Source organism: Paenibacillus sepulcri, from assembly GCF_042647105.1.
In the GTDB taxonomy this organism is placed as follows: domain Bacteria; phylum Bacillota; class Bacilli; order Paenibacillales; family Paenibacillaceae; genus Paenibacillus_Z; species Paenibacillus_Z sepulcri.
The window spans coordinates 865,070-922,740 of record NZ_JBHRUP010000001.1; the positions used below are offsets into that span (position 1 = coordinate 865,070).

Sequence of the window (57,671 nt, forward strand, 5' to 3'; positions counted from 1 at the left end):
CGTCATAAAATTGAAGTTGCGCGTCAGCTCGGACAGGTCGTCCCGGTACTTGTAAGGCTTGAGGCTGACATGGAAATTGCCTTTGCGGACATCCTTCATCGCCCTGCCCAGCAGTTGGATCGGCCTGGTAATGTACTGCTGCGCCAGGATGGAACAAAGCAGGATGACCAGCATCACGAACAGGAAGGCTCCGACTGTAATATGCAGCGTATTTTTACGGTTTTGCGCCATCTCCGTGCTCGGATAAACAATTGTAAGTCCCATATTCGCATGATCGAGATAGGACGTGCTGACAAGGAGATTCGGCGTTTTGGAGAAGCTGATATCATAAGAGTCGTTCACGTACGGGTTGGCGGGCCGCTTGAAGGTAGCCACGACATCCGCATACTTATCGTTCGTCCGATAGAACGCCTCCCCGTTGGCATTTTGCAGGACAATGACATTGGGCGGGCGGTTGTTGGACTCCACGATTTTCGTCAGCTGCTTCTGCTGGATGTAGAAAACGAGCGTGCCGTATTTCTCCTTATAGAAAGGATTGTAGATCGTGATCGCGTATACAAAAAAATTCTGCTTCATGGTTTCGTCATAATAGGAAAGCATCATCGATTGCTGGAACGGCAAATCGAGCATCTCCTTATAGCCCGGAATGCTCTTGAAATCAATCTGGTCATAGCTTCCGGCAATGGACCAGGAATCCTTCAACGTATTGTCTTTGCCATAGATCATCGTCCTGATGATATCCTTGTTGTTGTTCTGAATGAGCGAATAATAGTTCTGCAGCGTGTCCTTCAGATTAATGAAATCGGGGTCGCCATAGTTGACGCCATGCTCCATCAGACCGATGATCCGGGCGAACTTGTACACCTGAAGAGCCGATGTCGCGATATTATGAAAGTATTGATCCAGATATTTGGACAAATAGACAGCATTCTGATCGGAGCTGCGCAGCATCGTCCGTTCCAGAGAACGGGTACTCGTCTCATAGAAGAGATAAGAAAGAATAAGCATCGGGATCAGTGAAATAAGAACGCTGCTCAAGACGATTTTGGTGCGGATGCTTCTGTTGATGAACAGCCATTTAAACATGAGCCTTCTCCCTGTCCGGCCTCGTACTGCCGCACAGCCTTCCTGCAGCAGCCAATTGTTCCGGACCTTTGCCCTGCCGGGCAGGTATGCTCATTGTCCCGTCTTTCATAAATGCCCCTCCCTTGAAGCGGTTCCCAACATTCTACAATTCCCTCAACGAGGAAACAATAAAACAATTTGTGTTTAGGATGTTCAAAATCTTGACAGATACACATTTAATTTCTGCTGTGCTGCCCATTTTGAACAGACCTTTCCCATAATAAACGGACGGCGAATAAAAGAGCAAGATAGCAGCAGCGCATATTTTGAATTTATGGTTTAATAAAGCTATACGAAAGGCGGGAATTTCTGCAATGACGAATAAAATGAACATGATAAAATGGTCCGACCATATAAGCAGCATGCTCCTTTATCCTCCGAAGCCGTTCAGCTTCGATGCTGCACTCGGTTATCTCAGCCGCTCCTCCAAGGAATGCATGTTTGCTATCCAAAACGGACAGGTCACCCGGCTTGTTCCGGTGGATGAAGAGCATGTGCTCATCCGGATCTCCGGGGAGGAGAACGCAACCGTACGCATCGAGTTCCTTGGCGATGCTCCCCTTCCGGAGGCTCATGCGCGTGAAGCCGTCGCCGCCTACGTGTGGGAGTGGTTTGATTTGGACAGCGATTTGACCCCCTTCTATGAAATGGCTGAGAGGGACCCTCTTCTGAATCGGGCCGTGACGGAGCATTACGGACTTCGGATTATCGGAATCCACGATTTATTCGAGGCTTTATGCTGGGGAGTTATGGGGCAGCAGATCAATCTTGCTTTTGCCTATACGCTGAAAAAAAAGTTCGTCGAAGCTTTCGGTGAATCCGTAGAATGGGAGGGCCGCTCTTACTGGATTTTCCCCAAGCCATCCACGATTGCGGGTCTCTCCGTCGACAACCTCACACCGCTTCAGCTCACGGGCAGGAAATCCGAATACCTGATCGGTATCGCATCCCTGATTGCCGGCGGACAGTTATCCAGGGAAAAGCTGCTTGAGCTCGGCGGACTGCAAGCGATCGAGAAAGAGCTGGTCGGCATCCGGGGAATTGGCCCCTGGACGGCTAATTATGTGCTGATGCGCTGCCTGCGGATTCCTTCGGCCTTCCCTATTGCCGATGTGGGGCTTCATAATGCCATCAAGCATGTTATGCAGCTCGAGCAAAAGCCTACAATTGCAGAGATCAGGCAGCTCTCTTCGGCTTGGGGAGATTGGCTTTCCTATTCAACCTTCTACTTGTGGCGGATGATAGATTAGTCAAAAAAAAACCGGAAATCCGCTTTGTGGCGGAAGTCCGGTTTTTTTCTGCTGTAAAGTCCGTTTTATGCGCAAGGCTCAGGGCTGTTTGACCTTCACCCATGACTTGCGCCGGTCACTTTCAACAATGGCCTCATTGATCAGCATAATATAATGGCCATCCTCCATGGATGCGAATGTTCGGGGATGCACGGCAGGCTCGCTCTGCCCGGCGCGTTCCACCGCGTCATAGAAATCAATAAACAGATTTTTGACGCCATCTGGCCAGCCCTCTTCGTGGCCTCCGGGATAATGCACCATCGCAGCAGCCTCATCGGACAGCTCTTCCCGGTCGCTGCCAATTTCCCGATTCGAGGAGCCGCGCCGCCCGCTCCACAGCCGGTTCGGCTGCTCCTGATCCCACTGCAGTGACTCCGATGCGGCGGAAATTTCAAAGTAAAGCTTGTTTTTCCGCCCGGCGCTTACCTGCGAAACCGTGAAGACCCCTTGTGCGCCGCCTTCCATATGGATCATGACAATCCCGCAGTCCTCCGTATGAACAGGCACCTCCTTGTATGTCTCCTGTCCATTCTCCCCGGTCAGCACCTTGCGGACCGGATAGACGGTTTTCAGATCGGCAAAAACCTCCGTGATCCTCTCCCCGGTCACATGCTGAACCAGGTCGCACCAATGGGAGCCGATGTCGGCAATCGCTCTCGTTGCGCCGCCGCGCTCCGGGTACATGCGCCAATTGCTGTCCGTCTCCTCCAACAGCCAATCCTGCAAATATCCGCCTGTCACCAGATGGATCCCGCCGATTCTTCCCTCGGCTATACGACGCCTGGTCTCCGCGACCAGCGGATAATGGCGGTAATTATAGCATACGCCGCTAATAACAGGGGTCGCCTTGGCGAGGGCCACAAGAGCCTCCGATTCCTTGCTGTCCATAGCAAGCGGCTTCTCGGAGAGCAGATGCTTGCCTGCAAGCAGCGTCTGTTTGTTGATTTCATAATGAAGGTCATTGGGCGTGCAGTTGTGCACCGCTTCAACCTCCTGATCGCGGATAAGCTCTTCCGCGGAGCCGTAGGCCCTGGGTATTTCATATCGTGAAGCCACTTCCCCGGCCCTCTCCAGATTGCTTCCCGAGATTGCCACCACCTCAACATGCGGCAGCCGCCGGAGCGCCTCCAGATGAAAGCTTGCGGAAAATCCGGTTCCAACAATGCCTATTTTGATTTTTCCCATCACGGTTCACCCCAATCTCCACTCAGGCTATTCCCTCTATTTCAACGCTGTTCCCATAATCAGAGCCTCCACGAAAAGAAACAAAAACCGCACCCACGCGAGTTGGCAGGAGCGGTTGCTTGTTCCTGTCTTCATCATCCTTGCAGCGGATGATCAGATCGCCGCATTCTGCAGAGAACGTATGCTCTCAAGACAGATCAACTCTTTGCAAATGCCGGCTATCGTACCTGCGGCCAACGCTTCCCGCTTTTGCGTGAATTGTTCATACTGCATGCGTGCTATGTCATCCTCCGGGTAGCGGTCGAGGTAGATTTCAAGCTCAGCCAGCGTATCTTCCACTTCCTGCAGCGCATCCTTCTCATCGACTGTGCTCTCCGGGAGAGTATCCCATAGGTTCATTGCGTTGTTCATATATTTGTTACCTCCTGATAATAGATGGTGAAGTTGTCCCTCCTTCTATTACCACATTATTGCGGCTTCAAACCTTCTTCCGGCTGAATATCCGAATCCGGGTCAACAGTCCCGTCAGAGCTGCCGAAGCTCTCCACTTCCTTCCAGGCATCCGCATTATCGAATCGGCCTGCATGATTCTGACGGTTGGCGCCAGCCCCCTTCGGCGGCGGAGTCATAACCTGCTCTTCCACCGGCCGCTCTTCATTAATCCCGGGACTGGAAGCATCTTGGATACAGGTTTGTGCGGTCGGAAGCGCCTGCAGACGTTCATACTCAATAGTCTCGCCGCATTCACGGCATTGACCGTAAGTCCCTTCCTCCATCCGGACGAGCGCTTCGTTCACTTCTCTCAGCTTATTCTCCATCGATTCGTCGACAGCCATGTCCCGCCCCCGCTCAAAGGCTTCCGTGCCCAGATCGGCCGGGTGATTGTCGTAAGCGGATAATTCCCCGTTGGAATCCGTCATCGTGCCCCTCTCCTCGGCGTCTTCAAGCCTGAAATGGCTCTCCAGCTCTTCCTTTTCCTCCGCAAGCCTATGCTTCAGCTCTTCCAGCTGCTTTTGCTTCAAATATGTCATATCGGGCTTCCCCCTAACAAGGAATTCGGAATTCCGCCAAAGCGGATGCCGTTCTCTTCCTTACCCGTTAAGAGCAGCCGGCTAACAAGCTAGATGATGATCGACGCGGCCAAAGCTTCAATCAGCCGGACGCCATAAGCCCCGTGTCCAGGCCAGCGTACCGCCGGGGACAGCGTCCGGGCCAATCTTGTCCGCCGGGATGCGGATCTCTTTTCCTTCCACTTCAATAACAGCAAATTCCGCCTCATACCGCAGAAAAACCGCTAGGCGTCTAATCACGCATTTCTCATTATCATCCATTATGCCAGGCCTCCTTTGACGAAAAACCCCTCGGTGTCACCGGATCCATAAGTTTTTCTGGCCGCTCCAAAACAGCCCTGGACCGTTTGGTCCACGATCCGGACGGCAAGAACAGGCCATCGGCACATGGGCAGTTGCAGCGAATAGCCATCTTCCCCTTGTCTTGAGGATCGGTGTCTTCCCCTGTCACTAGTTTAACCGCTGTGCCTGGCTTACTCAATCGCAGGCATATAATCGGCGAAGAATAACTAAAAAAGCCCGCGATTTAGAGGCTGTTGTCAACAGCCCTAAATCGCGGACTTTAATTCAGACTAAGTTCATGCCACCCGACACAAGCGAATGATAAATGCCACCTGCACTGTCACAGTGAAGGTGGCGAAGCAGCTTTGAACTCCTTCAATGTGATCACTTCATCTTAGCAGCAAGCTGACGGCGATACTCCAGCACAGGCAGTCCACCCAAACCCCAATTCTCGGTGTCAACCTCTTCGATAACGACGAAGGTAGCTTCTAACGGCTTGTTCAGAACGTTAAGCAGCAGCTCGCTGGCCCCTTTAATGAGCGCAGCCTTTTCCTCCGCCGTAACAGACTGACGATCTGGAGCGGTGCCCTCGCGGGTCACTTGGATCGTAACGATTGGCAAGGATATTCTCCTCCTTTTGTATCTACTGCTGCATTTGCTTAGTGACCGGCATTCTGACCGCCATCGACATGAAGAATCTCACCCGTTACGAAGCTGGCTGTCTCCAGATACAAGACGGCTTCGACGATATCATGCGGCTCGCCCATGCGTCCCATAGGATGAAGCTTGGCCAGGGCATCGTGGGATTCGACGGAATGCATCGGCGTTTTGATGTGCCCCGGAGAAACTGCATTCACGCGGATCCCCCTTGAAGCATACTCGATCGCTAATGATTTCGTTGCCGAGGCCAGCCCCCCCTTCGTCAATGAGGCGAGTACGGAAGAAATGCCGGCTACCGGATGGTCAACCAGACTTGTTGTAATGTTAATGATGTGTCCAGTTCCCTGTTTCAGCATCTCTACCACCGCACGTTGCGTAAGATGGAAGAATCCGGCAACATTAGTGGATAAAATCATTGCAAAGTCTTCTTCCGAATACTCCGTAAATGGCTTAGCCATGAAGATTCCGGCATTGTTAACCAGAGTATCAATGCGTCCAAAATGAGCCAAACCTTCGTTGATTAAGCGCAGCGCGATCTCGGGATCTGCAATATCACCCGCAACAAAACGTACTTGTTTTCCTGTAGGATCGATTTCTTTTGCAGCCTCAACCAGCGCTTGTTCACGACGTCCATTGATAACTACATTCGCTCCCCGATTCACCATCTCAATGGCCATCGCTTTTCCAAGACCGCTGCTGCCGCCAGTTATGACTGCTATTCTTCCCTGAATATCCATGTGTTAGTTTACTCCTGTTTATGAAATTTTAATTATGCCTGATAAATAGCCTGCATGTAGGATCGCAATAATTGATGATTTTATGATTGTGCTAAGCCGTTCTTCAAGGATTTAGCAACGGATACGGTGCGTTTTGCCTGATGTTCGGCAGCAGCACGCACGTCTTCCTTCATCGCTCCATTTTGATCCACTGTCACACTTGTGCCATACGGATTCCCTCCGGCAGCAAAAATCGATGGATCAGTAAATCCGGGCGCTGCCACAATCGCACCCCAGTGGTACATCGACGTGTACAACTGAAGTATCGTTTGTTCCTGTCCGGCATTCGGATTTTGGGCGGAAGTCATGGCGCTCACCACTTTATTCACCAGTTTGCCCTGGGCCCAAAGACCGCCTGCCGTATCGATGAACTGTTTCATTTGAGCTGGAAGATTACCAAATCGGGTCGGCATACTGAAGATTATCGCATCGGCCCATTCCAGATCTGCCAAAGATACGGCAGGGATATGTTTGGTCGCTTCAAGATGAGTTTTCCAGGACGGACTGCCGTCAATAACGGATTGTGGCGCAGTTTCCGGTACTTTTAAAACTTTCACATCCGCCCCGGCTTGAAGACCTCCATCCGCTGCCCATTGGGCCAATTGAAAGTTAGTTCCATTTGAGCTGTAATAGATGACGGCTAAATTCACTTTTGATGATGACATCGATTTGATCTCCTTTTTCATTCGTTTTTGAAATATACTCATTGGTATCGCTCCAAACTTTATTTGTTGTCGGCCAAACCAATATCCGCCGATATGATTCCTGTTTTTCATTTGTTCCCGAAAAATGCGACGTTCTTCATAAATATACTTTTTTGTTTGTTAACCAACGCCCCGTCAAGCTCTGTAATTCGTTTTAATTCAATCCATTCAGGATCGTTGCGAAAACGATCATAATTAAGGTTGCGCATTGCCAAATCAGCATGCTCAACAACATAATAGAGGCGGTTATTTGCTTCATCTGAATCTTCCCAGAATTGTGTGATTTTCATATTGTGTTTCATGAATAATGGAATGACGTGATCTCTGAACCTATTTTGGATAACCTTCATTTTGCCTTGATTAACATCATAAATTCGCAGCTCATACAGCATCTTTTCACCTCCTCCAATTCTTATTTTATCTATCTATTAAAAGGTAGATTATACTTGTAAAAATATCCGCCTTTTTAAGTTAAAGCGGATATTAATCCATCGGCAATTCTGTTAAACCTGCTTACATCCCGAAAACTTCTGGCAAGTAATTGTGCACCTTGAAGCGATGCAAGAAACTGATGGGCTCGAACTTCCGCGGTACCTTCGAAATTCAGATGTCCTCCGGCCCGCCCCTGATCCAACACACGTTCCAACCACTCCAAATTGGCTGCGAAAAACTGAGCGACCCCTTCTCTTACATTGCCTGATAACGTAGCCAGGTCAGTAGAGAGCATTACGCTCAAACAAGTACAATACTCCTGCACAGGAGCATCGTAAAGTAAAATGAATTTGCGCAGTTTTTCCAAATTGTCCTGTGTGTCGGTATCAATTTGAGCGACTGAAGATATAAAATTTTTGTAATACCGTGCTATCAGCGCTTCTCCCAAATCCTCCTTGTTAGGGAAATAGTAATGAATACTGGCAGTACGTATCCCTACTTTTTCTGCAATATGCGCATAGCTGAATCCGTTGAACCCGAATTCCTGAACAATCGACTGGGCAACATCCAAAATAAGCTCTGCTGTATTTTTATTTTTGTTCATGTTTGTCATTCTACCTTTTAGTAGATAGTCTGTCAACCCCGGTTAACCCCGGATTGATTCCCACTGCTGCTCTATGAACGGAAACGGTGTCGCCTAGCCATAGGCAATACTCAATCATATCAAAACACACGGTATAAATGGAATGCGATAAGTCAATACTTGAGACACCTCTGCGAGGAAAGGAGCGCTGCGCGTAGATGGAGACAACGGAAAAAATCACGGGAACCCAACTGGGCTTTTTACTATTTACCTTTGTCATTTCCACAATCATGTTAACCGTTCCCGGTATTATGACCATGTTCGGCAAACAAGATGCCTGGATGTCGGTTTTCCCTGCTTCTCTAACAGGCTTGCTGAGCATATGGGTGATGATTACCCTCTCGAATCGTTATCCTGGTTTGACTATTATACAATACAGTTCAAATATCGTCGGGAAATGGTTAGGGAGGCTTTTCGCAATTAATTACATTTATTATTGGTTTATTTCTATTTCAACTATTACCATGCAGCACGCCGGGTTTATCAATACGCTGCTATTGCCGAAAAGCCCTTCCATCGTAGCGAGTCTGATGTTCTTGTTCTTATGCGGTCTGGCAGCCATTGCGGGAATTGAGGTCATCTCAAGATGTAGTGAGTTTATTACTGTACTCATTCTGTTTTTTTTGATTCCGCTCTTGATTCTGACAATCGGGGAAGCGAATCACAATCAACTAAAGCCGATTTTAGGAGAAGGAATTCTGCCTGTATTACAAGGTGCAGTCAACCCTGGAGGCGGATATATGAATCAACTCTTTATTCTTGGATGGCTCCTGCCTTATTTGAATCAACCGAAAAAGGCCCGCAAGGTTTCGCTGATTGCGCTTTCCGGTATTGTCGTTCTTATTTTTATCATTGTGTTGCTTACAATTATGGTCCTCGGTCCATTGACGGGTAAACTGACCTTTTCTTTTCTAAGCGTCATCCAATATATCGGTATTGCCGGATCCTTCGAACGTCTGGAAGCAATCGCGGTTTCAATGTGGGTAATGGGTTGTTTTGTGAAGGTATCGGTATCGTTGTTTATATTATGCCATTGCATAAGCCAGCTTTTCGGAATGAGAAGTTACCGCGAAATCGTATTTCCCATAACACTGTTGTCCCTCATTGGATCAGTCTGGATTTTCAAAAACGGAGCGGAGCTTCTAAATTATCTTGCTTTTACATTCCCGCTCTTGGCTTTCTTCAACCAAAGTTTCTTACCGCTGCTACTTCTGGTGATAGACACGATAAGAAGAAGAGTGGAGAATTCACGGCTCTGACAGCATTTTCCCGATGGGTTCAAAAATAATTTTGAAAGGGACAGCAAAGCCTGGCAGGTCGACCCGCGCGATTAATAAGGAGCCGATAATAGAGGCAGCCCCCATTAAACCACCGTATACGGCTGCTTCTTTGTTTCTTTGCTTGCTTAGCAAGGATTGTATTCGAACGAAAGACCATCCCGCCAATAAAAGTACATAACCCGCTATTTGCACGATCATTTTTTGATCTCCTTTTCATTCAATTGCAGAGGGGGACCTCCCATGCCGGCTCCGTTTAAACTCAGCTTCGCAGCAATTGAAACGTCTACCTGAGGAAACTTCTTATCCCATTGTTCCTTCAACGATTTCCACTGTCTCGGCTTATTGCGGTAGATTTCTTGGCCGAAACCCACGCTATCTACTTTATAGCGCCCTTGGACTTTGAATAAAACATCCCGAACTTGTTTCTCAACCGCTGCCTCCAATACTTGCTGCACAAGCTGGAGATTCTTCGGCCGACTGATATCCAGGGGGGTGTTATTTTCAACGAGACTTCCTTCCCCCTGCAATTGAATCTTCATTTTAATCTTATCCCCGTTTATATCGAAGGCAATTCTTCGTTCTGCATGACTTAACAACATCCCGACCATTCCGCCGCCTTCCGGTAAATAGGCATTGATCCTGCCGTTCTTCATCTGATTGGTAACCCAAATAAATCCATTGGTTTCATTTTCGTCTAAAAACCCGACTACTTTTAAATCCTTTAAAATGGCTGACCCCGAGAGCTTAAACAGGTCGTTTTTGCTTTTTTTTGTTCCTTCCGAATAATCCTTGGCCTCGATAACGCCCATAACCGGACTGATGCCTTCGCTTGATGCCGCGATGAAAAAGTCACGCAAGGTAACCGCCAGTTCGGTCTCCAGACTTTCCATTTCCTTGACCGCTTCGACAGGCACTTGTTCAAAGGGGTATTTCGCTTCGAGAATTTCCCGGCCTTCTCCTCCCTTTACCATCATGATATAGGTTCTTAACCGTTGGCGCGGATCGTGATTGAAAACATCAAGAATATCGTTGATCCCATGTCTGCCTAAGGATTCGCCTATAAAAATAACGCTGCGATGGGCGGTAAATAACCGGCGGGAGCTTTTTTTCTGAATCTTGTGGAACGCATCGTCGGCATTCTTTCCCGCGGCGGACAATACAAAAAACTTTTCTTGCTGCCCGCCTCCTTCGCTCCCCGCCCCCCCCAGACCGGAAGATGGGATTGCGATCTGCACCGACAATAAATACTCCCCGTCATCCGTCAAGTCAAATGCCGTACCCGAAATGAACGCAAGGTCATTGATCTCCGTTCGGTCCCAACAACCGCTTGTCAGAAATACAGTAAAAAGTAAGCCGATGTATAGGAATGCTTTCATTCTGAAGTTCCTTTCCTCACAGCGTTTCATGTCCTAATTGCTCTCGGATGGCCGCTTCCCTCGAGTTGGACTTGGTTTCTGTCCAGCAGGTTCGCGCACTGGATTGTTGAAATCCGCTGACTGTGGACGGCGGGTTTTAGCCCATACGGGTGCCCGAATGAAGATATCCTTCACATTCATGAAAGTGAGCGGTGCTATTGGTGTAAAATAAGGGACGCCGAACGAACGCAAGGAAGCAACATGCAGCAGGATGCCAAGAAATCCAAGTACAATCCCATAAAGTCCGAACGTACCGGCCAAAAACAGCATCGGAAAGCGCAGTAACCGGATGCCATTGGCAAAACTATATCGTGGAATCGTAAACGCCGCGATACCGGTGATGGATACGATAATGACGACCGGAGCAGATATAATTCCCGCCTGCACAGCCGCCTGGCCGATAACCAATGCCCCTACGATGCTGATCGCTTGACCAAGCTGTTTGGGTAAACGAATTCCTGCTTCCCGCAGTGCCTCGAAAGTGATTTCCATCAGAAAAGCTTCGACCAGAACCGGGAACGGTACAGCCTCCCTTGAAGACGCAATACTCAGCACGAGATTAGTCGGAATCATTTCCTGATGGTAGGTCGTAACCGCAACATAGAGGGGAGGAGCGAATATGGCGATGAATATGAAGAGGAATCGAATCCATCGCACAAAGGTTGCAATGGGCCAGCGAACATAGTAATCCTCACTGGCTTGAAGTCCAGTCCAGAACGTCATGGGGACAATTAATACAAATGGGGTATTATCAACAAGAATAGCTATTTTTCCTTCCAACAGCTCTGCAGCTACCACATCAGGCCGTTCCGTACTATGTACTTGTGGAAAGGGCGAGTAAGGCAAATCCTCAATAAATTCCTCCACATAGCCTGAGTCGAGAATTCCGTCAATTTGAATCCGGGTTACCCTTTTTCGAACTTCCTCGACTAATGATTCGGGAACAATACCCACGATATAAGTGATGACAACCTGGGTTTGAGAAAGCTCCCCAATCGTATTGGATTCCATTTTCAATCGCGATGTTTTAAGCCTGCTGCGCAGTAAACCTATATTCGTTGAAAGGTTCTCAATGAATCCATCCCTGGGACCACGAATAACGGGTTCTGAAGAAGGTTCTTCAAGACTTCGCTGTTTATTGCCATTTACCTTGACCATCATGGCATTGCTGTCCGCTCTCGTAAGAACGATAGCATGACCATTTAACACGTGACGAACAATGTCGGTTACGTCTGATGTAATATCCGTCGTCCCTACGGAGATAATCTCATCATCCAGAGCTGCTGCTTTTTCATTTATCAAATCATCTTTAGTGGTAGATTTAGCAATCATTGGCTTTAATATATGATCGTCAATCATCTTTTCATCAACAAGACTTGGGAAATATAGGACAAGCCAATGATTTTCTCCAGCCAGCCGAACTTTACGGAAAACGATATCGGAGCTGTTTTGAAATATATGTTTAAAAATCAACTCATTTTGCTCTAAATCCGATGTTAGCCTGGAGTTTTCTTCATCTTCAGAATAGTCATCCTCCGGTATATTTGGATACCCGGGTTTAATGCGTACTCTCTTCTTAAACCGTTTCACTGAATAAGCCCCCCAAAGCAAACACTGATACATGTATTTTCCCATTTTTCGTCAGAAATATTCTTGGGCTCACGAAGGTCAAGATTATACTCTATTTTTGTTGAACTTTGGAGGATCCGGCAGACTGCAAACAGGCCAAATGGATAAGTTCCCTGCATGGGAATATTCCATTTGGCCTGTTATATTGGAATCATGAAGTCATTTAACCGACTGGGGCGTTATTCCCTGTTTAAAGCAAGCTGCTGCTATATAGTAAAAGATTATGCCAGGTCGATTTTGGTTATTTTGCCGGGAAGCTCTTTGTTCATAAAATTGCTCATGGCCTCTGCAGCGATCATTTTTTTGATCTCCAGCTTGTCCTCGGCGGACAACTGCTCGAAGGTTTTCGTATCGCGCTTCTCCACCTTGATAACATGGTAGCCGTAATCCGATTTGACCGGCGCCCCGACCGTCCCGATTGGCTGTGTATTGGCTGCATCCTTGAATTCGGCAATCCATGCATTGGACTGCTCATTCTCATATAAACCGCCATTGCCGGAAGATCCGGGATCATCGGAATATTCCTTGGCCAGCTCATTCCAGTCCCCGCCGTCATCCAACAGCCCTTTCACCTTATTGGCACGCTCCAGTGCTTCCGCATCCGTACGTACGGTCTCGCCTGTTTGGGGATCGGACGTGGTTACCAGAATGTGCCGGACGGAAACGATATTATAATCGCTTTTGGTCTGGTCAAACCGGCTCTTGATCTGCACATCCGTTACTTTCTTCTGCATGCTGCCGAGTGCGACGGTAATCATCGTGTAGAACTTCTTCACATCGCTCTCGGCCAGCCCTGCCTTCTCGTTGCTTGCCTTCAATTCCGCATTTTGTGCGATGTAGGCATTGTACTGCTCCATGAACTGGGTTAACCCGTTCTGGTCTTCCGCACTCAGCGGTTTACCCGCAACCGGCCCGTACAGCAGCTTGTAGCCGATATATTCACGGAGGAACTGCTCTTTGGCCGCCGGATCATTCAAGTATGCCGCGGTATCCGGGTTAACTATGCTGAAGAATAAGGCATATTTCGCAAATTCCGTGTTGGTGACCTTGCCGCCGGAGTAGGTAGCGATCACTTTCTCCGCAACAGCGCCGGGTGCGGCTGCGCCGGTTTTAATCTCGATGGTTTTGAGCTTCGTGTTCCAGTTCACACTTGCCCCGACCAGCTTCCCGATATCCTTCAGATAAACATAAGTTTTACCGTCGTAGGTTAAGGTGGGGTTTGCCAGGGTCGCGGCTTTGCCATTGACTGTAATTTTCGTGTTTTTGTTCAGCATGGCCTTGATCGCCTGAATGCCGTCATCGGCAAAAACGGCCGAGGATGCGGTTAATAATGAACCGACAACCGCGCCGATTACGAACGGCCTTATGGACTTCTTCATTATGTATTTCTCCTTTCGGGTATAAAGAGCTCTGCATAATTATAGCATTATAACTATGAAAATATAGGCGGCTGCGGCAAATCTTTTTGCCTGCGGAACCGGTTTATATCAAGAGCGGATTCCAAGGCCCGGCAAGCCCGCCGGCAGCAGACAAAAAACCGCGCCATCCTTCCGGCGCGGTTTAATCTATTAATACATTCGGCTTTCTCAGGCCTGGTAGAAGTTGCGGATCCAGCGATGCGCTCCCAGCTTCGCCACCTGCTCCTTCGGCAATCCATTGCCGTCGCCGAAGCTCATGTTGCTCTCGACATTGCGTATCGAACGCATACCCGGGATGACCGTCGAGACGGCCGGATGACTAAGAACAAAACGCAGCGCGGCTTCGGGAACCGCCTCCACTGCAATGCCCAGATCTGCGGCAATCTGCTGCACTCTGTCAAATACCTGCTGCTTCCGGTCGCCGCGGAAATAGCCGTTGCGGAAGTCTCCCTCTTCGAAGGTCGTTTCCGGCGTGATCCGTCCTGTCAGTCCGCCCTCATCCAGCGCTACACGGACAATAACGCCTACATTATGCTTCTCACAGGCCGGCAGCAGCTGATCCTGCGGACTTTGATCGAAAATATTATAAATAACCTGAACGGTATCCACGATTCCGGATTCCACCAGTTTAATCGCGGTCTCCGGCTGATGGTCGTTAATCGATACACCGAAGAAACGTATTTTGCCCTGCTCCTTCAGCTTGCGGACACCCTCGAGCCAATCACCCTGCTCCAGCCAGTCATCCGACCATACATGAAACTGCTGAACGTCGATGCGCTCCAGACCCAGGTTGCTCAGGCTCTGCTCGGTGCTGGCAATTACATGCTCGGCTGTGAAGGTTTCATTGGCGGGAACACCTGCGCGTGCAGGCCATTGAAAGTTCTTCGGCGGAATCTTGGTGGCGACGTAGATCGTTTCCTTCGACTCCCGGACAACTTGTCCAACCAGCTTCTCGCTGTGCCCGTTGCCGTAACCAAGCGCGGTATCGATGAAATTAAGACCGAGCTCAATCGAGCGGTTCAATGCTTGCAGGGATTCCTCGTCAGATGCCCCTATCCACGACGTCTTGCCAATGCCCCATGCGCCGTATCCAATCTCCGACACCTTCAGTCCGGTCTTGCCAAGGGTTCTATAGTTCATCTATCCTGCGCCTCCATTTCATTTGGACCGGCAGTCCGTGCAAGCTCCGGTCTATCATCATTATAGAGAATACCATAACCTGTGGTAAGAGCTGAAATAGGCTTCACTTACTTACTTTCAGTTTACCAAGAAGACGTAAAAAACAAATCCCCCTTCATTTCCTGCAGCAGAAAATAAAAGGGGATGCGATAAATGAATGTCAGGCGGGTGAGGCAAGGGGATTTATTTGAACAGAGACAAATATTGCCCGTAGCCTTCCTGCTCCAGATCCATCTTGGGAATGAACCGCAGTGCGGCGGAATTGATGCAGTAGCGCAATCCGCTTGGACCGGGACCATCATTGAACACATGACCCAGATGGGAATCCGCTTCCTTGCTCCGTACCTCCGTGCGGATCATCATATGGGTGAAATCCTGTTTCTCCTTCACATGTCCGCTGACGACAGGCTTGGTGAAGCTCGGCCAGCCGCAATTGGAATCGAATTTGTCCAGCGAGCTGAACAGCGGCTCTCCCGAAACAATATCCACGTAGAGGCCTTCGCCGTTAAAATCCCAGAATTCATTGCGGAAAGGAGGCTCGGTTCCGTTATTTTGCGTCACCTCGTATTGAATCGGGGTTAGCTGCTCCCTGCGTTTGGCTTTATCCTTATCTGTATTCCAGCGGCTTTTGATAAACGCGTCGCGGCCGGAGCCCTTGCGGTACATCCGGTACCGCAGCGGATTCTTCTTGTGATAATCCTGATGGTAATCCTCTGCCGGGTAAAAAGGCTTGGCTGGAACAATCTCCGTTACGATCGGTCCGTCGAACCGCCCGCTCTCTTCAAGCTTGAGTCTGGATTTCTCCGCCGTCAAACGCTGCTCCTCCGTGTGATAGAAGATCGCCGTCCGGTAGGAGGAGCCGCGGTCGTGAAATTGCCCGCCGGCATCGGTGGGATCAATTTGCATCCAATACGTATCCAGCAGCTTCTCATAAGAATAAATCTGTGGATCAAACGCGATTTGAACCACCTCGGCATGGCCTGTCGTTTCGGAGCACACCTCTTTATAGGTCGGGTTGACGGTATGTCCGCCCATATAACCGGAAACGACGCTGATAATGCCGGGCGTCTCCTCGAATGGTGTCACCATGCACCAGAAGCAACCGCCGGCGAAAGTTGCCAATTCATACAGATCCGCTGCTTCATCCAGTTGCTGTTCATTTTCCAAACTCATCTTTATCCCCTCGCTTTTTCCTGGCTGAGCCAGAATGATTATATGCGGAACAATCCATAGCCATTGAGCGGAATTATCGGCTGTTCATCCATCTTGAGACCATCTTCCTGAGAGTCGAGAGCTACCTTCACGAGCCACTTGGTAAAGCCGGCTACATTCATCGTTGCCATTTCTTCAAGACTGTAAAACCCGGCCGCATCCACTTCAAACTGGTCGGGAGTCGGCTCGCCTGAGACATATTCCATCGAGAACGCAATATAAACATTATGAATCCGGCTTGGCTGATCGCGGACCGCTACAAGACTTTTCACTACGGCCTCAACGCCCGTTTCCTCAAGAACCTCGCGGCAAATCGTCTCATGAATAAGCTCGTTTTGTTCGATATAACCGCCTGGCGTGGTCCAGTATCCTTTGCCCGGCTCCTGGGCGCGCCGCACGAGCAGCACCTTGTCTTCCTTCACGACAAGCGCACCGACCCCTACGCTGTAATTACCCCAATGAACGAAGCTGCAAGCGGTGCATGCGCTGCGGGGTGTGCCGTCCACATCCCGGAGCTCCATCGCGCTGCCGCAGGTCATGCAATATTTTGCCTCCATAAGTGCTTCACCCTGTCCGTGTTTTATATATAGCGACTGTTACCCTGTGATATCCGTATGCCAGATTAATTATATACCATTATGTTCCCCAGCAAAAACATCAAAAAAAATCCGCACCTGACAGGGCGGATTTTAAAGTTCGGGCATGCTTGCTGCTAGACGGCAAAGGAATGGCTGCCGATCTTCTCGAGGACCTTTCGCGTAAAGATCCATTTGGAAGTGGCGGTGTCGGGATTATAGTAATAAAGCGCATTATGGGTGGGATCCGAGCCTCTGACGGCGTCACGGGCCGCTTTAAAGGCAGTCTCGTCCGGAATCAGCCAATATTGGCCGTCAGCAACAGCCGAGAACGCATGAGGCTCCATGATGACTTCCGAGACCGAATGCGGAAACAAGGGAGAATGCAGCCTGTTCATCACAACGGCGCCGACCGCAACCTGTCCCTTGTAGTCTTCTCCTCTGGCTTCGCCGTAAATTACCCGGGCCAGCATCGCAAGCTCCGGCTTGCTGACCGTAACCTTCCTGAGCGCCGCCCAAGTCGCCGGTCCTGCGATTCCATCGCTACTCAGCCCGTGAGCTTGTTGAAAACGCATGACGGCCTGAGAGGTCTCTTTACCAAAGGACTGCGTTAATGCACCTTTGAAATAATCCAGAAGCTGCAGCCTGAATTGCAAATCCGGCACATCCTGACTCTTGCTGCCAAGCTGAAGCGTCTTGGGAGCCACAGCCTCGGAATGACTGCAGGTTGCAGCCAGCGCTGCGGCCGTAAACAATATGACGAGCAGTGAAATTCGTTTGAACATTCCTGATAATTCCTCCATACTCCATTCAATTTGCCCGGTTCATCTCCTGCGGAAACGTTCGGCTGATGAATTGTAGCATGGATAATGGTAAAAGATGCTTATTGCTAGTTTTTTTTAATCATCTTAAAAATCTCTCATATGGCCGGAAATATCATAACCTGCCACCCAATCCAGCCGGTTGGCCATAAACCCGGATGGCAGCGCCCGAAGGATCATATTGCGAAGGCCAAGCGCGGCCGGATGTTCCAGCTGAACCATCCTTGCCATGCGGCGGGACTGTCTGACTATCCGCGTCGTACGGGGAATTCGGCTCAGCTCGTAGGCGCTCAGTGCCGACATGATATCATCCCCGGATATGGAGATCTTCCTTAAATGATAGGCCAGCATAACTGCATCCTCAATAGCCTGCGCGCCTCCTTGACCAAGGTTCGGCAGCATGGGGTGAGCAGCGTCGCCAAGAAGTGTAACACGCCCGCTGCTCCAGGTCTTAAGCGGCTCACGGTCAAACAGATCATGGGAGAGAATGGCTTCTTCGTCCGTGGCCGCTATAACGGCTTCAATCGGACTATGCCAGCCTTTAAAATACGTTAAAGCCGCCTTTTTTCTCTCTCCCGGCAGAGCCTGCGTGCCTCTCGGTGCATTGACGGCTCCAAACCAGAAGACGCGTCCCTCACCCAAATGGGAAAATCCAAAGCGCCTGCCTGGGCCCCAGGCCTCGAATCCGCCGCCGAGATCAATGGGATACCGGCTGTCCTCGAATTCCGCAATCCCTCTCAGCGCTGTGAAGCCTCCATATTGGAGAGGACTGCCGCCAAAGCCCAGGATCTGCTCCCTGACGACGGAATTCACCCCATCGCAGCCGATCAGCACAGCCGCCTCATGCTCTTCCCCATTCTCAAACACGGCATGGACGCAATGTCCGCGGTTCTCCAGCCCCTTAAGTTTGACGCCCAAATGTATATCCGTCTCCGGCATCGATGCAAGATGATTATAGAGATTATGCTGAAGCGCTGCCCGGTGAATCAGATAGCCAGGTGTTCCATACCGGGCAGCTTGTTCCCCAGCCGGTAGAACGGTCAGTATCCGTCCGTCATGCGTGCGGATCTCTGCTTTGCCGACCGCGGCTCCCTTGAATCGGATCTCTCTACCCACACCGAGCAAGTCCAGCGCTTTCATCGCGTTGGCCGCAAGCACAATACCGGCGCCAAGGTCAGCCAATTCATTCGCTTTGTCAAACAACCTTACATGCCAGCCGCTCTGCCGCAGAGCTATGGCCGCGCTCAATCCGCCAATACCTGCGCCAATCACAATTGCCTCTCTGCTGATCGGCGGTGCAGCTGCAATCACATCGTTGTCCCCCTTTTGACACCTAGCGCCGCCGGTTTTTCCTCACTAACATTGGAACGAAGGTTTAAATTGCGATATCCGTCATGCGATCAAATGTTCCCTATTCCGGTTTACATCGACCAGTACCTGCATTACAATGAAGCTATCATCATACATATCGCTGCAAGCTGCATCATGGATTGAAAGAATCATCCTAAGAAAACCTGAGGTGAGATGAAGTTGAATGTGATCAAGCTGAAGGACCGGCAGGAACTGGACCGCAAAACGCCTTCCATGCCATGGTATATAGAGAAATTTATCAATTATAAATTACCGGATCTTTCCCCGTCCTCCCTGCTTGAATACGTCAGGGACTACGAGACTTTTCTGTCCTGGATGCTGGCGGAAGGGCTTGCCGCAGGTCCGTCCATGCGGGATGTGCAATTGGAGGAGCTGGAGAAGCTGCATATGGACAGCATCGATCAGTTCAAGATGTTTCTGGCTACCCGCCGGGAGCATGCCAACAGCAGGACAACCATATCGCGCAAGCTTTCCTCCCTGCGCTCGCTTTTTCATTATTTGAGCCAGATTGCCGAGGACGAAGAGTTTTATCCGCTCTTGAAACGCAATGTCATGGCCAAAGTCTCGATCAAACGGGCGAACAAGCCCAAGGATACCGCGGCCAAGCTTGAGGGCAAGCTGCTGCAGGAGCGGGAAATTGACGAGTTTATCCGGTATATTCATGAGGATTACGGTTCGGACGCCGCGGCGAACAAACAGGCCATGTATTCCTATATGCTCAATCGGATCCGGGATACCTGTATTGTCAGTCTTATCCTCAATTCCGGGCTGCGCGTATCTGAGATCGTAAATATGAATACCGATGATCTTGATATGAAGAAGAAGCTGCTTTATGTGTTTCGAAAAGGGAAAAACGATGACACCTTCAAGACGCCGGTTTATTTCCGTCAGGAAGCCATGCATGATCTGCAGCTGTATCTCTCCCAGCGCGAATCGCAATACAAGGCGCCGAAGAGGGAGAAGGCGCTGTTTTTGGCCATCGCCAACGGCAGAAGCGAGGGCTCACGCATGACCAAGCGGGCCATTCAGGAAATGGTGATCAAGTATGCCAAGCGGTTCGGCAAGCCGTATCTCTCGGTACACAAGCTGCGGCATTCCTTTGCAACCGATTATTACTTGCGCAACGACCTGTACAAGACCCAGGAGCAGCTTGGCCACGCTTCGCCGGAAACGACACAAATCTATGCCCATCTCACGGACCGTACCATGGCAGAGGCGATCGACCGCCAGAAGCGCGACGATTAATTGCTCAAATAAAGTCGATCTGCTGGTCCAGAATAATTTCCTCAACAGATGTCTCCGGAAACACCTGGGCAGGTATGAGCGAAAATTCCACAGTCTTCAGGTCATCCGGCAGGGCAGGCGCAATATGGAAGGTCATTGTCGTCTGCGCTCCGTTACCGCCCATGCTGCTCCGCCTTACGGCATAATCCTGATCCCCTATGATTTCAAGGGTCAGATTTGCTTTAATGCGAGTATGGCTGCTGCTGTCGGCATTTTCTCTTCTGTTATTTATTTCCAGATAAACGACACTTACAAGCTCATGCTGCATGGCATGCGTCAATATATAGTCTATATGATCTTTTGTCACCTTCTTCATAATGGAAACAACACCCTTCAAATCGCCGGTACTGTCAGGCATAACAGGCCGGGTGCGTTCCTGGATATTCTGAAAAAAATAACTGATCTGCAAGTCTGCCATCTGGAACTGCTCGCCCCAGGCCTGCACCTGCTCCCAAGGCGGAAAAAACCTGCGGTTTCCGGTGAGTGCCTTCCTCTCCTTTATAAGAGACAACAGCTTCTCGTCAATTAATTTGATTTGATCATTATATTCGTTCGGAATCGCTCTTAGTTCGGACCACACCATTCAACATTCACCCTTTCGTAACATAATTGGCGGACCCTATCACCATCGCAACCGTATAGATAGTAGAATCATATCATGATACGAAACGTGGAGGTTTTTTAATTCAATGCTAAAAACCGCAATCGGACGATTGAGATGGATCGGCAATGTGGAAGGCGTCTCCTATCTCGTACTGCTGCTCATCGCCATGCCCCTCAAATATTGGGCCGACATCCCCATCGCCGTAACCATCACAGGCGCGCTGCATGGACTGCTCTTTACGCTGTTTCTCCTGGCTCTGCTTCATGCCTGGATCGTCAGAAAATGGTCCTTCCTGTTTGTCTTTATCGCTTTTCTTTCCGCCTTTATCCCGCTCGGAACCTTCTTTCTGGACGCCAGACTGCGCAAGGAAGCCTAGCTGTCTTCAGCCCATTCGCTTGCTAGTGCTCATAGATCATTTTACGGGTCATCCCGCCATCTACCGTCATGTTCAGGCCTGTCACAAAATCATTCTCCGGATCCGTCAAATATAAGCAAGCACGGATGATGTCGCCGGGATGTCCGACGCGTCCTGCGGGATGCTGCTCATGATCAACCGGACGCAGTTCCGCATAATTGCCTGTTTCGATCCATCCCGGACTGATGCAGTTGACGGTAATATGATCGGGCCCAAGCGACACTGCCAGCGAATGAGTGATGGCGACTATGCCTCCCTTCGTAGCGGCATAAGCCTCGCTGTTAGGCTCGGACATGGCCGCGCGTGTAGAGGCAATATTGACAATCCGGCCGCCGCCGCCGGATTTCATCCGCTTTGCAGCCTCGCGGGAGCAGAGGAAGGTGCCGCGCAAATTGACATGAACGACACTGTCCCATTCGTCGACCGACAGCTCGTAAGGGGATTTCGTGATGCCGAATCCGGCGTTGTTAATAAGAATATCGACCGTTCCGTACAATTCCCCGATACTCTCAAACAACTGCACAATCTGGCCGGGCTGGCTCAAATCCGCTTCAATGAATTGGGCCAAGGCGCCCGTTTGCGTGAGTCTCCGGGCCAGAATAGGCCCCTTCTCGTTCTCGATATCCGTCATAATTACCTGCGCTCCCGCTTCGGCATAGGCTTTGGACAGTTCACTGCCAATGCCTCCTGATGCTCCTGTCACCACAACTACTTTCCCTTCATATTTCATGCGGATTTCAACTCCCTATTTTGTAGAAATTTATGGACTTCAGCTGCTGCTTGACAAGACGGAGCTAGCGGATACGCTGAATGCATTCCACGCGGTTGCCGAAGGGGTCCCGAAATTCAAACCGGTCATAGCCCGGTATGGGTATTCCATCCAGAATCGCAATCCCCCGCTGGGCAAGCGTTGTTTCGATAAGCTTCAAATCTGTGACTTCATAGGCCAAATGGGCCTTGGTACGGGTCCGGTCCACGCCGTCCTCCGTCCCGATATGCAGGGCAAGCGGCCCTACTTCAACCCAGAAACCGCCTCTCCCGGCAAGAGAATCCGGCTTGGGAATCTCCTTTAACTGCAGCACCCCGCAATAAAAAGCTCTTGCCTGATCCTCCTGACCAGGTGGAATCGTAATCTGGGCATGATGGAAGCCGGTAATCATAACGTTTCACCCTTTCCCCATTGCTAAACCTGTTCGAAATTGAAGTCATGCCAGCGAAGCTGATCGTATCGCGCGTACACGGTCTATTACCTCTCCATGCCCGACTTGAGCACTCTCGCCCGTTCGCTCCTTCAACTCCACCAAGCCCTGGGCTATTCCTTTACCGACCACAATCCGGATAGGAAGTCCGATCAGATCGGCATCCTTCAGCTTTACGCCCATCCGCTCTTCCCGGTCGTCGTAGAGCACTTCGATTCCTTCCTGCTTCAACTGTTCATACAGAAGCTCAGCTGCTGCGAGCTGGGCTTCATCCTGGAGGGAAACGACAATCAGATGCACATGATAAGGCGCAGTCTCGATTGGCCAGATCATCCCGTTCTGATCATGATGCTGTTCCACAATTGCCGCCAGCAGCCGGGTGACGCCAATTCCGTAGCAGCCCATAATGATCGGCCGTTCCACGCCGCCCGCATCGAGAAAACGGGCATCGAAAGCTTCACTATATTTCGTTCCGAGTTTAAATACATGTCCGAGCTCGATGCCCCGCTCCATAACCAGCTCCTCTGAGCAGCGCGGGCAGCGGTCCCCCTCCTGCGCATTGCGGAAATCGCCGACCTGCTCAAGCGGAAAATCCCGCCCGGGAAGCAGATGCCGCAGATGATAATCCGCTTCGTTCGCTCCCGCTACCGCATCGTCCATCGCCGCCACATCCCGATCGACCAGAACGGGAATAGAAGCTGCGAGTCCAACCGGACCCGCAAAGCCCGGAACGGTTCCGGTCGCGGCCTGAACGGCTGCGGGACCAGCCAGCTCCAGATTTTCCGCGTTCAGCCACAGCTTGACCTTCGTTTCGTTCACTTCATCGCAGCCCCTCACGAGCACGGCGGCAAGGCGCCCATCTGCGGCATAAATCAGTGTTTTGATCATCTCCTGCGGCTGCTGGCCGGTATAAACGGTAAGCTGATCAATGGTCTTGATGCCCGGAGTGTGGAATTTCTCCGCAGCGGGAGTAACTGAGCCCCTTATGCCGGCAGAGCCGGAGCTTTGGAACTGGGCCTTCTCCAGATTGGCGGAGTAGCCGCAGGAGCGGCATGACATAATGACATCCTCTCCCGATTCGGCCAGAGCCATGAATTCATGCGTGCCTCCTTCACCGCCAATGGAGCCGGCATCCGCTTCCACCGCCCGGAAATTCAGACCGCAGCGTTCGAAAATGCGGTGATACGCCTCATACATGGCATCGTAAATCCGGCCCAGCCCCTCCCAATCGGTATCGAAGGAATAAGCATCCTTCATGACAAACTCGCGGCACCGCAGCAGACCAAAGCGCGGACGGCGCTCGTCCCGGAACTTGGTCTGGATCTGATAAAGCAGCAGGGGCAGCCGTTTATAGGAGTTCACTTCCTGCTGAACGAGCGTCGTGATGATTTCTTCATGAGTCGGTCCCAGTACAAATTCTCTTCCGCTGCGGTCATGCAGCCGGACCAATTCGGGGCCATATCTATCGTATCTTCCGGATTGACGCCATAAGTCGGCCGGTTGAAGCGCCGGGAGCAGGATTTCCTGCGCCTGAACCTTGTCCATCTCCTCGCGGACGATAGTCTCTACCCTGCGCAGCGCCTTCCTGCCGAGCGGCAGAAGCGAATAAACTCCTGCGGCGAGCTGCCGGATAAATCCGCCCTTCACCATCAGCTGGTGGCTGACCGCCTCGGCATCGGCAGGAACTTCCCGCAGAGTCGGGATAAACGAATGACTTTGTCTCATTGCTTTAGCACCTCCGCTACTATTGAAGTTCTCAGAATCCATCGGATACAATAAAACGCGCCCGTCCCCGGAAAGGGACGAGCGCGCTGTCTCGTGGTACCACCCTAATTTGACTATGCCAAGATTCGGCACAGCTCTCATTAGCGGATAACGGGAATATCCCGGCTGCAGATACTATGATTTCCCTGCAGCAACTACAAGGCGGGGAGCAACAGGCGGATGCCGGGAATTTTTCAGCCAATGAATTCCCTCTCTGGACGCAGGCCGCAAGCTCTTCACGAAGCTTCACTACCACCCATTAAGGACGGCAAGTATGCAATCTATCGCTCATATCCTTGATAATCGTTGTTAACTATGCCTGGGAGCCAAACCCTGACCATTTCCCAAGACCTGCAAATAAAATAACCCATCCCCATGGCAAAGTCAATCCCGGTACCTTACGCCAAGCCGATTCCTCAGATTTAGACATGTAATTCGTAAGCGATAATATAATTTTTAATTGATAACGTATGATATTCCATGTATATTTGAACATATAGTAATTAAAGATGTCATTTTGCATTCAAAAAGTCATATAACGGCCAACACTTCTTTTAACCATCCCTATACTTCTTTTGAAAGGAGCTTCCATTATGCAAATCTCGCCAAACGCAGGGAGTCCCGCGATTCAGATCGATGAAACAGACCGTAAGATTATTAAAGCCCTCAACATGAACGGGAGAATTTCATACACCGATCTGGCCAAGGATATCGGACTTTCCCGGGTTGCGGTGCAATCCAGAATCAATGCCCTCATGGAGAACGGCGTGATCGAACGTTTTACCGCCGTCATTAATCCGGAGAAAATCGGCATCCTCGTCTCCGCCTTTTTCAACGTGGAAGTGGAGCCCAAGTATCTGCACGAGGCCGCGACGGCGCTTGCCGATGAACCTGTCGTAACCAGCCTTTACCATATGACGGGTCCCAGCAAGCTTCACATGCACGGCCTCTTTACGAATAACCAGGAGATGGAGCAGTTCATGAAGGACGTGCTCTATAAGCTTCCCGGAATCATGAGCGTGGATTGCCAAGTACTGATCAACCGATACAAAAGCCGGATGGGAATGAGGCTATAAACGATGACAGACTCTATTCAGAAAACCAGCAAACAGGATTATCGGGATTTGTCATGGGCCATGCTCAAAACCGGCATTATCGGATACGGCGGCGGTCCATCCGTTATTCCGCTCATCCAGTATGAAGCTGTAACTAAGTACAAATGGCTGGACCAAAGTGAATTCGGCGAGATATTGGCGCTTGCCAATGCGCTTCCGGGTCCTATTGCCACCAAAATGGCCGCTTATCTGGGATACCGGCTGCGTAAAAGTCCCGGCGCCTTAATCGCTCTGCTGTCGCATATTATGCCTACAGCTCTTGCCATGGTGGCGCTCATCTCCATTGTCCGGTGGCTCAGCGGCTCGGCTGTAATCGCCGGTATGATCGGTGCGGTCACCCCGGTGATCGCGGTTATGCTTGGAGTCATGGCCTATGAGTTCGCGAACAGGGCGGTCAAGGGGCTTGGCATGACAGCAGGCCTGTTCTTCTTCCTGCTGGCTTTCCTGATGATGAACGTGATCCATATTCATCCGGCTATTGTCATTGCCCTCTTCATCGCATACGGGATTGTCCATATCCGGACAGTAGCCTATCTGAAGAGCAAGCGGAAAGAGAGAATGCCGGATAAGGGAAACTAACAGTGGCTTTAAACGTCCGGTGAAAATACAGGCTGCGCATGCGGAAACGTCTTCCGATCGCTGTTGTACCCCTGAATTTTTTTTATTTTGGATACCTGTATCTGATAAATTCGGGGTACAAAGGCGAACGCTTACGCTTCTCCAGACTATTTCCGCCTGCTCCGCCAGTTAATCACCGGACTTTTAAACCCCTCGCAGATTAATTAAAGTAACGAAAAAAGGATGTAGCGCATGGACTGGATAGAATGGATTCATCTTTTTCTGGGCTTTCTGATTTCCAATGTATTAGGCTATGGAGGCGGTCCGGCTTCCATACCGCTGATGTATCAGGAGATTGTCACGCATTACGGATGGCTGACAGACCCGCAATTTTCCAATATGCTGGCGCTCGGCAATGCCCTTCCCGGTCCTATTGCGACCAAGATAGCCGCATATGTCGGCTATGAAGTGGCAGGCTGGGCCGGCCTTGTCATTGCCTTGGCGGCCACCATCCTGCCCTCGGCGATAGCACTCATTCTGCTGCTGCAGCTGCTGCAGCGTTTCCGCAAATCCAATGCGGTGAAAGGGATTACAATACTAGTGCAGCCGGTTATCGCCATCATGATGGTAACCCTGACCTGGCAAATCGCCTCCTCGTCGATTTCACTTATCGGCATCTGGCAGGCGTTAATCATCGCTGCGGTTGCCTTCTGGCTGATGCAGCGCAGGAAGATCCACCCTGCACTTGTCATTCTCTGTGCGTTTGCCTATGGCGGCATCGCGATCGGCGTGTTTCATTTATAGGTGCAGACGGTTTCCGTAGAATGCAAACAAAAGAACCAGTCAACTTGGACTGGTTTTTTTTGAGTTCTTATTTTCTGGTCTGTTCGCTCATGTTCAGGAAGTGATAGTAAAATGCGGTATTCAAATAATTACCGTTCAGAACGGCAAGTTTATGCGTTGTCCGCATCCGCGCTGACCGTTGCGACCGCCGCTTCCAGCCCGGCGTCAAGCTCCGCTTTATAGCTTGAAGACTGGGCTTCCGTCCAGTTCAGACGTTTGCCCATCCAGGCATGAACGGCTTCCTTCCAGCGGTACACCCGCGAGATATCGAAGAACAGCGCACCTGTCCGGCGGATCCAGAAATCCATCGGTGTGAAGGTCATTTCCTCATTGAGCGCATACTCCAAAGACGCAAACAGCTCCAGAGGAAGTCCGGATTGCACCTGCTCCTGCTTCCGGTCCTTCATAATCTGATGCAGCGAGCCGACATTGGAGCCGTAGAAACGGGCCAGCCGCTCCGCCGCTTCCGTTGACAGACCAAGCTTGACGCCCCGGGATGTCTGATCGGCAATAAATGCGCCAAAGCCTTTCGAGCCTCCGACATCGCCTCCGGAGAGAGCCGCGTGCCTGGTCAGGCAGGCGGGGAAAGCTGAACCCTGCTGGCGGGTCAGCTCCTCCGCCGCTTTATTCACGACTGCTTCGGCCATTTTGCGGTAACCGGTCAGCTTGCCCCCGGCAATGGACAGCAGGCCCGATGGGGAGCGGAAAATCTCGTCCTTGCGGGAAATTTCCGAAGGGTCTTTGCCCTCTTGATGGATGAGGGGACGAAGACCGGCCCAGCTGGATTCCACATCCATAGCGGTTAAGCGGACTGATGGAAACAAGGCATTCACCGCGCGCAGCAGATAGTCCCTGTCCTCCTTCGTCATCCGCGGCTTCTCGTAATTGCCGGTGTAGGTCGTATCGGTGGTCCCCACATAGGTCTTGCCAGCACGGGGAATAGCGAACACCATCCTCTTGTCGGGTGTATCGAAATATACCGCCTGATGCAGGGGCAGCCGGGATTGGTCGAAGACCAGATGGACGCCTTTAGTCAGATGAAGCGTCTTGCCCTGGCGCGAGCCATCCTTCTCGCGGAGTGTATCCACCCACGGACCGGCTGCATTGACAATTTGTGAGGCATGAATAACCACCCGTTTCCCCGTCAATTGATCGCTTGCCTCAACGCCCGCCATCTGCCCTGCTTCATATAGAAAATCATCAACCTTCATATAATTAATGGCCCTGGCGCCCTCGGCTACAGCCCGCTTCATGACTTCAAGCGTAAGTCGCGCATCGTCCGTGCGGTATTCGACATAATAACCGCTTCCCTTCAGTCCTTCACGCTTCAAGAGCGGCAGGCGTTTCAACGTCTCCGCCTGGCTCAGCATACGGCGGCGCTCCCCGCGTTTCACACCAGCGAGCCAATCGTACAGACGCAGACCAAGCGACGTCGAGAACCAGCCGAAGGTTCCTCCCGTGTAGATCGGCAGCACCATCCATTCCGGTGTCGTCACATGGGGAGCATTCTCATACACGATCGCCCGCTCTTTCCCGACCTCGGCCACAACGCCGATCTCGAGCTGCTTCAGATACCGGAGCCCGCCATGGACCAGCTTGGTCGAGCGGCTCGAAGTGCCAGCCGCAAAATCCTGCATCTCCACCAGTGCAGCCCGCATGCCGCGTTTCTGCGCATCAAGCAGAATCCCCGCCCCAGTGATCCCTCCTCCGATGACAAGCAGATCCCAGCGTGTTTCCTCCAGTTGACTGATGATCTCCTCACGGTTAAAGCCTGAAAAGTTAGCCGTCATAAAGTTGTCTCTCCCATTTCCCGTCAATTAGGAAGAAAAGGCTTCTCCGTCCTTTGGGCCGCGAAGTTCGTTTCTTCCCTCAAACCTTGTAGAAATTTATAGGCATGAAGCTTATGCACTCTGACAAAAAGGCTAGAAAAAAGAGAAGCCGCGACAAAACCTTCCCGCAAATTTGCGAAAGGTTATCACGGCTTCTCCATATCTCCGACCCATTATTAACTTGCTTTCATCCTACCACACATTTCAATTATTTGAAAGCCTGAGCTGCCCGGACAGCCCTGCTCCAGCCCTCGTATTTCGCTTCGCGGAGCGATTCCTCCATGCTGCTCTCGAATCGGATATCCAGATGCCAGAGGCCAGCAAGCTCTGTTCTGGAGCTCCAGAAGCCAACCGCCAGACCGGCCAGAAAGGCCGCTCCCCTTGCCGTCGTCTCGCTGACTGTCGGGCGCTCCACGGCGATTCCCAGCATATCGCTTTGGAACTGCATCAGCAGATTGTTCCGGGAACCGCCGCCATCGACGCGAAAGCTGGCAAATGACAGCCCGGCTTCCCGCTCCATCACCGTGAAGACATCCTTCGCCTGATACGCTATCGCCTCCAGCGTAGCGCGGACAAGCTGCGCTTTGCTGGTTCCTCTTGTCAGCCCGAATACGGCTCCGCGAACCTCATTGTCCCAATACGGGGTGCCCAGTCCGACGAATGCGGGCACCACATACACCCCGTCCGTCGAGTCGGCTTGCTCCGCGACCTGCTCGCTTTCCTGGGCGGAGCCGATCAGCTGCAGCTCGTCGCGAAGCCACTGCACCGCCGATCCCGCCACGAAGGTGCTGCCCTCCAAGGCATACTCCACCTTCCCGTCGATCCCCCAGGCAATCGTCGTCAGCAGCCCATGCTCCGAGCGGACGGCTTCGCTGCCGGTATTCACCAGCATGAAGCAGCCGGTGCCGTATGTATTTTTGGCCATGCCTTTCTCGAAGCAGGCCTGACCGAACAGGGAAGCCTGCTGGTCCCCGGCCGCGGCAGCAATCGGGATCGGGTGTCCGGCATACAGCTCATCTGTCGTGTGTCCATAAAGATGGGAAGTAGGCTTGACTTCCGGCAGCAGCTCCGGCGGTATATTAAGAATCGCCAGCAGCTCCTCATCCCATTTCAGCTCGTGAATGTTGTACAGCATCGTTCTCGCCGCATTCGAATAATCCGTTACATGGGCGGCGCCGCCAGTCAGCTTCCAGATCAGCCAGGTATCGATGGTGCCGAACAGCAGCTCCCCGGCCTCCGCTCTTTGGCGCGCCCCCTCGACATGCTCCAGAATCCATTTGATTTTCGTTGCCGAGAAATAAGCGTCCACCATCAGCCCGGTCTTCTCCCGGATGAGCTCCTCATGACCATCCGCCTTCAACTGCTCGCAAATTCCCGCGCTCTGGCGCGACTGCCAGACAACCGCCGGATAGACCGGAACGCCTGTCGCTTTATCCCAGATGACGGTCGTTTCCCGCTGATTGCAAATCCCGATTCCGGCAATTTGCTCCGGTCCGATATCATTCTCCTCCAGAACGCGCCGAAGCACCGACTGGGCTGACTCCCAGATTTCCTCCGCGTCATGCTCCACCCACCCCAATTGGGGAAAATGCTGCGTAAATTCCTGCTGGGCGATCCCTCTCATCAATCCCTGCTTATCGAATAAAATGGCTCTTGTGCTGGTGGTACCCTGATCCAATGCCAATATGTAAGAATCCGTAGAATGTTCCGCCTGGTTCATCCTTAACCACAATCCTCTCCGGGGCTTTATTTTCGAGGCAAGTTCCGTCTTACATAAAATGCTTCCACAATGCCGCATTGCTTGTGGTGACGGCAGTCGCACCCGCTGTAAGCGCTCTCTCCACATCCTCCGCCGTCCGGATGAAGCCGCCGGCAAGTATGGGAATGCCCGCCTCCTCATGCACTTCCTTGATAATGTCCGGCATAATCCCGGGCAGCACTTCAATATAATCCGGCTGCGTGCGCCGAAGCAGCGCATAATTCTTCTGGAGCGCGCCGGAGTCCAGCAGGAACAGTCGCTGAATCGCCAGCAGCTTGTTCTGCTTGGTTTTGGTGATGACGCCGGCGCGTGTTGACATGATGCCTGCCGGTTGAATCACCTGGCAGAGAAATTCAGCCGCATACTCGTCATTCTTGAGGCCTTCGATCAGATCCGCATGAATGAGCACCTGCTTGCCGCAGGACTTGGCCAGCTGAACAAGCGACTGAAGCTGACTGATATGGCTGTCCAGCAGCACGATGTACTGATAGGAAAAATTCAGCAATTTCTCGAAATCCTTTATATTTCTGGCGGCAGGCAAAATGAGCTGTTGCTGAAATGGCATTCCGAATCCGTCCCCCCAAGCCTCGATCGCATCGCTATCTCGCAAATAAACAAAAAAACACATAAAATCATCCCTCGCGCACGAGGCGCAGGAGTGTCTATGTGAATTTCTCCGATTCTTCCGTCACAATATGAACTTGAATCTAATTGTAGCTTCACCGCTGCCATGCGTCAAGCGCAATAACCCCGCATCAGCATCAATGCGGGGTTATCTGTAAGCCTTTCAAACGCCAGCTTCTTCATTCTCAGCCGTTGACATCAGCAGTCCTGTTCGCGGCCGCATAGCGGTTAGCCGGAATCGGAATGCCCAGATTGCCGCGTAGCGTATCCGATTCGTAGTCCGTACGGTACAATCCGCGCTCCTGCAGAATCGGCACCACCAGTTCAACGAAATCCTTCAGGCCGCTCGGAATGGGAGTATGGATGATAAATCCGTCGGCAGCCTTTTCCTCATGCCACTGCTGGATCAAGTCGGCGATTTTCTCCGGCGTGCCGATGAAGGCACCGCGCGGCGTTGCCGAGCGGAGGGCAACCTGCCGCAGGGTAAGATTTTGTTCCTTGGCCTGTTTTTTGATTTTATCCGTTCCGCTGCGGAAGCTGTTTTTGCCCAAATCGCCTACATCCGGGAATGCCTCATCAAGCGGATACTGTGAAAAATCATGATGCTCGAAGAAACGTCCCAAATAATTGAGCGCATTCTCAATGCTGACAAGTCCGGCAATTTCCTCGTATTTGCGTTCCGCTTCTTCTTCTGTTGCCCCAATGATGGGTCCTATGCCCGGCAGAATCACAATATCGTCCTCGGAACGGCCGTTCGCAATGGCGTTGTCCTTAATTTCCTTATAGAACTGTTTGGCTTCCTCTATGCTCTCATGTCCGGTGAAGACCGCATCGGCCGCCTTGCCCGCCAGCTTCTTCCCGCTCTCGGATGAGCCGGCCTGGAAAATAACCGGCTGTCCCTGTCTGGATCTTGCAATATTCAATGGTCCTTGTACAGAGAAATAAGTGCCTTTATAATTGAGCGTGTGCAGCTTGGAAGGATCGAAGAAAACGCCAGATTCCTTATCGCGGATGAAGGCGTCATCCTCCCACGAATCCCACAGTCCCTGCGTAACCTCTAGATATTCCTCTGCGATTTTGTACCGTTCATCATGGGACGGATGCTCGGTTTTGCCATAATTTTTGGCGGAGCCCTCAAGCGGGGATGTCACCACATTCCACCCGGCCCGGCCGCCGCTGATATGGTCCAGCGAGCCGAACTGCCTGGCAACCGTGAAGGGCTCGCTGTACGAGGAGGACAAAGTTCCTACCAACCCGATATGCGAGGTAGCAGCGGCAAGCGCGGACAGAATCGTGATCGGTTCAAAGCGGTTGAGAAAATGCGGGATGGATTTCTCATTGATGTAGAGACCATCGGCGATAAATACCAGATCGAATTTCCCCGCCTCTGCCGTTTGCGCCTGCTGCTTGTAGAACTCAAAATTCACGCTGGCATCTACCGGAACCTCGGGATGCCGCCATACGGACACATTGCCGCCCACCCCATGAATCAGTGCGCCAAATTTGATTTGCTTGCGATTTGCCATGCCAAATTCCTCCTCTGTAGACTTCCGGTGAAAAAGCAGGCGGCGCAGGCGGAAACGTCTGCTCTGTTGCTGCTTACGCTTCTCTAGGCGATTTCCGCCTATTCCGCCAGTTCATTGCCGGTATTTTAAACAGCCTCTATAATAACAACGTGGTTTCGTTCAGCTGCAGCCGGTAGCTCTTTACCAGCAGATTGCCGTTCATAATATCTTTGTCAAACGCCCGTTCGAAGCCAAGGCGCTCATATAATCGCACTGCGGAGTCCATCATATCGGATGTGTGCAAATGAACCGTTTGGGCGCCCCACTCCCGGCATTCTCTGGCGCATGCGCGGATAAGCTCAGTCGCGACTCCAAGCCCGCGCGCTTTGCGGGAAACCGCAAGCAGCCGGATAACGGGATTTTGGATATCCAGATCGCTTCTCCCATAAGCGGCTTCGGAGGAATCAAACAGAAATACGCTGCCGACAATTTCCCCATCCAGCTCCGCAACCAAACGCGATTTCGTTGCCGCCTCGCTCACGGAGGAGATAATATTCTCCTTGTACTCTTCCCAGCGATCCTCGGGGAGCGTCTGTTCATACTGGCCGTATGCATCCAATAATACCGCCTGGACAGCATCCGCATCCGTGTCTATCGCCTCACGAATGACAATCGTTTTCGTTGACATCGCATTCACCTGCTTCCCGAAGTTCTCACAACTGTATGTGCATCATGCAATCTCACCTATTAAGCCTGTGGTAAAAGAACTTTGCTCTTGATGCGCTCGATTTGAGCAATATGATTGCCTGCATGATTGATAAAGGATTGGATAATCGTCGACAATGCCACCGGATCTCCCTTGAAATTCAAAGCCGTCTTCTCCCAATCCTCAGCGGTCAAACGGCGAAACAGAAGGCTGTTATAAACCAGCAGTGCATGGAATACATCGAGAATATCCGATGCATGACCGGCATTGGGCGTTTGCCCGGCCACCCAGTTATCCTGATTGAAGGCGGGCAAGCGGGCTTCCGAGCCTGCCAGTATTTCGCGGAGCCGGAAGGACACGACGATATTATGGTCTGCCAAATGGGCAAGCACCTCGGTGATGCTCCATTTGCCGGGGGCTTCTTTTTCAGTCAATTGTTCTTCTGTCAGGCCGGCAACGGCCTGCTTCAACTGCTCATACGTCTCCAGATAGGACTCTATATTAATAGTCGTCTGACTCATCTTAACTCCTCCTTATAAATATCCGGTTTGCCCTCTCCTAACGCAAAGCAAACCGGGATAACGAAAATAATCCAATATCCTGTGCTGACTTGCCCTTCTCGATCAGGTCAGCCGCAATTTCGCCGACCACGCTGGCAAACTTGAACCCATGCCCGGAGAAGCCGCCGGCAAGCAGCACATTCCGATGCTCCGGATGCGTGTCGATGATGAAATCCTCGTCCGGGGTCATCTCATATTTGCATACCGCGCCGCTCAGCAGCCTCCCTGCAGCCCCCGGCATGAATGCCGAGAGCGCCCTGCGCAGATCGCCTTCATCCTCCGGATAGAAGCCGAATGGAGCAAGCTCCTCGCCGGGCTTCCATTCCACCCCGGTGTCATGCCTTCCGATCTTGAGACCTTTACCGTCAATGCTTGGAAATCCATAATAGCCGCCGTCCTTGGTTCCAAGCGTAAATCCGGGAAATACGCCGGAATCAAATCCGTTCCCTTCCGTTTCAAACCAGCCGACGACCTTGCGGACGGATCGGATAGGCAGGGAAATGAACGGTTCCAGACGCTTGAACCACGCTCCGGCGCTGATCAATACCTTGCCGGCGTGAAAGATGTTGTCTTTGGTACGGACGGTAACTCCACCCGCATCCGGCACAATATCCGTAACGAATGTATTTGTGAGCAGCCCGGCGCCTGCTTCCAAAGCAGCCCGTTTATAGGCGGCAACGCCTCTCTCGCTGTACAGGTAACCGGCATTCGGCTCATACATGCCTTCAAAGCCGTCCGGCAGCCGCACTCCTGGCCAGCGGCTGCGAATTTGCGCGGCATTGAGCAGTTCTATGGTTACCCCAAGCGCAGCGGCATCATCAAGGCGGACGTCGTAGGAATAGACATCCGGATCGGACATATTGAGCACACCCGAGCGCTCCAGCAGCTTCTCCCCGGTCAGTTTCTCCAGCTCAAGCCACCGTTCATCGGCGCGCAGCGCCATGGATACATAAGCTGCGCCGCCATGATAGGCGTGACGGATGAGACGCGGCTCGCCATGATGACTGCCCAGCGCATGCGGCGGATCAAATGCATCGATCAGCAGCGTCTTCAGACCGCGGCGGGCAAGCTCGTAACCTGCGCTCATCCCCATGGAGCCGGCTCCAATTACGATAGCGTCATATGATCGTTGATTGGTAATGGTGAACCCTCCTGCCCGCTCAATCGATTGATGGCGTCAACAGCCAGCTCCGCAAAGAAAGATGCGGCGACCGGCAGTGCCGCTTCATCCACATCAAAAGCGGGATGATGCCACTCCTGCGGCCCCGATGTCCCCATGAACACAAACACGCCGGGCACTTTTTTCAGATAAAAGGCAAAGTCCTCACCCGCCGGGGACGGAGCGGGCCGGACAACCGTCAAGCCCAGCGATTCCGCTGTGTGCGCCGCCTGGGATGCCCACTTCTGATCGTTGATCACTGCCGGCGGCCCGTCAATCCAGTTGACTCTGGCTTTGGTCCCGAAGGCAGCGGCCACACCGATGACCACCTGCTCGAAACGCTCCAGTACCCTGCTGCGCACATCCTCGTCAAAGGTCCGGATGGTGCCGTCGAAGATGGCCCTGTCGGCAATTACATTCCAGGCCGTCCCGCTGTGGAGACGGGTCACGCTGACGACGGCGCTGCCCAGCGCGCTAACATTGCGGCTGACGATCGACTGCAGGGCGGTAATCATATGCGCTGCCGTTACAATCGGATCAAGACCGGCTTCCGGAACCGCCGCATGTGTGCCCAGCCCTTCCACCGCAACTTCAAATCCATCGGCGGCAGCCATAATCGGGCCCTCTTTGATACCGATGGTTCCCACCGGCAGATCCGGTTTGTTATGCATGCCGAATACGGCTTGAACGCCTTCCAGAGCGCCGCTTGCGATAACCTGCTGCGCGCCTCTCGCCTTCTCCTCGGCGGGCTGGAACAGGAAGCGCACCGTTCCGCGGAGCTCCTGCTCCCTGCTTTTGAGCAGCAGCGCCGTGCCGATAATGGATGCGGTATGAAAATCATGTCCGCAGGCATGCATCCTGCCGGTAATGCGGGACGCGAAGGGCAAGCCGGTCTCTTCCTGAATCGGCAGCGCGTCGATATCCGCCCGCACGGCAACAACAGGCCCGCCATGCAGACCGCCGATTTCCGCGACGAGTCCGGTTTTGAGCGGATAGTCGGCGATGCGGATGCCGGCCTCCGTCAACCACCGGCGTATCGATGCGGTAGTCTCGAATTCCTCGCCCGACACCTCGGGATTCTCATGAAGATGACGGCGAATCGCAACCAACTGCTCCACCAACGGTTCTGCAGAAGACAAACTCATATCAACATCCTCCTTAAAGCTTTATACAGGAAGCTCGGTAAACGCCTGATTCAATAATTTGAACGAATGAATCCGTTTGTCGAACTCCTTCACGATCGTGGTGAAAATAAACTCATCCACACCGTAGGTTTCCTTCAGCTCCAGCAGCCTTGCACGGACGGTTTCCTTGGTGCCTTTCGTAATATCCGCATCCCGGATTTCATAAGTAAAGGTCTCCCCGGCCTGCCTCGCGAATTCCTCCGCCTGCTCAAGCGTGCCGACATTCACAGTCTTGCCGCTGGCCAGCGTCACCCGGACATTCTTGAACTCTCCCGCCATTTCCACGGCTTCCTCATGAGTATCCGCCGCGATGACGGACAATGCAAGGATGGTTTTCGGCTGTGCGCCGGTTTCCCGATTGAAATTGCTGCGGTAGACTTCAAAAGCCTTCTTCGCCGTTTCCGGATCATTGTTGATAAATAAGGCAAAAGCATAGGGGTAACCGCGCTCGGCGGCCAGCTCGGCGCTGCTTACGCTGGTGCCAAGCATATGAATGGCAGCCGGCTGCTGAGTGAGCGGATTCGCCTGAAGACCTGCGAGCGGGTGATCCTCCCCTGCCGGACTGTGGAGAAACTGCTCCAGCTCTATCAGCTTCTCGGCCAGGGACGGTGAATCCGTCTGCCCCTTCTGCAGCGCTTTGGTGGAACGCGGCAGTCCGCCGGGTGCCCGGCCTATGCCGAGCTCCACGCGGCCTGGCGCCAGCGCCGCCAGCACGTTGAAGTTTTCGGCTACCTTATAAGGGCTGTAATGCTGCAGCATGACGCCTCCCGATCCAATCCGGATCTTCTCTGTCCGGGCCAGAAGATAGGAAATCAGCACCTCCGGGGAGGAACCGGCCATCAGGGGCGAATCATGATGCTCAGACACCCAGAAACGCTCAAAACCAAGCGATTCCGCCAGCTGCGCCAGTTTGACGGTATTGGCCAGCGCCTCGCCCGGCGTTTGCCCCGGGAACACAATGCTTTGATCTAAAATACCAAATTTTACAGCCATTTGCATCCGCTCCAATCGTTATATGGAATACACGCCTTCCGGCGTAATGCGCTTCAGGAACTGCTTGGTCCGCTCTTCTTTGGGCGAGCCGAAAATCTCTGTTGGCGTGCCTTCCTCCACAATGACGCCGTCATCCATAAAGACGACATGGTTTGCGACATCCTGGGCAAAGCTCATCTCATGGGTCACGATAATCATTGTAATGCCTTCCCTGGCAATCTTGCGGATGACGGCCAGAACCTCTCCCACAAGCTCCGGATCAAGCGCCGAGGTCGGCTCGTCGAACAATATAACATCCGGATTGAGCGCCAGCGCCCGGGCAATTCCCACCCGCTGCTGCTGCCCGCCCGATAATTGGCTCGGATAGGCATCCAGCTTGTTTCCAAGGCCTACCTTCTCCAGATGCTCCACGCTTATTTTGCGGGCTTCTTCTTTGGAGAGCTTCTTGACGATGATCAGGCCTTCCATAACATTCTCAAGAGCTGTCTTATGGCGGAACAGATTGTACTGCTGGAAGACCATAGCCGTCTTCTGCCGAAGCTGGTGAATATCCGCTTTTGCCGGATTCCTGCAGTTGACGGTGAAGCCGTCAATGGAAATTTCCCCGCCGCTTGCTCTCTCCAGATAATTGATGCAGCGCAGCAGAGTGGTTTTGCCGGAGCCGCTTGGGCCGAGAATGGCGACGACTTCGCCTTTTTTGACCGTCAGATCGATGCCCTTGAGCACCTGGTGGCGGCCGAAGGACTTGGTGATTTGGGTCAGCCTGATCATGCTACTCCCCCCTTGTTGTAAACGTTGATCCTTCTCTCGATAAGACCCGTTGCCCGCTCGATCAGGAAGGTCAGTGCCCAGAAGATCAGCGCGGCCGCAATATAGGCTTCTGCGAACTTCCAGTTCGTCGAGGCGACGATCTGGGCCTGGGCGTTAAGATCCACAACCGATACCGTAAAAGCGAGTGTTGAACCGTGCAGCATGCCGATGACATTGTTCGAAAGATTCGGCAGTGAAGCGGCGAGCGCCTGCGGGAATAAAATCCGCCTCAGCGCCTGCGGGGTGGTCATTCCCACCGAATAGGCCGCCTCCATCTGCCCCTTGTTGACTGCCAGCAGGCCTGACCGTATGACCTCCGACATATAAGCGCTGGCTGTGATGGAGAAGGAGATATACGCAAAACCAATCATCGGGATCGAGGCCGAGTTGAAGGACCAGCCGAACTGCTTAGCCAGGCTGTCTATGATCAGCTGAAGCCCGAAATAGATGAGAAGCAGATGCGTCAGCATCGGCGTGCCCCGGATAAAGGTCACATAGGATGCCGCGATAGGATAGAGCACAGGCACTTTATAGATGCGGATCAGAGCAATGGCCGTCCCGATAATAAAGCCGCAGCTTACGGAGACAATCGTAATGTACAGGGTTGTCGGAAGCGCCGCGAGCAGTCCCACGACGGCAGTCCAGATGAATGACGGGTCCAGCTTCATAGTCTCGACTCCCCTCTGCCAATGCCGATTGCGCCCGTAACCTGACGGAAGACCATGTTTATTCCTTTGCGCCTCCTGGTCTTCTCAACAGCCTGATTCTCGTGCCGGAGCAGCCTGCTTTCCAGCTTGTTGAACATTTTCTCCAGAATAAAGCTGATAATAAAATAGATGATCGCCAGTGAAATATAGGTTTCGATAAAATGCTGCGACAGCGCCCCAAGCGTCTGCGCCTTGCCGGTCATTTCCATAATGCCGAGCGTGAACGCCAGGGACGTGTCCTTGAGCGTGGCAATAACCAGATTGGCGAACACGGGAACGGAGATCGCGAGCGCCTGCGGCAGCATAATGCGGGAGAATGCCTGATAGCCCGTCATGCCCACCGAGTACGCTGCTTCCACCTGTCCCCTGTCCACGGCCGTCACGGCTCCCCGGATCGCCTCGGCCATATATGCCCCGCCATGCAGGGAATACGTCAGAATGACGAAATACAGGACAGGGACCCGGGAAACATCCAGATCAATCAGCTTCAGAATCTCCGGCAGCCCGTAGTAGAACAGGAAGAGCTGGATCAGAACAGGCGTGCCGCGAAAAAAGGAAATATACACCTGCGAGAAACGCTGCAGGACCGGTATCCGGTACAATCTAGGGAGCGCGACGAGAAATCCGACGACAATCCCCAGCAGAATCGAACTGGCCACAATGAGAAGGGTGATTCTCAGCGTAGGCAGAAGCTTGATCAGATACTCGAAGACATAGGAAATATCAAAGGGCTCGCCCATCTTGCGATCTCACCTTTCATAAGGTTATACAGCCTTGATCTAGGTGTAATCTTGACCAAGCCAGGTGGTGCTGAGTTTGGAAAGCGTTCCGTCGGCTTTGATTTCCTTGATGGCTTCGTCGATGGCATCGGACAGCTTCTGGTCATCGGCGTCGTTCTTGCGGAATACAAACAGAATTTCTGCATCGCTGAGCGGCTCGCCAACGGTTTTGAGCTTGCCCTGCGGATCGATCAAAGACAGCGAGAAATCAGCTGCAAGCGTAGCGTCGACTCGGCCTGTGGTCAGTTGGCTCACCGTATCGTTGGCTGCGCCGCTCTGGTAGACGATGTTGATTTTTTTGTCATGATCCTTGTTGTAATTCTCCAGAATTTGAGCCTCCGCGCTGGTGGCGCCCGTCAGTACTTTCTTTCCTGCCAGATCATCCAGCGTCTTGATGGTGTCATTGTCCTTCGCGACGACAATTTTATTTTTCCAATGTGCGTAAGCCTCTTTGTTAAAGAGATATTTCTCTTCGCGCTCCGGATTTTTCTCCATTTCATGAGCGACGAAGTCGATTTTCTTGGTATCCAGACTGAGCAGCAGGTTGGCAAAATCCATCGTTTGCAGTTCAAATTCATAACCTGCAAGTCGTTTGTCGATTTCCTTCACAAGCTCCACATCAAACCCGGTAAGCTTGCCGTTCTCGTCCAGGAAGCAGACTTTGGGAAACTGCGTTCCCGTTCCGACAATGATTTTTTTAACCTCCTGCGAAGCACCCGTACCGGCGGTATCGGTGGTGTTTGCGTTAGCGGCGGCATTCGTTCCGTTGGCGGAACCTTCGTTTGTGTTGTTCTTGCTGCCGCATGCCGAGATGACCAGGACGATAGCGAGAATCAGGGAAAACACAGTAAATTTCTTCATCTTCAAACCCCTCCGATTATGTTCATATATTATGTTTATAATTCCTACCGGATAAGTAAGGATTATAGTTGAGATTTACTTTACACCCCGCTCCGGGCATCGTCAATAGGTGCGCTTATAGAAAGGTTCTATATGAACATTCAAATATCCAATCATCCCGCAGCGGCGGGGCTTCAGCGGATCGAAAGCTCCTTGCCAATGTCCAGAATAGCTTCAATAAACGCCGCATGCTCGCCAAGATTGGCGATCAGATTCGTCTGCATGGAAATGCCGTCCGTCTCTGGAAAATAAATTGGAAACAGCTTGCCGCTGCGGATTTCCTGACGCACACACCAACCCGGAAGGAAGCACATCCCCGCTTTCTCGATGACGAGCTTCTTGGCCATTTCGGAGTTGTCCGTCTGGATCTGGATATTGGGCGGTTGATCCAGTTTATCGAAGATCCGGTGGATTCGCAGCCAGTCCAGAGCTCCGCACTCGAAGAAAACAAGCGGCTGCCCGGCAATTGCTTCGATCGTAAGCGTCGTTTCACTCAGAAACGGGTGGCCTTCATACGTATACAGCTGGATCGGGTCCTCATATAATTTGACCGACTGCAGATTGGGGTGGGAAACATTGCGGACGAAGCCGATGTCCACCTCTTTGTTAAGCACTTTATTGACAATATCATCTGTCACACCTGTGACGATTTTGTACCGGGTTGACGGAAAAACCCGATTCAGCAGCGGAAGCAGCTCCGGAATCAGGTAATTCGAAACCGATAGCGTACAGCCGATTCTGAATTCATCCGGGAGCGATTTCTTCTGGTTGATATTCTGCTTGCCCTTCTGATAAATCAGAAGCAGCTGCTGGGCATAAGGCAGGAACCGCTTGCCTTCTTCCGTAACCTGGATTTGCTTGCCGATCCGGTCAAACAGCTTGCAGTTCAGCTCACGCTCAAGCGATTGAATGCGGGCCGTTACGGACGGCTGCGACAAATACAAGGCTTCGGCAGCCTTGTTGAATCCTCCATAGTGAATGACATAAACGAAAGCTTCCATATTTTCTATATTCATTGGCGTTCATCCCCTTTGATTCGATAGAAGCGGAGGCGTAATGCCGTCCCGCTGTCTTCCCTGGATTAAAAGAAAACATTCCGTCTGTATGGACCGGAATGTTTTTATAATGGTTTCAGCTCTGGTTTATCAAACCGCCTGCTGCGTACGCTCCAGAAAGGAGTCCAGAACATTCGCAAGCTTCCCTCTTCCGAAGGATATAAACTTGCCTGTGCTGACGCCTTGATCACGTGCAGCAAATTCAAGAAACTGTATAATTGCTCTTCGTCTATCCATAATATCCACAAGCCCATTGTCGAATAGCCGCTGGTCGATTGTATTGTAGATGCCCCTGTTCAGCTTGAAATGAACCAGGCAGTACTCGTAAAAGGCCAGATCGGGCCGCTGCAGCACCTGCTTATCGATACCGGTTCCCATGGCCATTCATCCCGCAGCAATTTCTTTATTGCGTGCTTTCTTCCACTGCAGCTCGTCATGCAGCTGTCCCAGCGCATCATCCAGACGCTGGCGGATTTCCTCCGATACCTCAAAGACATTGTTATCGAAGCGGCTGATCGCCTGGTCTACCGCGTAGACGCCGCCCAGAATATGATGCCCGCCCAATGCGGCAATAACAGGCTTCAGGGCATAGTCGATGGCCAACAAATGCGCAATGGAGCCGCCGATGAAATAAGGCAGCGTAATCTTGTCGCGCAGACCCTTCATCGGTATCAGATCCAGGAAGGTCTTCAAAACGCCGGTGTAGGACGCCTTATAGACGGGGCTGCCGATAATCACGGCATCCGCTTGTTCTACCCAGCCAACCGCCTCGATAATTTCGGGGCTGTTGAAATTGGCCTGAATCAGATCCTGCGCCGGCAGATCGGCGACATGGATCGTTCTGATCTCATGTCCCCATGCCTCAAGCCTGGGCTGGCTATATTGAATGAGTCCGTACAATCTCGAGCTCCGGTTCGTGCTGCCTGATATAATCACGATTTGTGCCATTGAATGACCTCCTGAAAGTTTTTAGGACGAAGGAGACAATACCTGCTTCCTTGAGCTTACACTTTTGCATATAATGGATATCATTTATTCACGATAAATACCCAGTATTCCAATAAGAATTAATGTTGAGCTAAATATAGCAAAATTTCTCTCCTTTGTCTATACATCTTTAGCTAAGTAATTGGCTTATCAGCTATCCTCTGAGCCGGACAGCTGCTTGTTCCCGCATGTATAAGATATTGCTCTTGCCTGGAGCGCAGGCATAGCAAAACACCTCTCTTGCTCCGAGAGGTGCCTGCCGATTCTTCTATCAGGGCTTGGGCAGCCAGGTTTCCTATCTTCCATAAAACTGCGATCCCTTGCAGACCGTGGCTTCCATTTCTTGATTGCGCGGCTATTTGATTAGGAACGATTGTACTTCGTCCATAACCTTGCCGGTGGCGATCAGCCCGCTATTGATCCAGTAATCATAGTTCGCTTCGAATACCCGGTTTTCTTTGACTGCGGGAAGGCTTGTCCAGATCTTGCTGTCCATCATTTCATTCCTGAACGCTTTGCCTTCTTCCTCGGTTATCATGAAGATTGCGTACGCATCCTCCAAGTCGGGCAGCTTCTCCAGGGAAAGCTCGTTCTGGGCTTCTCCGCCCGCATCCTTCACCAGCTTGGTCTGAGTCAGCCCCAGATCCTTGTAAAGCACCGCTCCGCTGTAAAATTGATCTCCCAGCAGCGAAAATGTTTTGCCGGAAATGTCTACAATCGCCACAGGCTTGTTCCCGATTGCAGCCTGCAGCCGCTCTTTGGCTTTGGCCGCTTTGGCCTCATAATCGGCAATGGCCCTCTCGGCCGTTTCTGACTTGTTCAGCAGCCCGCCCAGCGTCCGGAGGGTCTTGCGTCCATCAGTACCGGACATGGCGAAAGAATAGGTCGGAGCGATTTTCGCGTAGTTTTCATACATGCCGTCATTGCCCAGAAACGACGCAAACAACAAAATGAGATCGGGGTTGTTTGATGCGACATTTTCCGGTTCGAGTCCTCCGCCGCCGAAATCAACCTTTGGCAGACCGTCAAGCTGATCCTTCAAATAGCCGATGACATTGTCGCCCCGCGACCATTGCGCCACATGCTTGATTCCGAGCACTGTCAGCGGATCCTCCAGGTAAGGCGCCCAAATGCGCTGCGGGTCGGAGGGAATCGTGACCTTATGTCCCGCTTCATCCGTTATCTCCTTGCTCTGCGAGGCATCGGATCCTTCAGCCGGCCCGGATGTCTCGGGAGCTGCCGGAGGCTCGGTGGTGGAAGCGGCTCCGTTCGATACGTTGGCATTGCCGTTTCCGGCAGTGGAGCCGCACCCGCTTGCAATGATGACAACGACTCCGATCAGTAACAATAGCAGTGAACCTTTTTTCATAATGATTTGTCTCTCTCCCTAATTGATAATTATTCTCAATAAGGGCAATTATAATATGGATGAGAGCCCGCTGCCATGGACAAAACGGCATTATACGGATGGACGTTTCGCAGCAAACAGCTGCAGCACCTCATCAACGATGCGATTATGCGCGAATGCCGTATATTCCAGCCATGGAAACGGCCGAATGAGAAAAATATGCCCTTCCCTTACTGCCTTGAGATGCCGCCAGTGGTCCGACACCCGCAGCTTCTGCCAGAAGATCGAGGAAGCTTCGTCCTCCCAGACCATGAGCAAGATACGATCGGCTTCAAATTCGGCCAGCCGCTCGGCGGATGTCTCTTCAACTCCCTCGATTTCCCCGATATTCCGTGCAGGACGAAGCCCGAGATCGCCATAAAGCACAGCGCCGATATTTCTTTGACCGTACACCAGTATCCGGTTTTGGGCAATGCAGACAACCATTACAGAATCCCTGCCGACTATGCCGTGCAGCGGGCCGCGGGCGTCCGCTGCTTTACGGTCGTAACCGCTCAGAAACTGCTCCGCCTCCTCCGTCCGTTCGAGAAAGACGGCAGTCGTCATCAGCTGCTCCCGCCAATCCGTCCGGGACCACGGAGTAAACAGGGACGGGGCTATTCGGCCTAATTTCTCTTGCACGGAATGGCTTTGAAAATCTCCTCCAATGATCACATCGGGGGAAATCCGACCGATTTCCTTGATCAGATCTCCGTCATCGTCGTTGAATGCATCCGTCTGAAGGACGGGGATATCGAGGTGGTAGTAAGAGCGGTAGTAGCCCGACCATCGGCTGTTCAACGCTGCCGAACCCGGCATGATTCCAAGTGCCAGCAATTGGCCGACAGCCGGGTAGCCGAGCGCCACAATATGACGTTCTTTGTTCCTTGCATATTGCGAAGGAGTAACGCCAGTATGCTTTCTGAACAAACGGCTGAAGTAAAACTCGTCGCGGTAACCTACCCGGTGGGCAACTTCGCGGACGGATCGGCCCGATACGAGCAGCAGCCTGCGGGCGGCTCCCAGCCGTACGGAGGTCAAGTATTCCAATGGCCCGATTCCGTAACGGCTGCGGAAGCGTTCGCGAAAATGCGTTTCGCTGCTGCCTGCCATATTTGCGAGCTGACCGATTGTCAGATTTTCGAAGTAGTTCTCCTGCATTTGTTTTCGGACCATCTCCAGCATATCGCCGGTCTGGTCCCGGGAATGTTGACGCGCATGGCTCGCGATCCATGCCAGAACTTCCAGGAAAAGGGCATGCAGAGAAATACGTTCCAGCTCGTCGCCCGCATTCCATTGCTCCGCCAGCTGGCAGCCGAGGGCAAGCGTCCGCTCATCCGCGGTGCCCGCAAATTCCCCAATCGTCCTCAGCATGTCCAGCCCGCCCGCCGACGGTCCCCCGTCCCCTGCGATGCCCGGGCGATGCACCGCAAATTCAAGGAAGAGCAGCTTCAGATGCTCTTTCATATCGGCGGCACAATGGACCTCCAGATACTGACGGGGAGGGACGCCGTATATTTTGAATGAATTTAGATGAACTGGACTTCCATTGAGCTTGATGAGAGCTTCGCCGGCTGTGACGATAACAATAAGATGACGGTCCGGCCGTTCGCGTTCCAGTCTCATACCGCCTGTAAGTCGGACAAGCTCGGCCTTCACTGGCAGCAGCCAGAAGTCCTCCCGATTTTGCTCGTTCACGTGAATGATTCCTCTCCGCTTGTGTAAGCCGTTAGTGATTGTGCTTATTTTAAATGATAATGATTCTCGTTGTCAAAGATAAAGGCTGCTGCTTGCCCCGAGAATCTCTCATACAGTCACTAAACCGCAAAAAAAACCATACCGGACGCGGGGGAGCGTGTCCGATATGGCCCCTTCAATATACATATATTTTCACATTATCGGCAGCTGCAACGTGCGGATTAAGACCTAACCCCGTTCGTGACTTCAACCGCATGCAGCGTTTCACGGATAAAGGCGGGAAGGTCCTGCGGCGTTCTCGAAGTGATCAGATTGCCGTCAACGACAACTTCCTTATCTACAAAAGTAGCGCCGGCGTTGCGCATATCATCCTGCAGCACCGGAACACTGGTGATCGTGCGTCCTTTGAGCAGCCCGGCGCTGATCAGCAGCTGGGGGCCGTGACAGACCGCCGAAACGGTCTTGTTCGCCTGCAGCATGGCGGTGACGAATTTTTTCATACCTGCATCCAGGCGGATATTCTCCGGGGACGAACCGCCGGGAATGATGACCGCATCGAATTCCTCGGGTTTAACGTCGCCAATCGCTTTATCCGCGGTATAGCCCGCCTTCCCCTGCTTCCCTTTCAAGGTCTCTCCTGCTTTCAAACCGACAATTACCGCTTCGTGCCCTTTTTGCCTGACAGCCTCATAGGGCTCTGACATTTCGGAGTCTTCGAACTCCTGACCTAATAGAAAAGCAATTCTAGCCATCGAAAACCAGCTCCTTCTTTGTCATGATATACTGCGAAGACGGTCCCGCCTACGATACCTATATTACCCTTGAGGCACAGCAAATAATCACACGGGCGGCAAAAATTGGACTTTATGTCCTGCTGTCTGCTGCTAACTCTCCAATTGAATAAAGGGGCTCCACTGCCCTATCGCATACAAATGCAGCTCATGCATGGCCCGCGTGCATACCGTATAGAACAGCCTACGCTCGCTCTCCCGGCCATACTGGACAGCTGATGCATTATAGACAATGACCGCGTCGAACTCCACCCCCTTGGCCAGATAGGAGGGAATGACCACTACGCCGGATTCGAAGGTCGTGGATTCCCGTTCAACAAGATGAAGCCCCGGGATCACTTCGCTGAACGCCCGGTAAGCCAGCATGCTCTCCGCGGCTGTTTTGCAAATAATCGCAACCGTCTGATGTCCGGCTTGAAGTAAACCGGCAACCGTGCCGGAAATGAGCTTGTGCAGCTCCTCTTCGCCAGAGACAAGCGTCAGCGCTGGCTCCTCGCCATCCCGGTTGAACGGCTGAATAACCTCTCCTCCTTCAATACAGCGGCTCGTAAACTCCACGATCTGCCGCGTCGAACGGTAGCTTCGGGTCAGCGTTATGGTTTCCGTATCCTCCGGATCATAGAGAGCGGATAATGCCTTGAATCCGCTGCTTCCTGCCGCGTTATGGGCATTAATCGACTGGTTCAGATCCCCAAGCGCCGTTACTCTGCTGTGCGGAAACAGCCGCTTCAGGAAGGCGAACTGAAAAGCGGTATAGTCCTGCGCTTCGTCAATCAGCAGATGACGTACGGAGGTATTCGTATGAAAGCCGCGCACACGTTCGACCAGATACAAATATGGAGTTGCATCCTCATAGGCCATTTCACCCTTGTCCAGCCTTGCAATCGTTGCCGCGCATATTTCCTCCCAATGCTCCGGAAGGCCGCCCTCAACTTCGGAGGCGAATCGCCGGGCAAAGGCAGGATCGGCATAAAGCTGCCGGTAGGTCGCTTTCAGATTGACGAAGGCAAACTTCTTCACCCGCGAGCGGAGCGGTTTGAAGCTCTCGCCAAGGACATAATCGATCAGCTCCTCGCGTTCAAGGTCATGGTCATCAAAGGTCGAGCCGGAGTATTGTTTTTTTCGCTTCAGGTTCTGATAAATCCGGGCGTAGGTCTCATTATCCAGCAGCTCGATGGCATCCATCGCCCAATCCTCACCGCGCGCCTCCTTCTGGCGCTCGCTCAGACGCTGCAGCAGCCTTTGGGCCACCAGGCGGAGACGGTTCGGAACAGCCATTGACGGGTCCAGCGAATAGAAGGACTCCGCTATGCCCTCTGCCGTTACGACGGCCTTCCCGCGGAAGACAAGATCGCGGAAAAGCAGTCCCTGCCTGCCCAGTTCAGCCAAATAGCGGTCCATCAGCGCGACGAAGCCGTCCGAAGCCTTGAACCGGATCCCTTCAATGCGGGCTTCGTAGCCCGGCTGATCCATCCCCGTCAGCGCGTATTCCAGCTGGGCATACGGATTCTCCAGCCGGAAGGCCCTCCCGATCCGGTAGGCCAGATAGTCCTGGAAGGTCGTCTGCTCCATATTTTCCTCGCCAAGCTCGGGAAGAACGGTAGAAACATAGCTGTTGAACATCGGATTTGGCGAGAACAGCACAATTTGATCGGCTTTCAGAATGCCCCGGTACCGGTAAAGCAGATAGGCTACTCTCTGCAGCGCGGCAGAGGTCTTTCCGCTGCCAGCGGCGCCCTGAACAACCAGCAGGCGGCTGCGCTCATTGCGGATGATCCGGTTCTGCTCCCCTTGGATGGTCGCCACGATGCTCTTCATCTGCGCGTCGGATTGTTTGCCCAGCACCTCCTGGAGCAGTTCATCCCCTATGGTCACACCGGTATCGAATAAGCTGACAATAATGCCGTCGCGGATTACAAATTGTCTCTTCACCTTCAGCTCGCCATGAATCGTTCCGGATGGAGTCTCGACCTCTGCAGGACCAGGAGGATAGTCGTAATAGAGACTGGATATGGGAGCCCGCCAATCATAGATCAGATAATTCTCATCCGCGCGGTCACGAAGGGAGGCAATTCCCAGGTAGATACAATCCTCCTGCTGCTCCCCGTCTTCCATAAAATCAATCCGTCCGAAGTAGGGGGAATTCCGCAGCTTCCTGAGTGTTCTAAGCTGCACGGACGCCTGGCCGTGAGTACGCTCACGCTCGGACAGCAGCTCGGCCTGCTGCTTCATGCTGGCAAAGGTTTCTGCCACTTCCGCAGTATCTTCAAAGTTGACGGTTACGTCTTCCCAGAAATTTTTCCGTATTTCGACCATTTCGGATTTTGACTCCAATGTTTCCTGCTCCAGCAGATCTATGCGTGTATCGATCTGTTCTACGACCTCATCCACGCGCCGCTGTTCCTCTGTCCAATCCTGATTGGTTTCGTTCATCCTCTAATCGCCCTCTCATCCAAAAGAAACTATTGACATTCCAACAATTATTATGATATAATTATAGTGGATAATTACGAAAATTTATGATTTTTTCTTTTCAGTCCGTCTATAGATTTTACCAGACTGTCATCAGAAGATCAATTCATTACTTACGCTTAATAAGCGGAGCGCTCCTGCAGCGCTCCGCTTTCTTGTTTTTGCCGGTAGAACGGCAGGGCTTGCAAAGCGCTGCCTTATTTCTTTCCGGACAATCTGCCGGTCTCCGCATCGTAGGCATCGAAAATTTGCCGGGCAATCGGAGCCGCCCCCCAGCCGCCAAACCCGCCGTCGGGAACGATGACCGCCACTGCCAGCACCGGGTCTTCGGCCGGCGCGAAAGCGATCAGCACCGCATTTTCCACTTTCTTGCGGTCTCCCGCGTCCTGCTCGGACGTGCCGGTCTTGCGCAGAAAGGTATAGTTGACGCCCTCAAAGCCCTCGACCTTAACCTGGGACATCCCCTTGTAAATTTCATCCCAGTACTTCTGGGGGAAACTGATGGTATTCAATACTTTGGGCTCAAAGCCCTGAATGATGCTTCCATCCGTGCCGCGGATTTCATTCACGAATTGCGGCTGCATTCTCTTCCCGCCGTTGGCCAGCATTGAGGCATATTGGGCAAGCTGAAGCGCGGTGTACCGCCCCTGCTGGCCGAACGAAGCCCGGACAAGCGCCGACTGCCTGCTTGCTGCCTCGGCTTCGTGATAATAATCGATTACGCCGGCCGATTCCCCCGGAAGGCCGCTCTCTGTAGATACTCCCAATCCGAACTGCTTCATATAGCTGTCCCATACATCCACGCTTTTCGCGCCGTACTTGTCCAGAAGCCTGTCTCCGACCATGGCCGACATGAAGGTATTGGACGATTTTGCGATCGCCTGATAAGGATGGAGCTGACCGTAAGCATGGTTGTCGGAGTTATGGATCGGCACCTCATGGCCTTTCTTGCCGAAATAATATACCCCCGTGTCGGAGTAGACGGAGCCGGTCGTGAACAGACCCTCCTGCAATCCAATCATGACTGATAAGGGTTTCTGCGTCGAACCCAAATATACGAGCGAAGGCGGATGCCGGTCCCGCTCCTTCTTGGAATCATAGGGAGCATAGACCTGCCGGATCGTGCCGTTGTATTGATAATATTCGATATTCTTCAAATCCTCTTCGGATATTTTCCCGCCTGCCCATACATTCGGGTTATAATCCGGCATGCTGGCCATGGCGACAATCTTGCCCGTATTCACTTCCATGGCTACCGCATAGCCAGTCTTGGCATTTTTGCCTTCGTTCAGAGGCGAGCTTGCGGCGGTTTGGAGCGTCTTCAGCTGATCCGTAATCGCCTGCTCCGTTGACAGCTGGACATTCCGGTTGATGGTCAGATAGATATCATCGCCGCGCACCGGTTTTGTAATTTTGGGAGGTCCGATAATCAGGCTGCTGGCATCAACCGGATAGGTTTTCAAGCCGTTTTTGCCCCGCAGCTGATCCTGATACATATATTCAAGCCCGTCCATGCCTACATCCTCATCGTCCAGAAGCTGCAGCGCCGGGTCTGTCTCTTCCTGCTTTTGTTTATACTTGTCCACGCTCTCCCGCACACCCTTATATTTCTTCAAATAGCCGACCAGCTGCACGGCAATCGTGCTTTGATCGTAATGGCGGACGCTTTCCTCCACGATATCGATTCCCTGATACAGATCCCGGTTCTCGGAGAAATAAGCGATTTCCCCCTGCGACAAGCCTGATTTGATCCGCCGGGGCACCGTATACGAATTCCGGCTATGGCCCAGATCCATTTGACGGATGATGTCTCCGGAAGTCATGGCAGGCTCTTCCTTGCTGCCGTATTCAGCAAAAGCTTCGCTCAGCCTCGCGGCAAGGGCCTCGGCATCCTCTTCTTTGAAGCCCGGCTGAATCGAGAAATAGAGGGACTGCGAGGATATGGAATACGCGATGGGCTGACCGGATGAATCCAGTATATTGCCGCGCGCAGGCGGAATTTCAATGTCTCTTTGTCCCGATTTGCTTTCCTCCTCCTGGAGGGCGGGACTTCTGACGAATTGCAGAACAGCCAGCTGAATAATGAGAATGGCGAACAGGATAAAGGAGGCAAAGAAAAACAGGTTCAAACGAAGCGCAAAATGCCGCCGGCTCATGTTTTTCTTCACCGGCGGGTCGGCATGAAGAGACATCAATAACAACTCCTTGGCTGTGAATAATCGAGGGAATGGCAATTGGGACATATTAACATTTTATAGACGAGAATCCACGTCCAAAAGTTGCAAAAAAAGAAAGAAACCAACTGTCGCCGTCCTTTGGCGGCAAAGTTAGTTTCTTCCCTTAAATCCTATTGATTTATATTGCTTGAAACTTATTCCCGTTCTATAAGGCAAGATGAAACGGCTTAGCCGTCCTTTGATGGCTCAGTTAGTTTCTTCCCTTTGAAGTATCAGTTGGATAATTTTATATTTTCTTATAATTCCAAAAAACTTGCCGCGCTTGCAATGCAGCGCAGCGAGCCTCTCGACTGTCGTCCATTCCAAGCACCGTCAGCCGTACACCCGGTCTCTCGTCCGCAGCAGATCAGCCAGGAAAACAAGCGCCAGGCCTTGTCCCCAGCCCTGCACCCGCTTATGCGATACGCCGCGATAGCCCTCGGCATCCCGCATCACAGCCGTTCCCGCCGAAACGCCGGTCACCGACCCGTCATCGGTAATGCGCTCCATGATGCCGCGTATCGACTTGTTTACGTATCTGTTGTACAGCGTCCCGGAATGAAGCAGCGCCGCAGCGATCCCTGCCGAGCCCGATGTTTCCAGGTAGGAGGAATCGTCAGTCAGCACGGTATGCCACATCCCCTCCTCCGATTGCAGCCGCACCAGCGCGCTGAGCTGATCGCGGAGCGAGCCCTCAATCATCATGAAGGAGGGATGGGTGACATGAATATGCGGCAGCGCCTTCGCCATCGTGAGCGCGGCCCATGCATTGCCTCTTGCCCAATAAATCCCGGACATATGATTGCCGGCCAGATTATCCCAGCCATGATAATACAGATTCGTGACGCCGTCCTGCAGGCAGCGCTCATGTCCATGATACTGCAGCAGACCATCCTCCAGATAATCCTTCCTCTCCAGCAGCGCGCCCATGCGTATCAGAAAATAACCCGCCATCATCATCGTGTCGACCCATGCCTGCTCCGGGAATTGATAGGTGACAGAGTTCACGGTATGCTGGAATATTCCTTCCGCGAAGCGCGGCGCATCGAGCCGCAAATATTCGGCCATCTGCTCGGCGACCTCCAGATACGACTTGTCCTCCGTCGCCTTGTAGAGGGTAATCAGGGTATGTCCGACAGATACTCCATTGACGGAAAGCTTGGGCAGACCGTCCTCCAGCTTCTCGTCCACCCATGCCTTCAGCAAATTCAGATACTCTGTTTTGCCGGTTGCCTCGTACGCTTCCGCAACGCCATAGAAGGCGACGCCCGCGGGCCAATCCCAATTGAAATCCATCCGGAATATGCGTTCGACGACCCGGTCGATCGCGCTTGCGACCTGCTCCTCATCAAATACCAGTGGCGGCATTTATGACATCCCCTTCCTGATCAGCCCTTCAAACCGCTTGTGCTGATTCCTTCAACAATAAATTTCTGAAAAGTAAAAAAGACGATAACGACAGGCAGCAGACTGAACGTGGACATCGCGAACATCGCTCCCCAATTGGACAATGAGTCGCTGTCGAGAAACATTTTCAAGGCCATGGACACGGTATACATGCTCGGCTTGTTCAGATAGAGCACGGGGCCAAGCAGATCCTCCCATCTCCAATAGAAGGAGAAGATCGCCGCCGTCGCCATAGCCGGAGCCACCAGGGGCAGAATAATCCGGTAAAACAATTTGAATTTGCCGCAGCCGTCGATGGTCGCCGCCTCATCCAGTTCCGCCGGAATTGTCCGGATAAACTGAATCAGCAGAAAAATAAAGAACGGCGCGCCGAAGTAGCTCGGTATAACGATTGGCTTGATGGAATTAAGCCAGCCGAGTTTGGCGAAAAGGATATACTGCGGCACCAGCACCACATCATGCGGCAGCATCAGCGTAATCATCATGATCGTGAACCAGAACGTCTTCCCGGCAAACCGCAGTCTGGCAAAGCCGAAGGCCACCAGCGCCGAGGACAGCACCGCCCCGATCGTCGAGAGAATGACGATGATCAGCGAATTTTGCGTAAAGGTAGCAAAGGTATATCCCCCCACACCCTCCCAGCCCTCCCTGAAATTGGTCCATATCCAGGGGGAGGGAATCAGGGAACCCGCCGTGATGAAGATGCGCTCGCTTTGCTTGAACGAGCTCATAACCAGCCACAGAACCGGATAGAGCAGAAGAATCGCCCCGCCTGCAGTGAACACATGATAAAGGGACCATTTGAAGCGTTTGGACAGCATCATCATTGATCCCCCTTCGATTCGTAATGAACCCAGAAACGGGAGGTCTTGAACAATATCGCGGTCAGAATCGCAATAATAATCAGCATTACCCATGCCATAGCCGAGGCGTAGCCCATATTGGTGAATACGAAGCCCTGGCGGAACAGATAGAGAGAATAGAGAAGCGTACCGTCCAGCGGACCTCCCTCGCCTTTGGAAATGATATAAGCCGGTACGAAGGTCATGAACGCCCCGATGGTCTGCATGATCGCGTTGAACAAAATAACCGGGCTGAGCAGCGGCAGTGTGATCCGGAAGAAGCGGGAGAACGCCCCTGCCCCGTCAACATTGGCCGCTTCGTAGTAGCTGGACGGGATATTTTTCAGCCCCGCAAGAAAGATCAGCATGGAGGAGCCGAACTGCCACACGGACAGGAATATCAGCATCCACAGCGCCGCGAGCGGGCTGCCGAACCAGCGGACGGCTTCCAGCCCTAGCGATCCCAGCAGGATGTTGACCACGCCTTCGTCGCCGAACAAATTGCGCCACATGATCGATACCGCGACGCTGCCTCCGATAATGGAGGGCAAATAAAACAGGGTTCTGTATAACCCGATGGCTCTGGAAGCCGTGTTGAGCAGCATCGCGATCAGCAGCGCAAACAGCAGCCGCAGCGGCACGCCTCCCAATACGTAGAGAAAGGTTACCTTCAGCGAATTCCAGTATTTCGGATCATGCAGAAACATTTTTTTATAATTGGCTAATCCCGCCCATTCCGGGGCCGAGAAAAGGTCGTAGTCGGTGAAGGAGAGGTACAGGGAAACGAACATGGGAACAAGCGTAAATATAAGAAAGCCCAGAACGAACGGCCCGATAAAAGCATAGCCGGTGAGATGCTGCTTCCATGCGATTTTCAAATCATCAACCCCTACTGTTTAAAGGCTTTCATGAATCCGCGAAGCGGCTGCCTGGTACGTGGACAGCCGCTTTCGCGTGCGTCATGAGCGGTTACTTGTTCTTCTCCAGAACGGCATTTGCTTCTTCGCGGAACCGTTTGGCCGCCTCTTCAGGCTTGATTTGATCGAAAGCCATCTGCTCGCTGTAGGTTTTGAATATATTGATGATTTCGGCTGAGCCTACCGGGTCCGGGGGATCAACCGGCGTGCTGTTCGTTTCCGCCCAGGCGACATAGTCGAATACCTGCACCTGCGCGGGTTCGAGCATCGGCTTGAGCGCTTCCTTCACCTTGGAGGATACCGGCACGCCGCGCTCGCCTTTAATCAGCTTGTTGGCCTCGATGTCGTTGACGAAGAAGTCGATGAATTTTGCCGCTTCCTCTTTATGCTTGGAGTTCTTGGAGACGGACAGATACATGCTCGGCTTCAGATACAGCCCGGCTTCCCTGTCCGGCCCCGGCATATGCTGCATTTCCAGCGGTCTTGCCGCCACCTGCTGCAGAGCGACGAATTGATTCGTCCACTGCCAGATGCCGACTGATTTTCCTTTCACCACGGGATCGTCCTCCACGCCTTTGACCTGCGCCATATAATCGGGGTTCGGCACTGCGCCACTGTGAACAAGGTCAGCCAGCTTCCCGAAGAAATCGACGAACAGCTGGTCGTCCTCATAACCAAGCCCGGTTCCCTCGGCATTGTAGAGATGCTGTCCCATTGTCCGCAGATAATAGCCGAAGAACACTTCCGGTCGCATGCCTGTGTCGAAATAAAGGCCTGCTGCTTTGGCTTTCTTGGCCAGCGTCACGTAATCGTCCCACGTCCAGTCAGGGTCCAGCTTGTCGACGCCCAGCTTGCTGAGCAGCGCCGGATCATATTGAAAGTTGACGACGTTAACGCCGGCATTAAAGCCATACAGCTTGTCGCCCACATTCCCCCCGGATACGGCATTGTCGGAGATATCCGCTACATTGATGATGTTCGACAAATAAGGTGTCAGATCCTCAAGCTGTCCTTTCTCACCGTACTGCGACAGGTAGGAAATATCCATCTGGATAATGTCCGGAAGCTCGTTGGCTGCCGCTTGCGGCGCAAGCTTCTTCCAGTAATCGTCGAAGTTGGCAAACTCCGGCTCAATCGTCACATTGGGATGCTGGGCTTCATACATTTCAATAACTTTCAATGTGTAATCATGTCTTGGCTGACTGCCCCACCAGGTCATACGAAGCGTGACCGGTTTGTCGTCTGCCGTCTTCTCCGCAACCGTCTCATCGCCGGTATTTCCCGTGTTGCTCGTGGTTCCGGCATTGGCCGGTTCCGGATTGGATGCGCCGGTATTGTTTCCGTTTGCGCCTCCACAGGCTGCAAGCACGAACAGCAGCGTGAGTACAAGCAGAAGCATCATACTCTTCCTCATATGAACAGTTCCCCTTCCCCAGGCAATAGAATTTGGTAGCCCTTACATATCCAATTATAAGAATTTACAGATGAAGGGGAATGCAATAAACCGTGTCCTTTGTTCAAAAAACAGTCATTACAAGGTCCGCTTGAACTCCGAAGGCGAATAACCGGTATGCTTCTTGAATACCTGGCTGAAATACTGCGGGTTGTCGCCAAAGCCGAGGCGGTCCGCAAGCTCGAACACCTTGACGTCATCCATCCGGTCGATCATCGCAATGGCTCTCTCCATTCTCAATCTGGTGACGTAATGGGAGAATTTTTCCCCGGTTTCTTTCTTGAACAGCTTCCCCAGGTAATCGGCGTTCATATAGAGCATGTCGCCTGCCACCCAGAGCAGCGAGAGTCTTTGATCGGCCAGATTCACCTCAATGCAGCGGATGACCTTGGCGATAATATCCGATCTGGCATGCTGATAAAACGCCTCATTCGCCAGACAAATCTGCCTGGCCGTTGCGACAATAAAATCCCGCATCGCCTGCATGGTATCAAGCTCATCCCATTTCGCCAGCTCCTGCAAATAGCCGCCCACCTTCTCCGGCCCGCCCGCCCGGACAATACCGACATATAGGGGAACGAGATAAGATTTGACGAGAGCCGTCGCGAGATATGGCTGGGATAAGGCCTCGAAATAAAGATCCAGCCCCGCCTTCGCCTCCTGCCACTGCCCGGATTTTACCGCGAGACACACGCTCTCCTCGTCAGGAAGCGCAGGCTCCGCCTGCGGTCTTGACGCAGCGGCAATATCCTTTCTGGTGATTAGACTGTCCTCCCCCAGATAGAAACGGAAGGACAGGCATTCCAGCGTATCCCTGTATAGCTGCCTGACAGCTGTAATGTCGCCGGGATCGCTCAAGGTAGCGGCGGCTTTGATTTTATAATAGGCGGTGAATATCCGCCTGATTTGATGAATTAGCGCAAGCAGCAGCTCTGGCTCTGACGCTTCCCTGATCAGCAGCAGCACCTGCTTGCCAACGATGGCGCTGAGCAGCAGCCGTCTGGCCAGCAGCTCCTCGGCAATATTTTTGAGCGCGAACAGCTGCTCATATTCGCAGACTCCTTCCGCAAGAAGCAGAAGCAGCCGGACCTCCCCGCTTCCTGTTGCGATGCCAAGCAGCCTGCTGAAATCCTCCCACTCCTCCCGGCCGTACGTCTTGTTGGTCACTAGCTCCCTCAGGAACTGCTCCCGGGCATGCGGCTTGACTTTCTTCAGTTCCTGCTCCATGGTTTGCAGAAACTGCTCCCTGCTGAGCCTCTGATTCAGTTCCCCGACGAGTTCGTTCAACGCCTCCATAATGGCCCGCTCATTGCACGGCTTAAGCAGATAATGCCTGACCCCGAGCTGCATGGCCGTGCGGGCGTAATTGAAGTCGCTGAAGCCCGAGAGCATAATAAACCGGATGGAAGGGTCCATTTCGTACAGATGCTGAACCAGCTGCAGCCCATCCATGCCCGGCATTTTAATATCCGTGATCACGATATCAGGCCGCTCCTGCTCCGCCCACGCCTTGGCCTCCAAACCGTTGCGTGCGGTTGCGGCAAGGCGGGTTCCGCAGCCATTCCAATCGACAATCCGTGATATTCCCTCCAGAATAATGCGTTCATCATCGACAAGCAGCACCTTATACACGAACATTTCCCTCCTCTTTATCCAGCGGCAGCCGGAGCATAACCTTCGTACCTTCTCCTCTGACGCTCTCTATGGACAATCCGTAAGTCTCTCCGAAGAGCAGCTTGATCCTCTCCTCAATATTGCGCAAACCGACTCCCGAACCCTGCGGCTTGAGCTCGCCGCTCTGCAGCAGCACGAGGACGTCTTTCTCCATTCCGGGGCCGTTATCCGCTACCGTGATGGCAATTCCCGCCCCATCCGGCGCCAGGCTTGCATGCACATGAATCGTACAGACCCCGATCATTTGCTCAAGGCCGTAGTTTACCGCATTCTCGACAATGGGCTGCAGCGACAGCTTCGGAACGGCGCAGTCCAGCAGCCCCTCCGCGATATCCAGCCGGAAGTCCAGCCTCTCCTCGAAGCGGAATTGCTGTATGGTAATATAATTAAGGATAATTTCCAGCTCATG

The 57,671-nt window shown here is 52.4% G+C and carries 57 protein-coding genes (2 of these 57 running past the window's edge); 7 read left to right on the forward strand and 50 right to left on the reverse strand.

The features are described from left to right. Positions 1-1,086: the 5' portion of a sensor histidine kinase gene (locus ACFOLF_RS03815; RefSeq protein WP_210039738.1), read on the reverse strand. The gene continues 693 nt to the left of window position 1, outside the view; only the first 1,086 of its 1,779 coding nucleotides appear in the window; its start codon is at positions 1,084-1,086; its stop codon lies beyond the left edge, outside the window. A 353-nt stretch (positions 1,087-1,439) separates the two neighbouring features. Between ACFOLF_RS03815 and ACFOLF_RS03820 the strand changes: the two genes are divergently transcribed. After that, a complete protein-coding gene (locus tag ACFOLF_RS03820) occupies positions 1,440-2,375 on the forward strand; it encodes a DNA-3-methyladenine glycosylase family protein (RefSeq protein WP_379113301.1) in 936 nt (311 codons plus the stop codon). A gap of 78 nt (positions 2,376-2,453) precedes the next feature. Here ACFOLF_RS03820 and ACFOLF_RS03825 read toward each other — a convergent pair whose 3' ends face one another. From ACFOLF_RS03825 to ACFOLF_RS03865, 9 genes are all read right to left on the reverse strand, one after another. Beyond that, positions 2,454-3,599, reverse strand: coding sequence for a Gfo/Idh/MocA family protein (locus tag ACFOLF_RS03825; RefSeq protein ID WP_210039737.1), 1,146 nt, complete (start codon positions 3,597-3,599; stop codon positions 2,454-2,456). A gap of 153 nt (positions 3,600-3,752) precedes the next feature. After that, positions 3,753-4,010, reverse strand: a complete 258-nt coding sequence (locus ACFOLF_RS03830; protein ID WP_210039736.1) for a hypothetical protein — start codon at positions 4,008-4,010, stop codon at positions 3,753-3,755. A gap of 56 nt (positions 4,011-4,066) precedes the next feature. After that, entirely contained in the window at positions 4,067-4,630 is a 564-nt protein-coding gene (locus ACFOLF_RS03835) for a TraR/DksA C4-type zinc finger protein (protein WP_210039735.1), read from the reverse strand. A gap of 117 nt (positions 4,631-4,747) precedes the next feature. Then, positions 4,748-4,930 carry a hypothetical protein gene (locus ACFOLF_RS03840; protein ID WP_210039734.1) on the reverse strand — a complete coding sequence of 61 codons (183 nt, stop codon included), beginning with the start codon at positions 4,928-4,930 and terminating at the stop codon, positions 4,748-4,750. Between the two features lie 405 nt (positions 4,931-5,335). Further along, a complete protein-coding gene (locus ACFOLF_RS03845; protein WP_210039733.1) occupies positions 5,336-5,572 on the reverse strand; it encodes a tautomerase family protein in 237 nt (78 codons plus the stop codon). Between the two features lie 38 nt (positions 5,573-5,610). Further along, complete coding sequence (locus ACFOLF_RS03850) at positions 5,611-6,348, reverse strand: SDR family NAD(P)-dependent oxidoreductase (protein ID WP_210039732.1); 738 nt, start codon at positions 6,346-6,348, stop codon at positions 5,611-5,613. Positions 6,349-6,428: 80 nt separating this feature from the next. Further along, positions 6,429-7,094, reverse strand: coding sequence for an NAD(P)H:quinone oxidoreductase (gene wrbA, locus ACFOLF_RS03855; protein WP_210039731.1), 666 nt, complete (start codon positions 7,092-7,094; stop codon positions 6,429-6,431). A gap of 65 nt (positions 7,095-7,159) precedes the next feature. Further along, positions 7,160-7,483 (reverse strand): NIPSNAP family protein, encoded by a 324-nt coding sequence (locus ACFOLF_RS03860; RefSeq protein ID WP_210039730.1) that lies wholly within the window; start codon positions 7,481-7,483, stop codon positions 7,160-7,162. A 74-nt stretch (positions 7,484-7,557) separates the two neighbouring features. Beyond that, a complete protein-coding gene (locus tag ACFOLF_RS03865; RefSeq protein ID WP_210039729.1) occupies positions 7,558-8,127 on the reverse strand; it encodes a TetR/AcrR family transcriptional regulator in 570 nt (189 codons plus the stop codon). A gap of 197 nt (positions 8,128-8,324) precedes the next feature. Here ACFOLF_RS03865 and ACFOLF_RS03870 point away from each other — a divergent pair, with 197 nt between their 5' ends. Further along, complete coding sequence (locus ACFOLF_RS03870; RefSeq protein WP_210039728.1) at positions 8,325-9,425, forward strand: GerAB/ArcD/ProY family transporter; 1,101 nt, start codon at positions 8,325-8,327, stop codon at positions 9,423-9,425. Here the strand turns inward: ACFOLF_RS03870 and ACFOLF_RS03875 are convergent. From ACFOLF_RS03875 to ACFOLF_RS03915, 9 genes are all read right to left on the reverse strand, one after another. After that, on the reverse strand, positions 9,414-9,644 hold the full coding sequence (locus ACFOLF_RS03875; RefSeq protein ID WP_210039727.1) for a hypothetical protein: 231 nt from the start codon (positions 9,642-9,644) through the stop codon (positions 9,414-9,416). The two genes, ACFOLF_RS03870 and ACFOLF_RS03875, sit on opposite strands and share 12 nt — an antisense overlap. Beyond that, positions 9,641-10,822: a Ger(x)C family spore germination protein gene (locus ACFOLF_RS03880; protein WP_210039726.1), complete on the reverse strand. Its 1,182-nt coding sequence runs from the start codon at positions 10,820-10,822 to the stop codon at positions 9,641-9,643. Before ACFOLF_RS03880 ends, ACFOLF_RS03875 begins: the two co-directional genes overlap by 4 nt. A gap of 33 nt (positions 10,823-10,855) precedes the next feature. Further along, entirely contained in the window at positions 10,856-12,451 is a 1,596-nt protein-coding gene (locus tag ACFOLF_RS03885; RefSeq protein ID WP_210039725.1) for a spore germination protein, read from the reverse strand. A 260-nt stretch (positions 12,452-12,711) separates the two neighbouring features. Further along, complete coding sequence (locus ACFOLF_RS03890) at positions 12,712-13,869, reverse strand: peptidylprolyl isomerase (protein WP_210039724.1); 1,158 nt, start codon at positions 13,867-13,869, stop codon at positions 12,712-12,714. A gap of 207 nt (positions 13,870-14,076) precedes the next feature. After that, positions 14,077-15,048 (reverse strand): aldo/keto reductase, encoded by a 972-nt coding sequence (locus ACFOLF_RS03895; protein ID WP_210039723.1) that lies wholly within the window; start codon positions 15,046-15,048, stop codon positions 14,077-14,079. A 222-nt stretch (positions 15,049-15,270) separates the two neighbouring features. Beyond that, positions 15,271-16,260, reverse strand: coding sequence for a peptide-methionine (S)-S-oxide reductase MsrA (gene msrA, locus ACFOLF_RS03900; RefSeq protein WP_210039722.1), 990 nt, complete (start codon positions 16,258-16,260; stop codon positions 15,271-15,273). A gap of 38 nt (positions 16,261-16,298) precedes the next feature. After that, positions 16,299-16,856 (reverse strand): NUDIX domain-containing protein, encoded by a 558-nt coding sequence (locus ACFOLF_RS03905; protein WP_210039721.1) that lies wholly within the window; start codon positions 16,854-16,856, stop codon positions 16,299-16,301. Positions 16,857-17,011: 155 nt separating this feature from the next. Further along, positions 17,012-17,659 carry a cell wall hydrolase gene (locus ACFOLF_RS03910; RefSeq protein WP_210039720.1) on the reverse strand — a complete coding sequence of 216 codons (648 nt, stop codon included), beginning with the start codon at positions 17,657-17,659 and terminating at the stop codon, positions 17,012-17,014. 123 nt (positions 17,660-17,782) lie between these two features. Continuing rightward, positions 17,783-19,006, reverse strand: a complete 1,224-nt coding sequence (locus tag ACFOLF_RS03915; protein ID WP_379113299.1) for an FAD-dependent monooxygenase — start codon at positions 19,004-19,006, stop codon at positions 17,783-17,785. Positions 19,007-19,225: 219 nt separating this feature from the next. Here ACFOLF_RS03915 and xerS point away from each other — a divergent pair, with 219 nt between their 5' ends. Then, positions 19,226-20,311, forward strand: a complete 1,086-nt coding sequence (gene xerS, locus ACFOLF_RS03920) for a tyrosine recombinase XerS (RefSeq protein WP_210039719.1) — start codon at positions 19,226-19,228, stop codon at positions 20,309-20,311. A 4-nt stretch (positions 20,312-20,315) separates the two neighbouring features. Here xerS and ACFOLF_RS03925 read toward each other — a convergent pair whose 3' ends face one another. Next, complete coding sequence (locus ACFOLF_RS03925; protein ID WP_210039718.1) at positions 20,316-20,933, reverse strand: hypothetical protein; 618 nt, start codon at positions 20,931-20,933, stop codon at positions 20,316-20,318. A 106-nt stretch (positions 20,934-21,039) separates the two neighbouring features. Here ACFOLF_RS03925 and ACFOLF_RS03930 point away from each other — a divergent pair, with 106 nt between their 5' ends. Next, complete coding sequence (locus tag ACFOLF_RS03930; protein ID WP_210039717.1) at positions 21,040-21,330, forward strand: DUF3817 domain-containing protein; 291 nt, start codon at positions 21,040-21,042, stop codon at positions 21,328-21,330. 22 nt (positions 21,331-21,352) lie between these two features. Here the strand turns inward: ACFOLF_RS03930 and ACFOLF_RS03935 are convergent, their stop codons facing one another. The 3 genes from ACFOLF_RS03935 to ACFOLF_RS03945 form a co-directional block, all read right to left on the reverse strand. Next, on the reverse strand, positions 21,353-22,099 hold the full coding sequence (locus ACFOLF_RS03935) for an SDR family NAD(P)-dependent oxidoreductase (RefSeq protein WP_210039716.1): 747 nt from the start codon (positions 22,097-22,099) through the stop codon (positions 21,353-21,355). A 64-nt stretch (positions 22,100-22,163) separates the two neighbouring features. Beyond that, positions 22,164-22,529: a VOC family protein gene (locus ACFOLF_RS03940; RefSeq protein ID WP_210039715.1), complete on the reverse strand. Its 366-nt coding sequence runs from the start codon at positions 22,527-22,529 to the stop codon at positions 22,164-22,166. Between the two features lie 45 nt (positions 22,530-22,574). Continuing rightward, on the reverse strand, positions 22,575-24,293 hold the full coding sequence (locus ACFOLF_RS03945; RefSeq protein ID WP_210039714.1) for a proline--tRNA ligase: 1,719 nt from the start codon (positions 24,291-24,293) through the stop codon (positions 22,575-22,577). Between the two features lie 632 nt (positions 24,294-24,925). Here ACFOLF_RS03945 and ACFOLF_RS03950 point away from each other — a divergent pair. The 3 genes from ACFOLF_RS03950 to ACFOLF_RS03960 all read left to right on the forward strand — a co-directional run bounded on the left by ACFOLF_RS03950 (position 24,926) and on the right by ACFOLF_RS03960 (position 26,809). Beyond that, on the forward strand, positions 24,926-25,408 hold the full coding sequence (locus ACFOLF_RS03950) for an Lrp/AsnC family transcriptional regulator (protein WP_210039713.1): 483 nt from the start codon (positions 24,926-24,928) through the stop codon (positions 25,406-25,408). A 3-nt stretch (positions 25,409-25,411) separates the two neighbouring features. Next, the gene (locus ACFOLF_RS03955) at positions 25,412-26,026 is read left to right on the forward strand and encodes a chromate transporter (RefSeq protein WP_210039712.1); all 615 of its coding nucleotides are present in this window, start codon (positions 25,412-25,414) and stop codon (positions 26,024-26,026) included. Positions 26,027-26,257: 231 nt separating this feature from the next. After that, positions 26,258-26,809, forward strand: coding sequence for a chromate transporter (locus tag ACFOLF_RS03960; protein WP_379113297.1), 552 nt, complete (start codon positions 26,258-26,260; stop codon positions 26,807-26,809). A gap of 149 nt (positions 26,810-26,958) precedes the next feature. Here the strand turns inward: ACFOLF_RS03960 and ACFOLF_RS03965 are convergent, their stop codons facing one another. The 27 genes from ACFOLF_RS03965 to ACFOLF_RS04095 all read right to left on the reverse strand — a co-directional run. Beyond that, positions 26,959-28,638 carry a glycerol-3-phosphate dehydrogenase/oxidase gene (locus ACFOLF_RS03965; protein ID WP_210039711.1) on the reverse strand — a complete coding sequence of 560 codons (1,680 nt, stop codon included), beginning with the start codon at positions 28,636-28,638 and terminating at the stop codon, positions 26,959-26,961. 247 nt (positions 28,639-28,885) lie between these two features. Further along, the gene (glpK, locus tag ACFOLF_RS03970; protein ID WP_210039710.1) at positions 28,886-30,397 is read right to left on the reverse strand and encodes a glycerol kinase GlpK; all 1,512 of its coding nucleotides are present in this window, start codon (positions 30,395-30,397) and stop codon (positions 28,886-28,888) included. Between the two features lie 49 nt (positions 30,398-30,446). Further along, positions 30,447-31,001 (reverse strand): glycerol-3-phosphate responsive antiterminator, encoded by a 555-nt coding sequence (locus ACFOLF_RS03975; protein WP_210039709.1) that lies wholly within the window; start codon positions 30,999-31,001, stop codon positions 30,447-30,449. A gap of 244 nt (positions 31,002-31,245) precedes the next feature. Beyond that, the gene (locus ACFOLF_RS03980; RefSeq protein ID WP_210039708.1) at positions 31,246-32,586 is read right to left on the reverse strand and encodes an LLM class flavin-dependent oxidoreductase; all 1,341 of its coding nucleotides are present in this window, start codon (positions 32,584-32,586) and stop codon (positions 31,246-31,248) included. A gap of 136 nt (positions 32,587-32,722) precedes the next feature. Then, positions 32,723-33,253, reverse strand: coding sequence for a GNAT family N-acetyltransferase (locus ACFOLF_RS03985; RefSeq protein ID WP_210039707.1), 531 nt, complete (start codon positions 33,251-33,253; stop codon positions 32,723-32,725). 59 nt (positions 33,254-33,312) lie between these two features. Next, the gene (locus ACFOLF_RS03990; protein WP_210039706.1) at positions 33,313-33,792 is read right to left on the reverse strand and encodes a DinB family protein; all 480 of its coding nucleotides are present in this window, start codon (positions 33,790-33,792) and stop codon (positions 33,313-33,315) included. Positions 33,793-33,829: 37 nt separating this feature from the next. Next, positions 33,830-34,924: an N-methyl-L-tryptophan oxidase gene (solA, locus tag ACFOLF_RS03995; protein WP_379113295.1), complete on the reverse strand. Its 1,095-nt coding sequence runs from the start codon at positions 34,922-34,924 to the stop codon at positions 33,830-33,832. Positions 34,925-34,938: 14 nt separating this feature from the next. After that, on the reverse strand, positions 34,939-36,135 hold the full coding sequence (locus tag ACFOLF_RS04000; RefSeq protein WP_210039705.1) for a M20 peptidase aminoacylase family protein: 1,197 nt from the start codon (positions 36,133-36,135) through the stop codon (positions 34,939-34,941). 21 nt (positions 36,136-36,156) lie between these two features. After that, positions 36,157-37,167: an LLM class flavin-dependent oxidoreductase gene (locus ACFOLF_RS04005; protein ID WP_210039704.1), complete on the reverse strand. Its 1,011-nt coding sequence runs from the start codon at positions 37,165-37,167 to the stop codon at positions 36,157-36,159. An 18-nt stretch (positions 37,168-37,185) separates the two neighbouring features. Further along, positions 37,186-37,938 carry an amino acid ABC transporter ATP-binding protein gene (locus tag ACFOLF_RS04010; RefSeq protein WP_210039703.1) on the reverse strand — a complete coding sequence of 251 codons (753 nt, stop codon included), beginning with the start codon at positions 37,936-37,938 and terminating at the stop codon, positions 37,186-37,188. Beyond that, on the reverse strand, positions 37,935-38,645 hold the full coding sequence (locus tag ACFOLF_RS04015) for an amino acid ABC transporter permease (RefSeq protein ID WP_210039702.1): 711 nt from the start codon (positions 38,643-38,645) through the stop codon (positions 37,935-37,937). The genes ACFOLF_RS04010 and ACFOLF_RS04015 overlap by 4 nt, the downstream gene beginning before the upstream one ends. Then, on the reverse strand, positions 38,642-39,424 hold the full coding sequence (locus ACFOLF_RS04020) for an amino acid ABC transporter permease (protein ID WP_210039701.1): 783 nt from the start codon (positions 39,422-39,424) through the stop codon (positions 38,642-38,644). Before ACFOLF_RS04020 ends, ACFOLF_RS04015 begins: the two co-directional genes overlap by 4 nt. Positions 39,425-39,463: 39 nt before the next feature. Beyond that, a complete protein-coding gene (locus ACFOLF_RS04025) occupies positions 39,464-40,324 on the reverse strand; it encodes a transporter substrate-binding domain-containing protein (RefSeq protein ID WP_210039700.1) in 861 nt (286 codons plus the stop codon). Positions 40,325-40,497: 173 nt separating this feature from the next. After that, positions 40,498-41,379: a LysR family transcriptional regulator gene (locus ACFOLF_RS04030; RefSeq protein WP_210039699.1), complete on the reverse strand. Its 882-nt coding sequence runs from the start codon at positions 41,377-41,379 to the stop codon at positions 40,498-40,500. 129 nt (positions 41,380-41,508) lie between these two features. Further along, the gene (locus tag ACFOLF_RS04035; protein ID WP_210039698.1) at positions 41,509-41,796 is read right to left on the reverse strand and encodes a hypothetical protein; all 288 of its coding nucleotides are present in this window, start codon (positions 41,794-41,796) and stop codon (positions 41,509-41,511) included. 6 nt (positions 41,797-41,802) lie between these two features. After that, complete coding sequence (gene ssuE / locus ACFOLF_RS04040; RefSeq protein ID WP_210039697.1) at positions 41,803-42,366, reverse strand: NADPH-dependent FMN reductase; 564 nt, start codon at positions 42,364-42,366, stop codon at positions 41,803-41,805. Positions 42,367-42,760: 394 nt separating this feature from the next. Then, positions 42,761-43,774 carry an ABC transporter substrate-binding protein gene (locus ACFOLF_RS04045; RefSeq protein WP_210039696.1) on the reverse strand — a complete coding sequence of 338 codons (1,014 nt, stop codon included), beginning with the start codon at positions 43,772-43,774 and terminating at the stop codon, positions 42,761-42,763. Between the two features lie 90 nt (positions 43,775-43,864). Further along, a complete protein-coding gene (locus ACFOLF_RS04050) occupies positions 43,865-45,490 on the reverse strand; it encodes a helix-turn-helix domain-containing protein (RefSeq protein WP_210039695.1) in 1,626 nt (541 codons plus the stop codon). Positions 45,491-45,711: 221 nt separating this feature from the next. Then, the gene (locus tag ACFOLF_RS04055; RefSeq protein WP_210039694.1) at positions 45,712-46,242 is read right to left on the reverse strand and encodes a type 1 glutamine amidotransferase domain-containing protein; all 531 of its coding nucleotides are present in this window, start codon (positions 46,240-46,242) and stop codon (positions 45,712-45,714) included. Positions 46,243-46,374: 132 nt separating this feature from the next. Beyond that, positions 46,375-48,714, reverse strand: a complete 2,340-nt coding sequence (gene helD / locus ACFOLF_RS04060; protein WP_210039693.1) for an RNA polymerase recycling motor HelD — start codon at positions 48,712-48,714, stop codon at positions 46,375-46,377. A gap of 236 nt (positions 48,715-48,950) precedes the next feature. Then, the gene (locus ACFOLF_RS04065) at positions 48,951-50,945 is read right to left on the reverse strand and encodes a peptidoglycan D,D-transpeptidase FtsI family protein (protein ID WP_210039692.1); all 1,995 of its coding nucleotides are present in this window, start codon (positions 50,943-50,945) and stop codon (positions 48,951-48,953) included. A gap of 357 nt (positions 50,946-51,302) precedes the next feature. Continuing rightward, entirely contained in the window at positions 51,303-52,337 is a 1,035-nt protein-coding gene (locus ACFOLF_RS04070) for a glycoside hydrolase family 88/105 protein (protein WP_210039691.1), read from the reverse strand. A 20-nt stretch (positions 52,338-52,357) separates the two neighbouring features. Beyond that, on the reverse strand, positions 52,358-53,197 hold the full coding sequence (locus ACFOLF_RS04075) for a carbohydrate ABC transporter permease (RefSeq protein ID WP_210039994.1): 840 nt from the start codon (positions 53,195-53,197) through the stop codon (positions 52,358-52,360). A 2-nt stretch (positions 53,198-53,199) separates the two neighbouring features. Continuing rightward, positions 53,200-54,096: a carbohydrate ABC transporter permease gene (locus tag ACFOLF_RS04080; protein ID WP_379113293.1), complete on the reverse strand. Its 897-nt coding sequence runs from the start codon at positions 54,094-54,096 to the stop codon at positions 53,200-53,202. 91 nt (positions 54,097-54,187) lie between these two features. Next, positions 54,188-55,549, reverse strand: a complete 1,362-nt coding sequence (locus ACFOLF_RS04085; protein ID WP_210039690.1) for an ABC transporter substrate-binding protein — start codon at positions 55,547-55,549, stop codon at positions 54,188-54,190. A gap of 117 nt (positions 55,550-55,666) precedes the next feature. Continuing rightward, the gene (locus tag ACFOLF_RS04090) at positions 55,667-57,220 is read right to left on the reverse strand and encodes a response regulator (protein ID WP_379113291.1); all 1,554 of its coding nucleotides are present in this window, start codon (positions 57,218-57,220) and stop codon (positions 55,667-55,669) included. Next, positions 57,213-57,671, reverse strand: partial view of a cache domain-containing sensor histidine kinase gene (locus ACFOLF_RS04095; protein ID WP_379113355.1) — the final stretch only. Its footprint extends 1,302 nt past the window's final position; only the last 459 of its 1,761 coding nucleotides appear in the window; its start codon lies beyond the right edge, outside the window — the gene reads right to left on this strand; it ends in the stop codon at positions 57,213-57,215. Before ACFOLF_RS04095 ends, ACFOLF_RS04090 begins: the two co-directional genes overlap by 8 nt.

Coding starts and splice junctions, on each gene's coding strand:
- ACFOLF_RS03955 (WP_210039712.1), top strand. CDS start 25,412: ATGACAGACTCTATTCAGAAAACCAGCAAACAGGATTATCGGGATTTG.
- solA (WP_379113295.1), bottom strand. CDS start 34,924: ATGGGGATGAGCGCAGGTTACGAGCTTGCCCGCCGCGGTCTGAAGACG.
- ACFOLF_RS03945 (WP_210039714.1), bottom strand. CDS start 24,293: ATGAGACAAAGTCATTCGTTTATCCCGACTCTGCGGGAAGTTCCTGCC.
- ACFOLF_RS03925 (WP_210039718.1), bottom strand. CDS start 20,933: ATGGTGTGGTCCGAACTAAGAGCGATTCCGAACGAATATAATGATCAA.
- ACFOLF_RS04020 (WP_210039701.1), bottom strand. CDS start 39,424: ATGGGCGAGCCCTTTGATATTTCCTATGTCTTCGAGTATCTGATCAAG.
- ACFOLF_RS03880 (WP_210039726.1), bottom strand. CDS start 10,822: ATGAAAGCATTCCTATACATCGGCTTACTTTTTACTGTATTTCTGACA.
- ACFOLF_RS03875 (WP_210039727.1), bottom strand. CDS start 9,644: ATGATCGTGCAAATAGCGGGTTATGTACTTTTATTGGCGGGATGGTCT.
- ACFOLF_RS03905 (WP_210039721.1), bottom strand. CDS start 16,856: ATGGAGGCAAAATATTGCATGACCTGCGGCAGCGCGATGGAGCTCCGG.
- ACFOLF_RS04010 (WP_210039703.1), bottom strand. CDS start 37,938: ATGATCAGGCTGACCCAAATCACCAAGTCCTTCGGCCGCCACCAGGTG.
- ACFOLF_RS03950 (WP_210039713.1), top strand. CDS start 24,926: ATGCAAATCTCGCCAAACGCAGGGAGTCCCGCGATTCAGATCGATGAA.
- ACFOLF_RS03990 (WP_210039706.1), bottom strand. CDS start 33,792: ATGAGTCAGACGACTATTAATATAGAGTCCTATCTGGAGACGTATGAG.
- ssuE (WP_210039697.1), bottom strand. CDS start 42,366: ATGGCACAAATCGTGATTATATCAGGCAGCACGAACCGGAGCTCGAGA.
- ACFOLF_RS03890 (WP_210039724.1), bottom strand. CDS start 13,869: ATGAAGAAGTCCATAAGGCCGTTCGTAATCGGCGCGGTTGTCGGTTCA.
- ACFOLF_RS03850 (WP_210039732.1), bottom strand. CDS start 6,348: ATGGATATTCAGGGAAGAATAGCAGTCATAACTGGCGGCAGCAGCGGT.
- ACFOLF_RS03930 (WP_210039717.1), top strand. CDS start 21,040: ATGCTAAAAACCGCAATCGGACGATTGAGATGGATCGGCAATGTGGAA.
- ACFOLF_RS04075 (WP_210039994.1), bottom strand. CDS start 53,197: ATGCTGTCCAAACGCTTCAAATGGTCCCTTTATCATGTGTTCACTGCA.
- ACFOLF_RS04000 (WP_210039705.1), bottom strand. CDS start 36,135: ATGAGTTTGTCTTCTGCAGAACCGTTGGTGGAGCAGTTGGTTGCGATT.
- ACFOLF_RS04035 (WP_210039698.1), bottom strand. CDS start 41,796: ATGGGAACCGGTATCGATAAGCAGGTGCTGCAGCGGCCCGATCTGGCC.
- ACFOLF_RS04015 (WP_210039702.1), bottom strand. CDS start 38,645: ATGAAGCTGGACCCGTCATTCATCTGGACTGCCGTCGTGGGACTGCTC.
- ACFOLF_RS03985 (WP_210039707.1), bottom strand. CDS start 33,253: ATGTCAACGAAAACGATTGTCATTCGTGAGGCGATAGACACGGATGCG.
- ACFOLF_RS03835 (WP_210039735.1), bottom strand. CDS start 4,630: ATGACATATTTGAAGCAAAAGCAGCTGGAAGAGCTGAAGCATAGGCTT.
- ACFOLF_RS04070 (WP_210039691.1), bottom strand. CDS start 52,337: ATGCCGCCACTGGTATTTGATGAGGAGCAGGTCGCAAGCGCGATCGAC.
- ACFOLF_RS03895 (WP_210039723.1), bottom strand. CDS start 15,048: ATGAACTATAGAACCCTTGGCAAGACCGGACTGAAGGTGTCGGAGATT.
- helD (WP_210039693.1), bottom strand. CDS start 48,714: ATGAACGAAACCAATCAGGATTGGACAGAGGAACAGCGGCGCGTGGAT.
- ACFOLF_RS03940 (WP_210039715.1), bottom strand. CDS start 22,529: ATGATTACCGGCTTCCATCATGCCCAGATTACGATTCCACCTGGTCAG.
- ACFOLF_RS03965 (WP_210039711.1), bottom strand. CDS start 28,638: ATGACGGCTAACTTTTCAGGCTTTAACCGTGAGGAGATCATCAGTCAA.
- ACFOLF_RS03830 (WP_210039736.1), bottom strand. CDS start 4,010: ATGAACAACGCAATGAACCTATGGGATACTCTCCCGGAGAGCACAGTC.
- ACFOLF_RS03935 (WP_210039716.1), bottom strand. CDS start 22,099: ATGAAATATGAAGGGAAAGTAGTTGTGGTGACAGGAGCATCAGGAGGC.
- ACFOLF_RS04005 (WP_210039704.1), bottom strand. CDS start 37,167: ATGGCTGTAAAATTTGGTATTTTAGATCAAAGCATTGTGTTCCCGGGG.
- ACFOLF_RS03975 (WP_210039709.1), bottom strand. CDS start 31,001: ATGCCATTTCAGCAACAGCTCATTTTGCCTGCCGCCAGAAATATAAAG.
- ACFOLF_RS03910 (WP_210039720.1), bottom strand. CDS start 17,659: ATGTTCAAACGAATTTCACTGCTCGTCATATTGTTTACGGCCGCAGCG.
- ACFOLF_RS04085 (WP_210039690.1), bottom strand. CDS start 55,549: ATGAGGAAGAGTATGATGCTTCTGCTTGTACTCACGCTGCTGTTCGTG.
- ACFOLF_RS04025 (WP_210039700.1), bottom strand. CDS start 40,324: ATGAAGAAATTTACTGTGTTTTCCCTGATTCTCGCTATCGTCCTGGTC.
- ACFOLF_RS04055 (WP_210039694.1), bottom strand. CDS start 46,242: ATGGCTAGAATTGCTTTTCTATTAGGTCAGGAGTTCGAAGACTCCGAA.
- ACFOLF_RS03825 (WP_210039737.1), bottom strand. CDS start 3,599: ATGGGAAAAATCAAAATAGGCATTGTTGGAACCGGATTTTCCGCAAGC.
- ACFOLF_RS04045 (WP_210039696.1), bottom strand. CDS start 43,774: ATGAAAAAAGGTTCACTGCTATTGTTACTGATCGGAGTCGTTGTCATC.
- glpK (WP_210039710.1), bottom strand. CDS start 30,397: ATGAACCAGGCGGAACATTCTACGGATTCTTACATATTGGCATTGGAT.
- ACFOLF_RS03860 (WP_210039730.1), bottom strand. CDS start 7,483: ATGCTGTATGAGCTGCGAATTTATGATGTTAATCAAGGCAAAATGAAG.
- ACFOLF_RS03865 (WP_210039729.1), bottom strand. CDS start 8,127: ATGAACAAAAATAAAAATACAGCAGAGCTTATTTTGGATGTTGCCCAG.
- ACFOLF_RS03960 (WP_379113297.1), top strand. CDS start 26,258: ATGGACTGGATAGAATGGATTCATCTTTTTCTGGGCTTTCTGATTTCC.
- ACFOLF_RS03840 (WP_210039734.1), bottom strand. CDS start 4,930: ATGGATGATAATGAGAAATGCGTGATTAGACGCCTAGCGGTTTTTCTG.
- ACFOLF_RS04030 (WP_210039699.1), bottom strand. CDS start 41,379: ATGAATATAGAAAATATGGAAGCTTTCGTTTATGTCATTCACTATGGA.
- ACFOLF_RS04065 (WP_210039692.1), bottom strand. CDS start 50,945: ATGTCTCTTCATGCCGACCCGCCGGTGAAGAAAAACATGAGCCGGCGG.
- ACFOLF_RS03980 (WP_210039708.1), bottom strand. CDS start 32,586: ATGGCAAATCGCAAGCAAATCAAATTTGGCGCACTGATTCATGGGGTG.
- msrA (WP_210039722.1), bottom strand. CDS start 16,260: ATGAGTTTGGAAAATGAACAGCAACTGGATGAAGCAGCGGATCTGTAT.
- wrbA (WP_210039731.1), bottom strand. CDS start 7,094: ATGAGTATATTTCAAAAACGAATGAAAAAGGAGATCAAATCGATGTCA.
- ACFOLF_RS03820 (WP_379113301.1), top strand. CDS start 1,440: ATGACGAATAAAATGAACATGATAAAATGGTCCGACCATATAAGCAGC.
- ACFOLF_RS03870 (WP_210039728.1), top strand. CDS start 8,325: ATGGAGACAACGGAAAAAATCACGGGAACCCAACTGGGCTTTTTACTA.